This is a genomic window from Streptomyces erythrochromogenes, from assembly GCF_040684695.1.
GTDB classification, from domain to species: Bacteria; Actinomycetota; Actinomycetes; order Streptomycetales; family Streptomycetaceae; genus Streptomyces; species Streptomyces erythrochromogenes_C.
On sequence record NZ_JBFBGM010000016.1, the window covers coordinates 114017 to 170129 of the forward strand.

Genomic DNA, 56113 nt, shown 5'->3' on the forward strand with positions numbered 1-56113 from the left:
TATCCGGTCATGCCGGTGGAGAACACGGCCTCGCCGAAGGTCTCCCCCACTGCGCCGTAGGCGCGGCCGCGGAAGATGCGGCCGTCCTCCAGGACGAGTACGGCGGGAGCTTTGGCTGCTCCCCTGGTGGAGGTCGTCATCGTTCGGCGCCTTCCGTCGTGATGGATGAGTTCATGAGGTTGATCGCTTCGACCCATGCGGCGTGTTCGGCCGCGCGGTCGGAGCGGAATCCGGAGTCGATCAGCTTGTCGCCGTGCGCCCATGTGACGACGAGGAGACCGCCCTCGGTGAGTACCTTGCCCGCGATTCCCTTGTCGAGGCGGGCGCCGCGCAGCTGCGCGGCCGGTACGAAGAAGTCGCCTGCACCCGGTCGGACCACGTCCAGGCCCGCGTCGGTGAGCGTGAGCTCGACGCGGCTGCGGACGCCGAGGCCGTGGGCGACGATCCGGTCGAGCCACTGCCCGGCGGTGGTCGACCCGTGGTATCGGCCGGTGAGTGCCAGCCGGTGCTCGGGGAGTCCGTCGGGGGCGGCGGGGAGCTCGGGCAGATCGTTCTGCAGGGCCCCTCGCCATTTCCAGCCCTGCCGCATCAGCCAGTACACGAACGCGATGAAGACGACCAGGCCGATCACCCATGCGATGCGGGCGCCTACGTTGGTCACCTCCGCCGACTGTCGTTCGGCGGCCTCGGCGGCCAGTTGGATTACTGCAGGTGTCACGCCAGTGTCCCGTCCACGACCGTTGCCCGGCCCCGCAGGAAGGTGTAAGTGACGCGTCCCGGCAGCTCACGGCCCTCGTAAGGCGTGTTGCGGCTGCGGGAGGCGAAGTGTGCGGGGTCCACGACACCACGGTACGAGGTATCGACCAGGGTCAGGTTCGCGGGTTCACCTGCCGAGACGGGACGGCCGTGGTTCTCGAGACCGCCGATGCGGGCCGGGGCGAAGCTCATGCGCTCGGCGACGCCCGCCCAGTCGAGCAGTCCGGTCTCCACCATCGTCTGCTGGACGACGGAGAGCGCGGTCTCCAGGCCGACCATGCCCATGGCGGCGGCGGCCCACTCGCAGTCCTTGTCCTCGTGCGGGTGCGGGGCGTGGTCGGTGGCGACGATGTCGATCGTGCCGTCGGCGAGGGCCTCGCGCAGGGCCGTGACGTCGCGCTCGGTGCGCAGCGGCGGGTTGACCTTGTAGACCGCGTTGTAGCTGCGGACGAGCTCGTCGGTGAGGAGCAGGTGGTGCGGGGTGACCTCGGCGGTGACGTCGATGCCGCGGGACTTGGCCCAGCGGACGATCTCGACGGAGCCGGCGGTGGAGAGGTGGCAGATGTGGACGCGGGAGCCGACGTGCTCGGCGAGGAGGACGTCGCGGGCGATGATCGACTCCTCGGCGACGGCGGGCCAGCCGCCGAGGCCGAGCTCGGCGGAGACGATGCCCTCGTTCATCTGGGCGCCCTCGGTGAGGCGGGGCTCCTGGGCGTGCTGGGCGACGACGCCGCCGAAGGCCTTCACGTACTCCAGGGCGCGGCGCATGATCACGGCGTCGTCGACGCACTTGCCGTCGTCGGAGAAGACGGTGACACGGGCGGCGGACTCGTGCATGGCGCCGAGCTCGGAGAGCTGCTTGCCCTCCAGGCCGACGGTGACGGCGCCGATGGGCTGGACGTCGCAGTAGCCGGACTCCTTGCCCAGGCGCCATACCTGCTCGACGACGCCGGCGGTGTCGGCGACGGGGAAGGTGTTCGCCATGGCGAAGACGGCGGTGTAGCCGCCGGACGCGGCGGCGCGGGTGCCGGTCAGGACGGTCTCGGAGTCCTCGCGGCCGGGCTCGCGCAGGTGGGTGTGCAGGTCGACGAGGCCGGGGAGGAGGACCTGGCCCTCGGCCTCGATGACGGTCGCGCCCTCGGCGGACAGGCCGGTGCCGACCTCGGCGATGGTCTCGCCGTCGATCAGGACGTCCTGCGCCTCGCCGCCGAGTACCTTCGCGCCACGGATAAGGATCTTGCTCATGGTTACTTGGTCTCCTCGGTGCGGGCGGGGGCGGCGGGGGTGGTCGTGACGGCGGGCTCGGAGCCTCCGAGCAGCAGGTAGAGGACGGCCATCCGGGTGGAGACGCCGTTGGCGACCTGCTCGACGGCCGTGCAGCGGTCGGAGTCGGCCACCTGGGCGGTGATCTCCATGCCGCGGTTCATCGGGCCGGGGTGCATCACGATGGCGTGCTCGGGCATCTTGGCCATGCGGTCGCCGTCGAGGCCGTAGCGGCGGGAGTACTCGCGCTCGGTCGGGAAGAAGGCGGCGTTCATGCGTTCGCGCTGCACACGCAGCATCATCACCGCATCGGACTTCGGCAGCACGTCGTCGAGGTTGTACGAGACCTCGCACGGCCAGGTCTCGACGCCGATCGGGACCAGGGTGGGCGGGGCCACCAGGGTGACCTCGGCGCCGAGGGTGTGCAGCAGGTGGACGTTGGAGCGGGCCACGCGGCTGTGCAGGACGTCGCCGACGATGGTGATGCGGCGGCCGGTGAGGTCCTTGCCGAGGCCTGCGTCGCGGCCGACGAGGCGGCGGCGCATGGTGAAGGCGTCCAGCAGGGCCTGGGTGGGGTGCTCGTGGGTGCCGTCGCCGGCGTTGACGACGGCGGAGTCGATCCAGCCGGAGGTCGCGAGCCGGTAGGGGGCGCCGGAGGCGTGGTGGCGGATGACGACGGCGTCGGCGCCCATGGCCTCCAGGGTCAGCGCCGTGTCCTTCAGGGATTCGCCCTTGGAAACGGAGGAGCCCTTGGCGGAGAAGTTGATGACGTCGGCGGAGAGCCGCTTGGCGGCCGCCTCGAAGGAGATCCGGGTGCGGGTCGAGTCCTCGAAGAAGAGGTTGACGACGGTGAGGCCGCGCAGGGTGGGCAGCTTCTTGATCGGCCGGTCCGCGACGCGGGCCATCTCCTCGGCGGTGTCGAGGATCAGGACGGCGTCGTCGCGCGTGAGGTCGGCGGCCGAGATGAGGTGGCGCTTCATCTGGATGGCTCCGTAGGTCGGGAGGGCATGAGGCAGGCGGACTGACGTGCAGCGGACTGACGTGCAGGGGTGCGAGCGGGCAGGGCAGGGCTAGGCGCGGACCCCGCCGGGGTCCGTCGTCGTGGTGGGCTACTGCCCTGCTGCCTGGGCGGTCCGCTGGCCGAGCAGCACGGCGTCACGGCCGTCCTCCTCCTGGAGCTGGACCTTGACGGTCTCCCGCAGCGACGTGGGGAGGTTCTTGCCGACGTAGTCGGCGCGGATCGGCAGTTCGCGGTGGCCGCGGTCGACGAGGACGGCGAGCTGCACGGCGCGGGGGCGGCCGAGGTCGCCGAGGGCGTCGAGCGCGGCGCGGATGGTGCGGCCGGAGAAGAGGACGTCGTCGACGAGGACGACGAGGCGGCCGTCGAGGTCGTCGCCGGGGATCTCGGTGCGACCGATCGCGCGGGCGGGCTTCATCCGCAGGTCGTCGCGGTACATGGTGATGTCGAGGGAGCCGACCGGGATCTTCGTGCCGGTGATCTCTTCGAGCTTGGCGGCCAGCCGGCGGGCGAGGTACACACCGCGGGTGGGGATGCCGAGGAGCACCACGTCGTCGGCGCCCTTGGCGCGTTCGACGATCTCGTGGGCGATACGGGTCAGGACCCGGGCGATGTCCTGCGCCTCCAGTACGGGGCGCGCGGAATCGGAGTTCTGCTGGGCGTCCATGAAAAGGACCTCCTTCTCCGCCTCACGGGACGGACCTTAAAGGACGTCTGATGTACGTCTCACACGGTACCAGGGCGGCGGTGGTGGGTCGGCACCCGGGGGTGGCGCGGGGGCGCTCACGGGGCTGCTGGCGCCGCCCTCGCGGGGGGACGGAGACCATTCGGCTTGACGCACCCAAGTAACGCTGCGTAACCTCACAGTGAGTTACCAGCCGCGCGGCGGAGCCGCACGTAGTTATGTAGTCGCAGTGTCCATGCAGTCACAGCGTCACAGCGTCCGGGAGCGTTATGTCCAGCGAATACGCCAAACAGCTCGGGGCCAAGCTCCGCGCCATCCGCACCCAGCAGGGCCTTTCCCTCCACGGTGTCGAGGAGAAGTCGCAGGGCCGTTGGAAGGCCGTGGTGGTCGGGTCGTACGAGCGCGGTGACCGCGCCGTGACCGTCCAGCGCCTTGCCGAACTGGCGGACTTCTACGGGGTGCCGGTGCAGGAACTGCTGCCGGGCACGACTCCCGGCGGGGCGGCCGAGCCGCCGCCGAAGCTGCGCCTCGACCTGGAGCGCCTGGCGGGCGTCCCCGCCGAGAAGGCCGGCCCGCTGCAGCGTTACGCGGCGACGATCCAGAGCCAGCGCGGGGACTACAACGGCAAGGTGCTGTCGATCCGCCAGGACGACCTGCGCACCCTGGCCGTCATCTACGACCAGTCGCCCTCGGTCCTGACCGAGCAGCTCATCAGCTGGGGCGTGCTGGACGCGGACGCCCGTCGCGCGGTGGCGCACGAGGACGTCTGATCCTCGGGCCCCACACCAGCAGAAACGTTACCGGTGGCGGCCGGACCCTTGCGGGGGTCCGGCCGCCACCGGTTTTTCGTCTCCTGCCCCTTGTCCGTCCCCCGCGCCCCCGGCGGCGGGAGGGGACGGCGGCGGCACGACGGAAGGGCCCGCAGCGTGTGCGCTGCGGGCCCTTCCGTACGGCGGTGCCGGTGCTGCTGTGGTGCGGCGGCGTGCGGTCAGCTCTCGCTGCGCCGCAGGCTCGGCTTCAGGTCCTTGAAACGGGCCAGCAGCCCGTTCACGAACGAGGGGGACTCGTCCGTCGAGAACTCCTTGGCCAGCTGGACGGCCTCGTCGATGGCCACGGCGTCCGGGGTGTCGTCCACCCAGATCAGCTCGTAGGCACCGAGCCGCACGATGTTCCGGTCCGCGACCGGCATGCGGTCGAGGTCCCAGTCCACGGCGTAGGTGACGATCAGGTCGTCGATGCGGTTCACCTTGTCGGCGTAACCCTCGACGAGATCCATCGTGAAGGCGCTGACCGGCGGCTGCCGGTCGTCCGACCGCGCGTGGCGGATCCAGTCCGCGAGGACCTCGCGGACGGACACCCCGCGCTGGTCGGCCTCGAAGAGGATCTGGAAGGCGCGCTTGCGCGCGTTGCTCCGGGCAGCCACGGTTAGCTGTTCACCCGGCCGAGGTAGTCGCTGCTGCGGGTGTCGACCTTGACCTTCTCGCCCGTGTTGACGAAGAGCGGGACCTGGATCTCGTGGCCGGTCTCCAGGCGCGCCGGCTTGGTGCCGCCGGTGGAGCGGTCGCCCTGGACGCCCGGGTCGGTGTGCTCGATGACGAGCTCGACGGCGGCCGGGAGCTCGACGTAGAGCACCTCGCCCTCGTGCTGCGCCACGGAGGCGGTGAAGCCCTCGATGAGGAAGTTGGCGGCGTCGCCGACGGCCTTCTTGTCGACCATCAGCTGGTCGTAGGTCTGCATGTCCATGAAGACGAAGTACTCGCCGTCCATGTAAGAGAACTGCATGTCACGGCGGTCGATGGTGGCCGTCTCGACCTTCGTGCCGGCGTTGAAGGTCTTGTCGACGACCTTGCCGGAGAGCACGTGCTTGAGCTTGGTGCGCACGAAGGCCGGGCCCTTGCCGGGCTTGACGTGCTGGAACTCGACGACGGACCAGAGCTGGTCACCGTCGAGCTTGAGCACCATGCCGTTCTTGAGGTCGTTCGTGGAAGCCACGGTTGCGGAATCTCCTGCACTGGAAGACCACGGGTGCGCGCACAACCCGGCAGTGCGGGCTAGAGCGCGAGCAGCTCCTTGGTCGTAATGGTGAGTAGCTCGGGACCGCCGTCCGCCTCGGGGCGTACGACGAGCGTGTCATCGATCCGGACACCTCCCCGGCCGGGGAGGTGAACCCCCGGTTCGACGGTGACCGGCACGCAAGCGTCCAGTTTACCCATTGCCGTAGGTGCAAGCTGCGGGTCCTCGTCGATTTCGAGGCCGACCCCGTGTCCCGTCCACGGAGCGAGGGCCTCCGCGTGCCCGGCGGAGTCCAGTACGGACCGGGCCGCGTGGTCGACCTCGCGGTAGGCGGCCCCCGGCAGCAGCGCCTCGCGGCCCGCCCGCTGGGCGGTGAACACGCAGTCGTAGAGCTCGATCTGCCAGTCGGCGGGGGTGGTGCCGATGACGAAGGTCCGGCCGATCTCGCACCGGTAGCCGCGGTAGTTGGCGCCCAGGCAGACCGAGAGGAAGTCGCCCTCCTCCACCCGGCGGTCGGAGGGCCGGTGCCGGGAGCGCCCGGAGTGCGGACCGGTGCCCACGGAGGTCGGGAAGGCCGGGCCGTCCGCCCCGTGGTCGACCAGGCGCCGCTCCAGCTCGAGGGCCAGGTGGCGTTCGGTGCGCCCGACGAGGATGGACTCCAGCAGCTCGCCCAGCGCCTGGTCGGCGATCTCGGCGGCGATCCGCAGGCAGGCGATCTCCCCCTCGTCCTTGACGAGGCGCTGCTGCTCGACGGCCGTCCCGAGGTCCGCGAGGCGCAGTTTGGGCGCGACGGAGCGCAGGGCCCGGTGCCGGGCGACGGTGAGGTGGTGCTCCTCCACGGCGAGCGAGTCGGCGCGCACGGCGGAAGCGGCGTCGGCCGCGGCGACCGCGGGGTCGCCGCCCCGGGCGGCCAGGACGGTGACGCGGAGGTGTTCGTCGAGGCGGCCCTCGTCGGCCTCGCCGGTGGGTGCGCCGACGCAGAACATCGCGTCGTCGGTCGGTCCGACGAGGAGTACGGCGCCGAGCGGTGACGCCCCGGAGAGGTAGCGGACGTTCGCCGGACGCGTGATCAGCGCGGCGGCGTTCCCCGCGGCGGCGCATCGGTCGCGAAGCAGGCCCCGACGGGCGGCGTACACGTCTGACATGTCTTCGAGCGTACGAGCGCCCCGCGGATCCGGCCCGGCGAGCGCGTCCGGACGGGGCGCGGTACGGGGTCCCGTACGGGCGCGGTACGGGCGCCCGTACGGGAGGGCCGCGCGCTGCGGGACCCGCTCCCCCGCGGGGCGGTCACCAGCCGCTGGGCGCCGGCATGGCCCTGGCCAGGGCCTCGTCGAGGGCACGGGCGGTGCCTTCGACGTCGAGGTGGGAGTTGTCGATGATCGGCAGCCCGGAGCCGTACCAGCCGGCCATCCGGCCGTGGATGCGGGCGACCTCCTCGTCGGAGAGGCGGCGGTTCCCGGAGCGCTCGGCGTTGCGCTCCAGGACGATCTCCAGGCCGGGCAGGAGCACGACCGGCAGCAGGGCGGGGCCCACGTGCCGCTTCCAGCCGCCGAGGCCCACCACGGGCCGGTCGGGGAAGACGGCGTCGTCGAGGATGCACGAGATGCCGTTGGCCAGGTAGTTGCGGGCCGCGAAGCCGCAGGTGCGGCGGGCGAGCCGGTACTGCGCCTCGGAGTGCTCGTTCCATCCGGCCTGCGGGTCGGCGAAGCCGGAGCAGACCCATTCGCGCACGTCGTCGAGGCTGATGTGGGCGGTCGGCACGGGCCGGGTGCTGGCCCAGTGCCGGGCCACGGTGGTCTTCCCGGCGCCGGCCGGCCCGATCAGCAGGACCGCGAGCACGGCGCCGCCGGTTCCCGCCACCGCGGGCGGCAGCGGGATGTGCCCCGTGGCCTCCGGTACGGGCGCCACCTGCGGTGGGACCGGCTGCTGGGACGGCGGCGGGGGCGGGGGCGAACCCGGCCAGCCCTGCGCCGGGGGTATGGGCGGTTGCGGGGGCGCCGAAGGACTCTGCCCCGGCTGCCCCCAGGCCCCGCCACCCACTCCTTGGTGCATCCGCTGCCACTCCGTCTCGTTCCTGCGACTGATGCGAGAACGTTATATGACCGCGGAGGCCCGGCCGTCCACCAGGCCGCCGGGCGGGTGTCTCAGGCGTCGGTCTCGTCGGCCAGCGCACGCAGCGCCAGCCGGTAGGAGCCGATCCCGAAGCCTGCCACGGTCCCGGTCGCCACGGCGGCGATGACCGAGGTGTGCCGGAACTCCTCGCGGGCGTACGGGTTCGAGATGTGCACCTCGATCAGCGGCGCCGTGCGCTGCGCGGCCGCGTCCCGCATGCCGTACGAGTAGTGGGTGAAGGCCCCCGGGTTGATGACCACGGGGAGCTTCCCGTCCGCCGCCTCGTGCAGCCAGCGGATCATCTCGCCCTCGTCGTTGGTCTCGCGGACCTCGACGTCGAAGCCGAGTTCCTCGCCGAGCGCGCGGCAGCTGTCCACGAGTCCCGCGTACGAGGTGGCCCCGTACACGTCGGGCTCGCGCGAGCCGAGCCGGCCCAGGTTCGGGCCGTTCAGAACGAGGACGCGGCGGCTCACGCCGACACCTCGCCGTAGGCGGCGATCAGGTGCGCGGGGTCGGGGCCCTCCAGGACGGTCGGCTTGCCCAGTCCGTCCAGGACGATGAAGCGCAGCAGGTTGCCGCGGGACTTCTTGTCGACCTGCATGGTCTGGAGCAGCTTGGGCCACTGGTCGCCGCGGTAGGTCAGCGGCAGCCCGACCGAGGCGAGGACCGCCTTGTGCCGGTCGGCGGTGGCGTCGTCGAGGCGGCCGGCGAGCCGGCCGAGTTCGGCGGCGAAGACCATGCCGACCGACACGGCCGCGCCGTGCCGCCACTTGTAGCGCTCGTTCTTCTCGATGGCGTGCGCGAGGGTGTGGCCGTAGTTGAGGATCTCCCGCAGCCCCGATTCCTTGAGGTCGCTGGAGACGACGTCCGCCTTGACCTGGATGGAGCGCACGATCAGCTCCGCGGTGTGCGGGCCCGCGGGCGTACGGGCCGCCTGCGGGTCCTCCTCGATGAGGTCGAGGATCTTCGGGTCGGAGATGAATCCGGCCTTGATGATCTCGGCGAGGCCGCTGACGTAGTCGTTGACCGGCAGCGATTCCAGCGCCGCCAGGTCGCAGAGCACTCCGGCGGGCGGGTGGAAGGCGCCGACGAGGTTCTTGCCCTCGGCGGTGTTGATGCCGGTCTTGCCGCCGACGGCCGCGTCGACCATCGCCAGGACCGTGGTCGGTACGGCGACCCAGCGCACGCCCCGCAGCCAGCCGGCCGCGACGAAGCCCGCGAGGTCGGTGGTGGCTCCGCCGCCGACGCCGACGATGACGTCGGTACGGGTGAAGCCGGACTGGCCGAGCGCCTTCCAGCAGTACGCGGCGACCTCGATCGTCTTGGCCTCTTCGGCGTTCGGCACCTGGATGGCGATCGCCTCGTAGCCCTGGTCGGCGAGGTCGTCGCGCAGGGCCTCACCGGTCGAGGCGAGGGCCTCGGGGTGGATCACGGCGACCCGCTGGGCCTTCGTACCGATCAGGGAGCCGAGCTCGCCGAGCAGCTGCTGCCCGACCAGCACGTCGTACGGCTCATGGCCGGCGCTTCCGCCGACGTGGATCCGCGTCACCTGGTCTGTCATACGTCCTTCAACTCCAGAGCGTCGAGGACCGCCTGGGCGACCTCTTCGGGGGTGCGGTCGTCGGTGGCCACGACGACGCGCGCGACTTCGGTGTACAGGGGGCGCCGGGCGTCCATCAGTTCGCGCCACTGGCGGCGCGGGTTGACGGCGAGCAGCGGGCGCGCTGTGCCGAGGCCCACGCGCCGTACGGCTTCCTCCACGTCCATCGAGAGGTAGGCGACGGGCCGGCCCGTGAGCAGTTCGCGGGTGCCCTCGTCGAGGACGGCGCCGCCGCCGAGGGCGAGGACTCCGGTGTGCTCGGCGACGGCGGCCGCGACGGCCTGCCGCTCCAGCTCACGGAAGTACGGCTCGCCCTCGTCGACGAAGATGTCGGAGATCGGCCGGCCCTGGGCCGTGACGATGTCCGCGTCGGTGTCCCGGTAGGGGACGCCGAGCCGCTCGGCGAGCAGCGCCCCCACCGTGGACTTGCCGGACCCCATGGGCCCGACGAGGACGACGAGCGGTCCGCCCGTCACCGGATCTGCAGGTTGTCGAGGTAGGCCTGGACGTTGCGGCGGGTCTCGGGGACCGAGTCGCCGCCGAACTTCTCGACGACGGCGTCGGCCAGCACGAGGGCGACCATCGCCTCGGCGACGATGCCCGCGGCCGGCACGGCGCAGACGTCGGAGCGCTGGTGGTGGGCCACGGCCGCCTCGCCGGTGGCGACGTCGACGGTCGCCAGGGCACGCGGGACGGTCGCGATGGGCTTCATCGCGGCGCGGACGCGCAGCAGCTCGCCGGTGGTCAGGCCGCCCTCGGTGCCGCCGGAGCGGCCGGAGGTGCGCTTGATGCCCTCGGGGGTGGAGACGATCTCGTCGTGCGCCTTCGAGCCGGGCACGCGGGCGAGCTCGAAGCCGTCGCCGACCTCGACGCCCTTGATGGCCTGGATGCCCATGAGGGCGGCGGCGAGGCGGGCGTCGAGCCGGCGGTCCCAGTGGACGTGCGAGCCGAGGCCGACCGGGACGCCGTAGGCGAGGACCTCGACGACGCCGCCGAGGGTGTCGCCGTCCTTGTGGGCCTGGTCGATCTCGGCGACCATCGCCTTGCTGGCGTCGGCGTCGAGGCAGCGCACCGGGTCGGCGTCGAGCTTCTCCACGTCGGCCGGGGTCGGGTAGACGCCGTACGGGGCCTTGGCCGCGGCCAGCTCGACCACGTGGGAGACGATCTCGATGCCCGCGACCTCCTTGATGAAGGAGCGGGCGACGGCGCCGAGGGCGACGCGGGCGGCGGTCTCACGGGCGCTGGCGCGCTCCAGGATCGGCCGGGCCTCGTCGAAGCCGTACTTCTGCATGCCCGCGAGGTCGGCGTGGCCGGGGCGCGGGCGGGTCAGCGGCGCGTTGCGGCCGGTCTCCTTCAGGAGCGAGGGGTCGACCGGGTCGGCCGACATCACGGTCTCCCACTTGGGCCACTCGGTGTTGCCGATCATGACCGCGACCGGGCCGCCCTGGGACAGGCCGTGGCGGACGCCGCCGAGGAAGGTGATCTCGTCCTGCTCGAACTTCATGCGGGCACCGCGGCCATAGCCGAGCCGGCGCCGGGCCAGGTGATCGGCCACCAGCTCGGTGGTGACCGGGACGCCGGCGGGAAGACCCTCCAGCGTCGCGACCAGTGCCGGTCCGTGCGACTCTCCCGCGGTCAGCCAACGCAACCTGCTCAACGATGCTCCTCATGCTCGCGCCTGGTACTGCGACGGCGCGATCGGGTGCGCGGCCCGGACCCGCCTCACCCGAATCCTCCCACGTCCGGAGGGGTTCCACGGGCCCCGGTCCAACTGTCGGACGCCCCGCTGGTCAGCGGACCCGGCCGCGGCGCACGCGGAGCCAGGTGATCGCCGTCCACACGGCGACGGAACCCACGAGTCCGAGAACCAGGACCTTGGCCCAGACCGGCAGGTCCCCGAAGGCCACTCTGATCGCGCCGAACAGGATGAAGGGGATGTCCCACTTCGATGCGAGTGCCTGATCCGTGTCCGCCCCGTCCATCCCAACCCCCTGTAAAAGTGCAGGTGAACAGGGTAACGGGCGATATTACCGACGAGTAGGCGCAATCCCGCCAAGATCGTCGGCCGGGCGGGACCGCCCTCGGCGCCGCGGCCTCAGTGGGATCCGGAAAGGGCCGCGAGGCCCGCCCGCCGCATCACTTCGAGGGGCGCCGGGGAGCGGCCGGTCATCTGCTCGACCTGGAGGACCGCCTGGTGCACCAGCAGGTCCAGGCCGCCCAGGAGATTGCCCCCGCGCTGCGACCAGGCGGCGGCCAGGGCCGTGGGCCAGGGGTCGTAGAGGACGTCGAAGAGGGTGCCCGGGGCGTCCGGAACCGCCGCGGCCAGTTCGTCGGTGGCTCCGGCCGGGGTGGTCGCGATGACCAGGGGGGCCCGGAGCGCACCGGCCGCCTCGGACCAGTCGGCCGTGCGGACGGCCACGCCGAGCCGCTCGCCCCACTGCCGCATCTCGTCGGCGCGCGCCGACGAGCGGACGTACGCCGTGACCTCGCCGGTGCAGATCCGCGAGAGCGCGGCGAGGGCCGAGGAGGCGGTGGCCCCGGCGCCGAGGATGGCCGCCGAGGACACCTTCTCGACGCCGCGCTCGTGCAGCGCGGCGACGATGCCGGGGATGTCGGTGTTGTCGCCGAGGCGCCGGCCGTCCTCGGTGAGGACGACCGTGTTGACCGCCTCGACGGAGGCCGCCGTGTCGCTGACGCCGTCCAGCAGCGGGATGACCGCCCGCTTGAGCGGCATGGTCAGCGACAGCCCGGCCCACTCGGGACCGAGCCCGGAGACGAACCCCGGGAGCGCGGCCTCGTCGATCTCGAAGCGGTCGTACGACCAGTCGACGAGGCCCAGCTCCCGGTACGCGGCACGGTGCAGTACCGGTGAGAGCGAATGCTCGATGGGCGAACCCAGCACCGCGGCCCGTATCCGTGTCATGTCCTGCTACCCGCCGTTCTTCTGCTTCTGCCGTTCCTGGAACTCGGCCACGAGCTTGAGGTGCTCGTCGTAGGTCTTGGTGAAGGTCGTCGTGTTGCCGTCGACCGACACGAAGAACATCCAGCCGCCGTGGTCCGGGTTGAGCGTAGCGGTCAGCGCGTCCATGCCCGGGTTGCCGATCGGGCCGACCGGCAGGCCCTTGATGAAGTGGGTGTTGTACGGGTTGTTGAAAGCCTGGGCTTCCTTGAGGTTGAAGTTGATCTCGCTCTGGTTCTTGACGTAGTTGTACGTCGAGTCGAACTCGATCTTCTGGTTCGTGACGTCGTTGGTCTTCTTCATGCGGTTGTAGACGACCTCGGACATCTTGCGGAAGTCGTCGTGGTTCTTGCCCTCGGCGTTCACGAGGCTGGCGACCGTGACGACCTGCAGCGGGTTCTCCAGCCCCAGCTCCTTGGCCTTGGCCTCGATGCCCAGCTCGGCGTACTTGTCGGAGGCGTTCTTGACCATCAGCTTGAGCAGCGACTCGGGCGTGCTGTCCTTGCTGAGGTCGTAGCGCGTCGGGAACAGGAAGCCCTCGAGCGGGTCGATGAGCTTGGGGTTGTTGCCGGCCCAGGCCGGCAGTCCCAGGTTCTTGGCCTCGCGCTGGGCGATCTCCTTGGTGGTGCCCTCCGGCTTGCCCAGCTTCTTGTCGATCGCCTCGTACACCTTGGAGTTGCGCATGCCCTCGGTGACGGTGATGACGTTGAGCTTGGTGGGGTCGATCATCAGCGCGACGGCGGCCGCACCCGACATCTTCTTGTTCATCGGGTAGACGCCGGGCTGGATGGACTTGCCCTTGGGGTTGGCGTTCGCCGCGTCGACGAAGGCCTGGGCGCTGGCCACGACGCCGGCTTCCTTGAGGATGCGGCCCATCTGGCCCAGGCCCGCGCCCTTGGGGATCTCGACGTCGACGACCTCGCCGGCGCCCTCGCCCGCGAAGTCCTCGGCGGGGGCGAACCGCGCCTTGATGTAGTTGTAGCCGTAGTAGCCGCCACCGCCCACCACGCCGAGGATGACCACGGCCGCGATCAGGCAGGCCATGCCGCTGCGCTGCTTGGGCTTGCCGCCCTTCGAACGGCCGCCGCGCCGGCCCGGGGGCTCGTCGCCGTCGCCGTCGTCCTCACCGTCGCGACCGCCTGCGCCGCCGACGGGGAGCTCGCTCTCGGGCTCCTCCTCCTGCTCGACCGGTTCCGGCTCCAGGTGGCGCCGGCCCGGGGGCTGCGGAGGCGGGTAGGCCCCGTCCGTGCCGTAGAGGTCCGGGGTCTCCCCCGGATATCCGGCGGACGGGTGCTGGGCGTAGTCCGCCCCCGCGTACGGGTCGGTCTGCACCGCGGCCGTGTACTGGCCCTGGCCGGTGTCCCAGCCCTGGCTGTCGTACACCGGCTGCTGGGGCTGGCCCGGCTGCTGCGCGTACTGCTGCTGGGGGTACTGCTGCTGGGCCGGGGCCTGCTGGGGGGCGTACCCCTGCTGCGGCTGCTGCTGCTGGGCGTACTGCTGCTGCCCGTACTGCTGCTGCTGGTAATCGGGGTACTGCTGGTACTCCTGGTACTGCGGCTGCTGGGGGTGCTGCTGCTGGTACTGGGGCTCCTGCTGGTACTCCTGCTGCGGAGCACCGGCGTACGGCACCTGGCCCTGCTGGGTCTGGTGCCCGGTCCACCCCTGGTCCCCGTACAAGGGGTCCTCGGGGTGCCAGGGTTCGGGGCCACGGCCCCGGCCATACTCAGTCATCGGTCCCCTAGTGCCGCGAGACGCAAGGCCACGGACTCCTTCGTCCGTGGCGCCCGGTTCCGCCTCTTTGACGGTGGGCGACGGCTGTTCGAATGCCGTCTCATCGCGCGGAACGTTACCGTATCGCGATCAGACAACCACTTCGACGCACTCGCCAGGCGGATTACCTGATACCCGTTCGGTCTCAAGAGCGTTCTGAAGGATGATCACAGCGGCGGCCTGATCGATCACCGATCTGCCCTTCTTCGCGTTCCTGCCGGAGGCCCGCAGCCCCTGGGCGGCGGTGACCGTGGTCATCCGCTCGTCCACCAGACGGACCGTCACCGGCTTGATGCCCTTGGCCAGTTCGTTCGCGAAGGCGCGCACCTTGGCCGCGGCCGGCCCCTCCCGCCCGCTGAGCGAGCGGGGGAGGCCGACCACGACTTCGAGGGGCTCGTACTCCTCGACGAGCTGCCGCAGCCGCCGGTGGGCGAAGGGGATGTCCCGGCCCGGAACGGTTTCCACCGGTGTGGCCAGGACCCCGTCGGGGTCGCAGGACGCGACCCCGATCCGGGCGTCCCCGACGTCGATGGCCAGTCGGCGGCCGCGGCGCAGGCTCATCGTCAGACCGTCTCGACGACGAGGCGCTCGACGGCGCTGATGGCCTCCGGGACCGCGGCCGGGTTCTGGCCGCCGCCCTGGGCGACGTCCTGCTTGCCGCCACCGCCGCCACCGAGGGTCTTGGCCGCCGTACGGACCAGGTCGCCGGCCTTGAGGCCGCGCTCACGGGCGGCCTCGTTGGTGGCGATCACGGTCAGCGGGCGGTCGTTGGCCACGGTGAAGAGGGCCACGACGGCCGGGCGGTCACCCGGGATGCGGCCGCGGACGTCGAGGACCAGCTTGCGCAGGTCGTCGGCGCCGATGCCGTCCGCCACCTGGCCGACGACGAGGGCGACGCCCTTGATGTCCTGGGCGTTCTGGGCGAGCCCGGCGGCGGCCTGGAGGACCTTCTCCGCGCGGAACTTCTCGATCTCCTTCTCGGCGTCCTTCAGCTTGCCGAGCATGGAGGCGATCTTCTCCGGCAGCTCCTCCGGACGGCCCTTGACCAGCTCCTGGAGCTGGGCGACGACCGTGTGCTCCTTGGCGAGGAAGTTGTACGCGTCCACGCCGACGAGGGCCTCCACGCGGCGCACGCCGGAACCGATGGAGGACTCGCCGAGCAGCTTGACCAGACCCAGCTGGGCCGTGTTGCCGACGTGCGTGCCGCCGCACAGCTCCTTGGAGAAGTCGCCGATGGTCACGACGCGGACCCGCTCGCCGTACTTCTCGCCGAACTCGGCGATGGCGCCCTGCTTCTTCGCCTCGTCGATGCTCATGATCTCGGCGGTGACTTCGAGCTCGCGCGAGAGCACGTCGTTGATCTTCTGCTCGACGTCGGTGAGGACCGAGCCGGGGACGGCGTTCGGGGAACCGAAGTCGAAGCGGAAGCGGCCCGGGCTGTTCTCCGAACCGGCCTGGGCGGCGGTCGGGCCGAGGGCGTCGCGCAGCGCCTGGTGGGTCAGGTGCGTGGCCGAGTGGGCGCGGGCGATGGCGCGGCGGCGCCTGACGTCGATGGCGGCGTACGCGGAGGCGCCCACCGTCACCTCGCCGACCTGGACCGATCCCTTGTGCACGGAGACACCCGGGACGGGCTGCTGGACGTCGCGGATCTCGATGACGGCGCCGGTGTCGAGCTTGATGCGGCCCTGGTCGGCGAGCTGGCCGCCGCCCTCGGCGTAGAAGGGGGTGCGGTCGAGGACGACCTCGACCTCGTCGCCCTCGGAGGCGGCGGGCGCGGAGACGCCGTTGACCAGGAGGCCGACGATGGTGGACTCGCCCTGGGTGGTGGCGTAGCCGGTGAACTCGGTGGCGCCGGAGCCGTCGGCGATCTCCCGGTAGGCGGACATGTCCGCGTGGCCGGTCTTCTTGGCCTTGGCGTCGGCCTTGGCGCGGTCGCGCTGCTCCTGCATCAGGCGGCGGAAGCCGGGCTCGTCCACGGAGAGGCCCTGCTCGGCGGCCATCTCCAGGGTGAGGTCGATCGGGAAGCCCCAGGTGTCGTGGAGCAGGAACGCCTTGTCGCCGGAGAGGACCGTGCCGCCGGCGGCCTTGGTCTCGGTGACGGCGGTGTCGAGGATGTTGGTGCCGCCCTTGATGGCCTTCAGGAAGGCGGCCTCTTCGGCGAGGGCGACGGTCTCGATGCGCTTGCGGTCGGTGATGAGCTCCGGGTACTGCTGGCCCATCGTCTCGATCACGACGTTGATCAGGTCCTGGACGACCGGACCGGTGGCGCCCATGAGGCGCATGTTGCGGATGGCGCGGCGCATGATGCGGCGCAGCACGTAGCCGCGGCCCTCGTTGCCGGGGGTGACGCCGTCGCCGATGAGCATGGTCGAGGTGCGGATGTGGTCGGCGACCACGCGCAGCGAGACGTCAGTGTGCTGGGCGGCGCCGTACTGCACGCCGGTCAGCTCGGTGGCCTTGTCCATGACCACGCGCAGGGTGTCGGTCTCGTACATGTTCTGCACGCCCTGCAGGATCATCGCGAGGCGTTCGAGGCCGAGACCGGTGTCGATGTTCTTCGACGGCAGGTCGCCGAGGATCGGGAAGTCTTCCTTCCCGTCGCCGGCGCCGCGCTCGTACTGCATGAAGACCAGGTTCCAGATCTCCACGTAGCGCTCGTCGTTGACGGCCGGGCCGCCCTCGACGCCGAACTCGGGGCCGCGGTCGTAGTTGATCTCGGAGCACGGGCCGCAGGGACCCGGGACGCCCATGGACCAGAAGTTGTCCTTCTTGCCCAGGCGCTGGATGCGCTCGGCCGGGACGCCGATCTTGTCGCGCCAGATCTGCTCGGCCTCGTCGTCGTCGAGGTAGACGGTGATCCAGAGCTTCTCCGGCTCCAGGCCGTAGCCGCCGTCCGCCACGGAGCTGGTGAGCAGCTCCCAGGCGTACTTGATGGCGCCTTCCTTGAAGTAGTCGCCGAAGGAGAAGTTGCCGCACATCTGGAAGAACGTGCCGTGGCGGGTGGTCTTGCCCACCTCTTCGATGTCCGGCGTGCGGACGCACTTCTGGACGCTGGTGAGCGTCGGGGCCGGCGGCTTGGTCTCACCCAGGAAGTAGGGCTTGAAGGGCACCATGCCGGCGGGCACCAGCAGCAGAGTCGGGTCGTCCGCGATGAGCGACGCCGAAGGGACAACGGCGTGACCGCGCTCCTCGAAGAAGCTCAGCCAGCGGCGGCGGATTTCAGCCGACTCCATCAGTGGTCCTCATTCCGGTTGTACGAAAGCTTTGGTCGGTTGTCGATCTGGTGGTTCTCGATGGCCCGCAGCCGCCGCGGCCCGGGGAGGGCGGTGACGTTGTCGGGCCGGTCGGGGTCCTGGTGGAGCCCCAGTGCATCGTTCAGCTCGTCCTCGCGCTGCGTCATTCCCGCTTTGACGTCGAGGGCGAAGTCCTTGAGGCGGTGCCCCGCCTCCACGGCCTTGTCGGCGGCCTGGGCGGCGAGGCTCTCCGGCGTCAGCTTCTTGAGCTGCCGGTTGACCTTGGTGGTGGCCCACACGCCGGCGGCTGCGCCGGCGGTGAACCAGAAGGCTCGGCGGAACATCGGCGGTCTCAGTCCTTCTGCTTCCGGCGCCGGGCGGCCGGCACCGTTCGGCCAACGATCACAGTACGGCCACCGCCGCCGCTTCGTGCACGGCGGGAGGCCTTGGTCGGCACGCCGCCCGCGCTCCCGGGGTCCCCCTTGCCCAGCGCCTTGCGGACGCCGTAGCCGAAGGCCGCGACCTTCACGAGCGGCCCGCCGAAGGCGGTGGCCACGGTCGAGGACAGGGCGGAGGCGTTGGAGGTGACCTCCTGGACGTCGCTCGCGATGGCGTCGACCCGGTCGAGCTGGGTGCGCGCGGAGCGGACGGTGCTGGAGGCGTCGGCCAGCAGCGGTACGGCCTGGTCGGTCACTTCGGACACCAGCTTGGTGGTCGCCCTGAGGACCTGCGCCAGCCGCACCAGGGCGACGGCGAGGAAGGAGATCAGGATGGCCCAGAAGACGGCCACGATGATCCCGGCCACCTCTACACCGGACACGTCACACCGCTCTCTGTCTCGACCCGGACCGCCGGTGACGGCGATTCCTACAAATGGTCCTCCGACCCTATCGCGCCGGGGATCCCCGGCCCTACCCGAATCCGGGGCCGGGGGCACTCGTCTTGGACGCAGCGCATCCGGACCAGTACGCTCCGTGTCCCATGCGACAGAGACCCCTTCGACGTACCGCCCGGGGCAATCTTCCCTCGGAGCTGAGCGGGTTCATCGGGCGGGGTGCCGAACTCGCCGAGCTGGGGCGCCTGCTGGAGGTCTCGCGGCTGGTGACCGTGACCGGTGTGGGCGGGGTCGGCAAGTCCCGGCTGGTCCTCGCGGCGGCCCGGTCGGCCTCCGAGGGGGCGCGGGAGGCACCGGAAGCGCAAGGGGCGCAAGGTCCGCACGCTCCGGAGGAGGAACGCTACTGCGACGGCATCTGGCTGGCCGAACTGGCGGGCGTGCGGGATCCGGCGCTACTGGAACTCACCCTCTCCGAGGCGCTGGGGCTGACCGACCACACCACCCGGCCGCCCCGGACCGTGCTGGCCGAGCACCTCGCCGGCAAGCGGCTGCTGCTGGTCCTGGACGGTTTCGAGCAGCTGGTGGAGGAGACCGCCGCGCTGGTGCGGGAGCTGCTGCTGCGCTCCCCCGGCCTGCGGGTGCTGGCCGCCGGAAGGCGCCCGCTGGAGGTGGCCGGGGAGCGGACGTTCCCGCTGGCCCCTCCGGTGCCGGAGGAGGCGCTGGCGCTGCTGGAGGCGCGCGCGTGCGAGGCCGACCCGGCCTTCGCGGCGACCGGGGCCGACCGGGCGGCGCTCGCGGAGGTGTGCGCGCGCCTCGACGGGATCCCGCTCGCCCTGGAGCTGGCGGCGGGCCGGCTGCGGACGCTGTCCCCGGCCCAGGTGCTCTCCCGGCTGGAGGACCGCTTCGGGCTGCTGACGGGCGGTGGGCGCGGGGGGCTCCCCCGGCACCGGACGCTGCGTACGGCCATCGGCTGGAGCCACGAGCTGTGCACTCCGGCGGAGCGGCTGCTGTGGGCGCGGCTGTCGGTGTTCGCGGGGCAGTTCGACCTGGACGCGGCCGAGTACGTGTGCGCCGGCCCCGACCTGCCGGTGGAGGGCGTGCTGGACCTGGTGGGCGAGCTCCTCGCGCAGTCCCTGCTGGTCCGGGAGGAGACGCCCGCCGGGGTGCGCTTCCGGATGCTGGAGACCGTACGGCTGTACGGGGCGGGCTGGCTGGAGTCGCTGGGTGACGCGGTGCGGCTGCGGCGGCGGCACCGGGACTGGTACATGGGGCTGGCGACCTGGTGCGAGCTGGACTGGTTCAGCCCACGCCAGCACGAGGTGGCGGCGCTGGTGGAGGCGGAGCTGCCGAACCTGCGGCTCGCCCTGGAGTGCTGCCTGGACGAGCCGGACGAGCTGCACCTGGGCCAGTACCTGGCGGGCACCCTGTGGTTCTACTGGGCGGGCTGCGGGCGGCTGACCGAGGGCCGGCACTGGCTGGACCGGACGCTGGACCCGCCGGGCGGGCAGGCGACGGAGTACGAGAGCTCGCGGCTGAAGGCCCTGTGGGTGCTGGGTTACGTCGCGGCCCTCCAGGGCGACGCGACGGCCTCGATGTGCGCCCTGTACGAGTGCCGGGACGGGGCGGCGCGCAGCGGGAACCGGGTGGCGGCCGCGTACGCGGTGCACCGCCTGGGTTGTCTGGCCCTCGTCTCGGACGACATGGCCCGGGCCCGGGAGCTGCTGGGCGAGGCGCTGGAGCAGTACCGGGCGGCCGGGGAGCTGAACAGCAACGTGCTGATGTGCCAGGTGGAGCTGGGGATGGCGCTGGCCTTCCTCGGGGACCTGCCGGGCGCGCTCGCGCTGTGCGGGGAGGTCCGGGAGATCTGCGAGGAGCGCGGGGAGCGCTGGACGAAGGCGTACGCCCTCTACGTGCTGGCGTACGCGGCCCTGGAGGCGGGCGGCACGCAAGAGGCCCGGCGGCTGCTGTCCGAGTGCGTGGAGATCAACCACACCTTCAACGACCTGGTCGGGCTGGTCCTCGCGCTGGAGCTGCTGGCGCTGGTCACGGTCGCGGAGGGCGACCCGGCCGAGGCGGCGGTGCTCCAGGGTGCGGCGGAGCCGATGTGGGGCGGGGTGGGGCTGCAGCTGTTCGGCTCGGGGTACTTCAACGCCCCGCGGCTGATGTGCCGGGAGCGGGCGGGCGAGGTACTGGGCGCCGAGCGCTACGCGGCGTACGCGGCCGAGGGGCGGGAGCTGCGCCGGGAGTCGCTGGTGGTGCGGGCGCTGCGGGGGGCGGCGCGGGTGCCGCGTCCGGCGGGGCTGGGCGGGGTGCCGGGCCCGCGGGTCCCGCGCAGCACGGCGCCGGCGGACCAGCCGTAGCCGGCGCCGGCCTCGTTCGCCCGCGCTCGCCCGCGTTCACCCGGAATGCGGAAAACCCGCCGCCCCCGTGGAGGGGGCGGCGGGTTTCCACCAGCCTGTGAGGGCTACGCCTGCCGGAAGATCAGCGGGCGTAGTACTCGACGACGAGCTGCTCGTCGCAGATGACCGGGATTTCCTTGCGGTTCGGGTCACGGTCCAGGCGGAAGGCCAGGGCCTTCAGGTTGACCTGCAGGTAGCGCGGGGTCTCGCCCTCGCCTGCGTAGCCACCCTCACGGGCGACCTGGAACGGAACCTTCTCGCGGCTGCGCTCGCGCACGGTGATGACGTCGTCCGGGCGGACACGGAACGACGGCTTGTCGACCTTGGCGCCGTTGACCTCGATGTGGCCGTGAACGACCATCTGGCGGGCCTGGTAGATCGTGCGGGCGATGCCCGAACGCAGGACCAGGGCGTCGAGACGACGCTCGAGCTCGACGACCAGCGCCTCGCCCGTCTTGCCCTCGGCCTTCTTGGCGCGGTCGTACGCGCGGGCCATCTGGCGCTCGGAGATGTCGTACTGAGCGCGCAGACGCTGCTTCTCCAGCAGACGGACCTTGTAGTCCGAGTTCTGCTTGCGGCCACGGCCGTGCTCGCCCGGCGGGTAGGGGCGGGCCTCGAAGTACTTGACGGCCTTCGGCGTCAGGGCGATGCCGAGGGCGCGAGACTTCTTGACCTTGGGTCGCTTCTGGTTCACGGGGAACCTACCTCCATGTAAGTTAGGTGAGGCTTACCTTAGCGAGGAGGACGTAATGTCTCGACCACATGGGATCCCCCTGCCCAGTGCGCAACGCAGTTCGGATTCCAACGAAACAGAATCCGCTTGCGCCGACGATAAGCAAGGTCAGCCGCGTCCCAGGGAAGGCGTTCGGCAGCTCACCGGAGCCGAACGCGTACGAACCCTCGTAGAGTCCAACGCCTCAGTATCCCTCACGCTGATCGGTGCTCGTGACAGTCACGGGCCCGAGGAGTTCGGGACGGGGATGCCGGTCGCGCGGACCGTCACCCCGGACGGGGACGTGATTCTCCTTGTCTCCGGGGAATCCGCGGCTGCCAGGGCAGCCGCTCACGCCCAGGACGACGACCTCACCGCCGTGATCGAGATCACGGATGTGGCGCCGGTGTCCGTCCCACATCGTATCCGAGGCCGTGCCTGGCTGGCCGGGTGGCTGACACCGGTGCGCGGGGACGAACGCGCCGTGTGCGCCGCGCTGCTCGCCGAGCGGCACCCGGTCGGCGAGCTGCTGGGCCTGGGCGAGTCCCTCGACGCGCCCCACACCGGACGCCCCGCCTGGATGATGCTGCGCCTGGAGGTCGGTGAGATCACGGTGGACGACCTGTGGGGCGCCGAGCACGTGGACCCCGACGACCTCGCCGCGGCGGAGCCGGACCCGGTGTCCCCGCACGAGGCGGAGCTGCTCCAGCACCTGCACTCCTCCCACGGCGACCGGATCGGCGAGCTGTGCGGCCTGCTCGGCGACCGCGGGGCGCGGGGCATGACCGCCGTGCCGCTCGCCCTGGACCGCGTGGGCCTGCGCGTCCGCTTCACCGGTGGCGCCGCCGGCTCCTCCTTCGACGCCCGATTCGACTTCCCGGAGCCGGTGGCGGACATCTGCGGCCTGCGCCGGGCGATGCGCACCCTGTTCTCGGCCGCCTCTCACTGAGGGCAGTCGGCCAGCATCTCCTGGAGCGCCCGCTTCTCCGGCTCGGTCACGGACAGCGCGTACGTGGCCTTGATGCCGGTGTAGCGGCGCGCGTACTCGCACCAGTACGCACGCCGCGGCGGCCGCCACTTGTCGGCGGTCCTGCTGCCCTTGTCCTGGTTGGTCTGCTTGTCCACGGCGAGCAGGACGTCCAGGTCGTTGGCGTACTCCAGCCTGCGCTGCGGTGTCCAGGCGTACGCGCCGGCCCGCCAGGCGGCGCCGAGGGCCACGACGTGGTCGGTCTGGATCTGCGAGGCGCGCCGGTAGGTGTAGGGGAGCCGTTTGCCGGTGTAGGGGTCGAGCAGCACCCCGGACAGGACGACGCACCGGTTCCGGTCCCCCTCGCGCAGCTCCGTCAGGTCCCGGCGCAGCACGTCGTCCCGGGTGTCGCAGCCGTTGCGCCCGCCGACGGCGTCGGTCTCGTCCGACCAGTACCTGCCGAACTCCTCCCGCCGGTACGTCTGCCAGTTCCTCCCCCACTCCACCTTCAGCGCGGCCAGCCGGGCCTTCGCCGTGGCCGCGTCCGGCGGGAAGCCGGGCCCGGTGAGCGGGACCTGCGCCACGAGCGCGGCGGCGCTGGCCCGCGCCGTGGCGGTGTCCTCGTGATGGCATCCGGCCGCCGCGGGCCCGGCGAGGACGAGCGCGAGGGCGACGGCGAGCGGCCGGGAGGGAGCCATGCCGGGAGCCTAGGTTCCGGTGCCGCCAGCCCGGCCGGGGCGCGCCGGGTAAGGGCTAGAGGGTGTTCAGGGCGTGGTCGAGGGAGCGCCAGATCAGCTGGGCCCAGGCCAGGTCGGCCGGGTCCTCGTAGGAGCAGAAGAGCCCGGCCGCCATGCCGGGGGCGACGGCCATCCCGTAGAACTCGTGCCGCGGCCGGCCGTTGTCCTGCGGGGTCAGCCAGAACGCGTACCGCACGCCCGCGCCCAGCGGTTCCCGTACGCGCTGGGCGGGCCGGGTGTCGGGGGCGCCGGACAGCAGCTCCGTGAGGAAGTCCGCGGGGGCGCGGCCGGGAACGTCGTCCCGCATCAGGCTGACGGAGGCGCTGCGGTCCTCGGCGGTGAAGTGGTCGGCGCCGTCGGCGAAGGAGGCGCTGAGGCCGGCGGTGCGCAGGACGGACCAGCGGCCGCCGAGGTCGGTGCGGACGTCCACCGGCAGCGGGTACGGGAAGCGGCTGAGGACGTGGTCGCGGTCCCAGGTCCGGGTCAGGATGCGGGAGGCCACCGGGTGGCGCACCTCGACGACGCAGGGCAGCTCCTCCGGGTCGGCGACCTTCGCGGTGACCGGAGCGCCGAGCAGGTCGTCGCCCCAGGGCTGGATCCGGTTGGCGAAGGTGCCCTCGACGGACAGGTCCGCGTACCCGGGCCGCTCCCACAGCTCGTGGGCGCGCCGCAGGGTGGCGTCGTCCACCTCCACCCAGGCCCCGAGCACCAGCTCGGTGTCGTGGGTCAGCCGGACGGGCAGCAGGCAGCGGATGAAGGAGCCGACCCCGTCCACCCGGAGCAGGGCGCGCACCCCGAGCCGGTGGACGGCCTCCTCGGGCGCCCCGAGGGCGGCGTCGGGCAGGTTGAAGCCGAAGTCGATGCGGCGCTCGTCGGCGAGCGCGTCGCCGCAGCAGGCGCAGGTGGGGAGGTCCTTGGTCACCCGGGCAGCCTAGGGGGTGTCCTCCCGGTCGGGCCGGGGCACCCCGTCGGGGACGCCTCAGCCCCGGTCGGTTCCGCCGCTTCCGCCGCTTCCGCCGGCTGCGCGCAGGCGCTCGCGGACCTTCTCCACCACGTCCGCGTAGCGCGCCTCGGCGCCGTAGCGGGTCGGCTCGTAGTACCGCTTGCCGTGGATCTCGTCCGGGGCGTACTGCTGGGCCGCGATGGCGCCCGGCACGTCGTGCGGGTACACGTACCCCACCGCGTGCCCGAGCTTCGCCGCGCCCTTGTAGTGGCCGTCCCGCAGGTGCGTCGGGACGGAGCCCGCCAGGCCGGCCCGTACGTCGGCCAGCGCGGCGCCGATCGCGGTCGTGGCGGTGTTCGACTTCGGGGCGAGGGCCAGCGCGATCGTTGCGTGCGAGAGGGTCAGCGCGGCCTCCGGGAAGCCGATCATGGCCACCGCCTGGGCCGCGGCCACCGCGATCGGCAGCGCCGTGGGGTCCGCCAGCCCGATGTCCTCGCTCGCGGAGATCATCAGGCGGCGCGCGATGAACCGCGGGTCTTCGCCGGCCTCGATCATGCGGGCGAGGTAGTGGAGCGCGGCGTCCACGTCGGAGCCGCGGATCGACTTGATGAGCGCGCTCGCCACGTCGTAGTGCTGGTCGCCGTCCCGGTCGTAGCGGACCGCCGCCCGGTCGACCGCCTCCTCCAGCGTCTGCAGCGTGATCTCGTCCTCGCCCTTGGCGATGGCCGATCCGGCGCCGGCCTCCAGTGCGGTCAGCGCCCGCCGGGCGTCGCCGCCGGCGATCCTCAGCAGGTGCGCCTCGGCGTCCTCGGGCAGGGTCACGGCCCCGGCCAGGCCCCGCTCCTCCGTGAGCGCGCGCCGCATGAGCGCGCTCAGGTCGTCGTCGGTCAGCGGTTCCAGCGTCAGCAGCAGCGACCGCGACAGCAGCGGGGAGATGATCGAGAAGTACGGGTTCTCGGTGGTGGCCGCGATCAGCGTCACCCAGCGGTTCTCCACGGCGGGCAGCAGGGAGTCCTGCTGGGCCTTGCTGAAGCGGTGGATCTCGTCGAGGAAGAGGACGGTCTCCTTGCCGTAGCCTCCGGCCGCGCGGCGCGCGCCCTCGATGACGGCCCGTACCTCCTTGACGCCCGCCGTGATGGCGGAGAGCTCCACGAAGCGCTTCTGCGTGGCCTGGCTGACCACGTAGGCGAGGGTCGTCTTGCCGATGCCGGGCGGGCCCCAGAGGATCACCGAGGAGGCACCGGCCGGGCCTCCGGCCCCTTCCCCGACCAGCCGCCGCAGCGGTGATCCGGGCTTCAGGAGGTGCTGCTGGCCGACGACCTCGTCCAGGGTGCGCGGACGCATGCGGACGGCGAGCGGCGAACTCGCGGGGTCCTTCTCCTGGCGCTCTTCGGCGGCGGCGGTGAACAGGTCTGGTTCCACACGGGAAGCCTAAGCGAGTCCACCGGCAGGGCCGCCCGCCGCAGGTCCGGCGTCAGTCCGGTCAGGAGGTCCAGAAGTCCCACCAGCGGGTCAGGATCAGCATTCCGATGATCCCGATGTGCAGCGCCGGCAGCACCCAGGTGAACTCCTCGAAGAAGCTCTTGAGCCAGCCCGGCGCCGGCAGCAGCCCGGCGCGGACGTTGTGCGAGGTGACGTACCAGAACATCAGGATCGTGGCGACCCAGGCCAGGCAGCACCACAGGCACAGCGAGTTGATGTTGTAGAGCGACTGGTAGGTGAGCCAGGCGCAGAAGACGACGCCGAAGAGGGTGCCGGCGTTGAGGGTGAGCCAGTACCAGGGGCGGAAGCGGGCCCCGGCCAGGATGCTCATGCCGACGCAGATCACGATGCCGTAGGCGACGAGGCCGAGCATCGGGTTCGGGAAGCCGAAGACGGCCGCCTGGTCGCTCTTCATGATGTTGCCGCAGGAGACGACCGGGTTGAGGCTGCAGCCCGGCGTGAAGTTCGGGTCCTCCAGCAGCTTGAACTTGTCGATGGTGATGACCCAGGCGGCGAGCAGGCCCGCGGCCCCCGTGATCACCAGCAGCAGGGCCAGCGCCCGGCTCGCCCCGAAGGTCGTCCCCCCGGCGGTGTCCGCGTCCGTGCTTCGTGTCGTCATGCCGCCCGCTCCACATCTGCAAGGTGATCAAGCACGGGCCATTGTGCCGTACGAGCCTGTGAACGGACGGGGCCGGGGAAAGATCCCCGGCCCCGTCCGTTCAGGCGTTCGTGCGCGGGCCGTCAGGCGAGACGGGCCCTGACCGTGTCGATCAGATCGGCCACGGCGACCGCGGACTGCTCACCGGACTCCATGTCCTTGAGCTGGACGACGCCCTCGGCGAGGTCGCGCTCGCCGGCGACGACGGCGAAGCGGGCACCGCTGCGGTTCGCGTCCTTCATCGCGCCCTTGAGGCCCTTGCCGCCGAACGAGAAGTCGGCCGCGACTCCGGCCCTGCGGAGCTCGGTGACCTTGCCGAAGAGGACCCGGCGGGCCTCCTCGCCGAGTGCCACGGCGAACACCGACGTGGACGCCGGGATGTCGAGCTCGACGCCCTCGGCCTCCAGGGCCAGGACCGTGCGGTCCACGCCCAGCGCCCAGCCCACCGACGGCAGTGCCGGTCCGCCGATCATCTCGGACAGGCCGTCGTAGCGGCCGCCGCCGCCCACCGCGGACTGCGAGCCCAGACCGTCGTGTACGAACTCGAAGGTGGTGCGGGTGTAGTAGTCGAGCCCGCGCACCAGCTTCTCGTCGTCCTCGAAGGCGACCCCGGCCGCCGTGATCAGCGCCCGTACCTCCTCGTGGTACGCCTTGCACGCGTCGCACAGGTAGTCGCGCAGCACCGGCGCGCCGACCAGCTGCTTCTGCACGTCGGGCCGCTTGTCGTCGAGGACGCGCAGCGGGTTGATCTCGGCCCGGCGGACGGTCTCCTCGTCCAGGTCCAGGCCGCCCAGGAAGCCCTGCAGCGCCTCCCGGTACACCGGGCGGCACTCCTTGTCGCCGAGCGAGTTCAGCAGGATCCGGAAGTTGCGCAGGCCGAGCGAGCGGTAGGCCTGGTCGGCCAGGATGATCAGCTCGGCGTCCAGCGCCGGGTCCTCGGCACCGATGGCCTCGGCGCCCACCTGCGAGAAGTGGCGGTAGCGGCCCTTCTGCGGGCGTTCGTAGCGGTAGTAGGAGCCGGAGTACCAGAGCTTGACCGGCAGGTTGCCCTGCTTGTGCAGGCTCGCCTCCAGGGCCGCGCGCAGCACGGAGGCCGTGCCCTCGGGGCGCAGGGCCAGCTGGTCGCCGCCCTTGGTCTCGAAGGCGTACATCTCCTTGGAGACGATGTCGGTGGACTCGCCCACGCCGCGGGCGAAGAGGCCGACGTCTTCAAAGCCGGGGGTCTCGATGTAGCCGTAGCCGGAGTTGCGCAGGGGCGCGGAGATCGCCTCGCGCACCGCCAGGTACTTGACCGAGACCGGCGGGATCAGGTCGTACGTGCCCTTGGGGGCCTTGAAAGTAGCCACGAAGCTTTCGTCACATTCCTCGTCGTGGAGCGGCCGTCGGGTCCGCTGCCAGGCCGGCGGCGACCTCCCGCAGGTACGGGTTGGTCACGCGCTCGCGGCCGATGGTGGTCTGGGGACCGTGGCCGGACAGCACCACGGTCGAGTCGTCGAGCGGCAGGCACACGCGGGCCAGCGAATCGAGCATCTCGGCGTGGGAGCCGCCCGGCAGGTCGGTTCGTCCGATGGAGCCGGCGAAGAGCAGGTCGCCCGAGAAGAAGACCGGCGGGATGTCGGCCAGCTCGGGCATCCGGAAGGTCACCGACCCCTTGGTATGGCCCGGCGCGTGCGCCACGGAGAAGTCCATTCCGGCCAACTTCAGGGCGGCGCCGTCGGCCAGCTCGCGGACGTCGTCCGGCTCGCCCACGGTCAGCTCGCCCATGAGCGGCATCCCGATGGAGCGGCCGAGGGCCTTCTCCGGGTCGCTCATCATGTAGCGGTCCTCGGGGTGGATCCAGGCCGGTACGTCGTGTGCTCCGCACACCGGGACCACGGAGGCCACATGATCGATGTGGCCGTGGGTCAGGACGACCGCGACGGGCTTGAGCCGATGCTTCTTCAGCGTCTCCTCGACACCCTGGGCGGCCTGGTGGCCCGGGTCGATGATGACGCACTCCTCGCCGGCGGCGGGGGCGACCACGTAGCAGTTGGTGCCCCATGCGCCTGCGGGGAACCCGGCAATCAGCACGTTCGTCCTCAATCGTCGTCCGGCGGGAGAGTGCAGGTCAAAATCCTGCTGCTCAGAGCCTACCGGCGCCGCTCATCACACAGCGAACCCATATACGGTACGGCCTATCCCAGCCCGGACAGCAGTATCAGACACGTACAAGGAGACGACCCGGTGGTCACGAGCGATCAGCGGCGGCGACAGCTCGCCAGGGAGAAGTACGAGCGCCAGCAGAAGCGCCGCGCCGAGGCCCAGAAGAAGAGCCGCCAGCGGCTGGCGGTGATCGGCGCGGTGGTCGCCGTGGTGATCGCGACGCTGGTCGGCCTGATCGTGGGCGGTGTCTTCGACTCGGACAAGGACACGAAGGACGCGGCGGCGGACCCGTCGGCCTCGGCGACCCCGCCGGAGCCTAAGCAGTCGCCCTCGCCGGAGATGGCGATCGACCAGAAGGGGAAGTACACCTTCGCGCTGAAGACCAGCGCCGGTGACATCAACTTCGCGATGGACGCGGCGAAGACCCCGCAGACCGTCAACTCGTTCAAGTCGCTCGCCGACAAGGGCTACTTCGACAACACCAAGTGCCACCGGCTGACGGCCGGCGGGATCTTCGTGCTCCAGTGCGGCGACCCCGAGGGCACCGGCCGCGGCGGCCCGGGCTACAACATCCCGGACGAGAACCTGGACTCCCTGGGCAAGGCCAACGAGCAGGGCCAGGTCGTCTACCCGGCCGGCACGGTGGCGATGGCCAACACCGGCCAGCCCGGCTCGGGCGGCAGCCAGTTCTTCCTGGTCTACAAGGACAGCCCGCTGGCGCCGACCTACACGCCGTTCGGCAAGATCGACGCGGCCGGCCTGAAGGTCCTGGAGGAGATCGCCAAGGCCGGCACGGTCGACGGCGGCCAGGACGGTGCGCCGAAGAACGAGGTCAAGATCGAGAAGGGCACGGTCACCCAGAACTGACGGGTGACGCGACCCCGGGCCGGCCGGCCCGCGCCCGTACGCCGATATTCCGTCGTGCGGGATGCGGACAGCCGGCCCGGCGGTCGCCTATGTTGGCGTTGTGCAGGGCGGGCGCTGCCCGCCCCAGGAAACTGTGGACGATGCCCAGGGGGTGAACCCCTCGCAGGCATCAGGTGGAGGAGGCGCTGTGAGCAGCGACCCGTGGGGCCGAGTCGACGAGACGGGCACCGTGTACGTGCGTACTTCCGATGGCGAGCAGGTCGTCGGATCGTGGCAGGCGGGCACCCCCGAGGAGGCCCTGGCCTACTTCGAGCGCAAGTACGAGGGCCTGGTGGTCGAGATCGGCCTCCTCGAAAAGCGGGTGCGGACCACTGATCTGTCCGCCAAGGACGCCCAGACGGCGATCGACCACCTGCGGACGCAGGTCGACGAGCACCACGCCGTGGGCGACCTGGACGCCCTGCGCGTGCGGCTGGACAAGCTGGTCGAGACCGTGGAGTCCCGGCGCGAGGAGCGCAAGGTCGCCAAGGCCAAGCAGGCGGACGAGGCCCGTGCGGCCAAGGACGCCCTGGTCGCCGAGGCCGAGCAGCTGGCGCAGAGCGACCAGTGGCGCAGCGCCGGCGAGCGGCTGCGCGCCCTGGTGGACATCTGGAAGGGCCTGCCGCGCCTGGACCGCAAGTCGGACGACGAGCTGTGGCACCGCTTCTCGCACGCCCGTTCCGCCTTCTCCAAGCGCCGCAAGGCGCACTTCGCCTCGCTGGACGCGCAGCGCGAGGACGCCCGCAAGGTCAAGGAGAAGCTGGTCTCGGAGGCCGAGTCGCTGTCGAAGTCGACCGACTGGGGTCCGACGGCCGCCCGCTACCGCGAGCTGATGGCGGACTGGAAGGCGGCGGGCCGGGCGCAGCGCGAGGCCGAGGACGACCTGTGGAACCGTTTCCGCGGTGCGCAGGACGTGTTCTTCGCGGCCCGCAGCGAGGTGTTCGCGGAGCGTGACGCCGAGCAGATCGAGAACCTGAAGCTCAAGGAGGAGCTGGCCGACGAGGCCGAGAAGCTCGTCCCCATCACGGACCTGAAGGCGGCCCGTGCCGCGTTCCGCTCCCTCAACGAGCGCTGGGAGGGCATCGGCCACGTGCCGCGCGACGCCCGGCCGAAGGTCGAGGGCCGGATGCACGCGGTGGAGCGGGCGATCCAGGAGGCCGAGGAGGGCGAGTGGCGCCGTACGAACCCGGAGGCGCGGGCCCGTGCGGCCGGCCTGACGGGTCAGCTCCAGGCGGCGGTCGACAAGCTCCGCCAGCAGATCGACGCGGCGCGCGCCGCGGGCAACAACGCGAAGGCCGACAAGCTGGCGCGTGAGCTGGAGGGCCGCCAGGCCCTGCTGGACCAGGCGCTGAAGGGCCTGGAGGAGTTCGGCGGCTAGCCGGAGCCCCGGTACGACGAGGGCCCCGGTACGGATCTTCCGTACCGGGGCCCTCGCTCTGTCTGTGCGTCCCTGCTACGGCCTGCGGGCCGAGGTGACGCGGTAGACGTCGTAGACGCCCTCCACGCCCCGGACGGCCTTCAGGACGTGCCCCAGGTGCTTGGGGTCGCCCATCTCGAAGGTGAACCGCGAGGTGGCCACCCGGTCGCGGGAGGTCTGGACGGCCGCCGACAGGATGTTGACGTGCTGGTCGGACAGCACCCGCGTGACGTCCGACAGCAGCCGGGAGCGGTCGAGCGCCTCGACCTGGATGGCGACGAGGAAGACCGAGGACTGGGTGGGCGCCCACTCGACCTCCAGCATCCGCTCGGGCTGCTGGGAGAGGGAGTCGACGTTGACGCAGTCCGCGCGGTGAACCGATACGCCACTGCCGCGCGTGACGAAGCCGATGATCGGGTCGCCCGGCACCGGGGTGCAGCAGCGGGCCAGCTTGACCCACACGTCGTCGACGCCCTTGACGACGACGCCCGGGTCGGCGTTGCTGCGCCGCTTGCTGCGGGCCCGCGCGGGCGGGATCGATTCCTCGATGTCCTCGTTGGCCGCCTCCTCGCCGCCGAGGGCCGCCACCAGCTTCTGCACGACGCCCTGCGCGGCCACGTGGCCCTCGCCGATGGCCGCGTACAGGGAGGAGATGTCCGGGTAGCGCATCTCGTGCGCGAGGGTCACGAGCGAGTCGCCGGTCAGGATGCGCTGGATGGGCAGGTTCTGCTTGCGCATGGCCCGCGCGATGGCGTCCTTGCCGTGCTCGATGGCCTCGTCGCGGCGTTCCTTGGAGAACCAGGCGCGGATCTTGTTCCGGGCGCGGGGGGACTTGACGAAGCCCAGCCAGTCGCGGGACGGCCCGGCGCCCTCGGCCTTCGAGGTGAAGACCTCGACCAGGTCGCCGTTGTCGAGGTTCGACTCCAGCGGGACCAGGCGCCCGTTGACCCGGGCCCCTATCGTCCGGTGGCCGACCTCGGTGTGGACGGCGTACGCGAAGTCCACCGGGGTGGCCCCGGCGGGCAGCGCTATGACGTCGCCCTTGGGGGTGAAGACGAAGACCTCGTTGCGCGAGAGGTCGAAGCGCAGCGAGTCGAGGAACTCGCCCGGGTCCTCGGTCTCCTTCTGCCAGTCCAGCAGCTGGCGCAGCCAGGCCATGTCGTTGACGGTGTCCTGGCCGGCGCTGCCCTTGGCGGCCTGCGGGACGTCGGTGCGGACCTTGGAGGTGCCGGCGACGGTCTGCTGCTTGTACTTCCAGTGCGCGGCGATGCCGTACTCGGCGCGGCGGTGCATGTCGAAGGTGCGGATCTGCAGTTCGACGGGCTTGCCGCTGGGCCCGATGACCGTCGTGTGCAGCGACTGGTACATGTTGAACTTGGGCATCGCGATGTAGTCCTTGAACCGGCCCGGGACCGGGTTCCAGCGCGCGTGCACGGTGCCGAGGGCCGCGTAGCAGTCCCGGACGGTGTCGACGAGGACGCGGATGCCCACCAGGTCGTAGATCTCCGCGAAGTCGCGGCCGCGGACGATCATCTTCTGGTAGACGCTGTAGTAGTGCTTGGGGCGGCCCGTGACGGTGGCCTTGATCCGGGCGGCTCTGAGGTCCACCTGGACCTCGTCCGTGACGACGGCGAGGTACTCGTCGCGCTTGGGCGCGCGCTCGGCGACCAGGCGCACGATCTCGTCGTACATCTTGGGGTAGAGGATCGCGAAGGAGAGGTCCTCCAGCTCCCACTTGATCGTGTTCATGCCCAGCCGGTGCGCCAGCGGGGCGTAGATCTCGAGGGTCTCGCGGGCCTTCTTCTCCTGCTTCTCCCGCTTGAGGTAGCGCATGGTGCGCATGTTGTGCAGCCGGTCGGCGAGCTTGATGACGAGGACGCGCGGGTCCTTCGCCATGGCCACGACCATCTTGCGGACGGTCTCGGCCTGGGCCGCCTCGCCGAACTTCACCCGGTCGAGCTTGGTGACGCCGTCGACGAGCAGCGCCACGGCGTCGCCGAAGTCGCGGCGCAGGTCCTCCAGGCCGTACTCGGTGTCCTCGACGGTGTCGTGCAGCAGGCCGGCCATGAGGGTGGCCGGGTCCATGCCGAGCTCGGCGAGGATGGTGGTCACCGCGAGCGGGTGGGTGATGTACGGGTCGCCGCTCTTGCGCTTCTGGCCGCGGTGCCAGCGCTCGGCCACCTGGTAGGCCTGCTCGAGCTGGCGCAGAGTCGACGTCTCGATCTTCGGGTCGTTGCTGCGGACTATGCGGAGCAGCGGCTCCAGTACCGGGTTGTACGGGTTCGAGCGCTGCACGCCGAGGCGGGCCAGACGGGCGCGCACCCGGTTGGAGGACGCGGCCGACTTCGCGGGCGCGGGCTTGACCGGCGCCGGCTTCGGGGCGGGCTTGACCGGCGGGGCCGGCGGGGGCGTGGCGGCGGCCGCCGTGGCCTGCTCGGCCTGCGGGTCGGGCTGCGCGGCGGAGATGGGCTGGACCTCGTCTGGCAAGAGCGCTCCTCACGGGGACCCCCCAGACGGAGTCCGGGGGAGGATCCGGTGCCCGTGTCCGGTCCGGATAACCCATCGTAGCGAGGGTTCGGTCACACCGTTCGCCGAGCCTGCCGCAGCGGCCCGGGCACGCGGACGGCGGGCACCCGGGAGGTTCCGGATGCCCGCCGTCTCGAACGGGGTGGGTGCGGTCGGACCGCTCAGACCACGATCAGCGCGTCCAGCGGGGCCCCCGAGAGGGACCCGGCCAGCTTGGCGCGGCCCGGGAGGAACGAGAGCTCCATGAGGACCGCCACGCCGGCGACCTCGGCCCCGGCCCGCCGGATCAGCGAGAGGGAGGCCTCGGCCGTGCCGCCGGTGGCCAGCACGTCGTCGATGACCATGACGCGGTCACCGGCCGACAGGTCCTCGGCGTGGACCTCGATCTCCGCCGTGCCGTACTCCAGCTCGTACGACTGCGCGAGCGTCGCGCCCGGCAGCTTGCCGGCCTTGCGGACGGGCACGAAGCCGATCCCGGCCTGCACCGCCACCGGGGCCGCGAGGATGAACCCGCGCGCCTCCAGACCGACGATCTTCGTGGCGCCGTACTGTCCGGCCAGCTCCACGAGCGCGCCGGTCAGCGCGGCGAACGCCGCGGGGTCCGCCAGCAGCGGGGTGATGTCCTTGAACATCACGCCCGGCTTCGGGTAGTCCGCCACGTCCTTGATGCGGCTGAGCAGGAGGGTCCGTACGTCGTCGGACAGCGGAGCGGTCAACGTCGCCGCCCCGGCTGCTGCCGGCCCTGCGACACGACCTGCGGCTCCTCGCCGGCGCCCTGGACGTCGTCCGGGGACTCGCCCTTGGCCGCCGCGGCCGCGCGCTTGGCGAGCACCCGCTTCTTCAGCGCCTTCATCGCCGGCTCGCGCTCCTTGAGGTCCACGACCAGCGGGGTCGCGATGAAGATCGAGGAGTACGCACCGGCCGCGAGGCCGACGAACAGCGACAGCGAGATGTCGTTCAGCATGCCGGCGCCCAGGAAGCCGCCGCCGATGAACAGCAGCGCCGCGACCGGGAGGAGCGCCACGACCGTGGTGTTGATCGAACGGACCAGGGTGCCGTTGATGCTGCGGTTGGCGATCTCGCTGAAGGTGTAGCGGGTCTGCTTGGTGATGTCCTTCGAGCCCTCCTTGAGACCGTCGAAGACGACGACGGTGTCGTAGAGGGAGTAACCGAGGATGGTCAGCAGACCGATCACGGTGCCCGGGGTGACCTCGAAGCCGACGAGCGCGTACACGCCGACGGTGATGGTGAGGTCGTGGATCAGGGCGATCAGCGCGGCGACGGCCATGCGCCATTCGAAGGCGATCGCGAGGTAGATCACCACGAGGACCATGAAGACGCCGAGGCCGGTCCAGGCCTTGTTCGCGATCTGCTCGCCCCAGCTGGGACCGACCAGGTCGGCGTTGATGTCGGCCTCGGTCACCTTGAGGTCGGCGGCCAACTGCTTCTTCACGTCGGCCGCGGCGTCGGTGTCCAGACCGGAGATCTGGATGCGCATGCCGCCGGTGCCGAGCTCCTGGACGATCGCGTCGTGGCCGGAGGCCTTCTCCGCGTCCTCCGTGACCTTGGCGACGGAGGCAGTCGTCTTCGGGGTGGTGAAGACGGCTCCGCCCTTGAACTCGATGCCCATGTTGAGGCCCTGGACGGCCAGGGCGACGATCGCCGTGATGGTGATCAGGATGGAAACGCCGTACCAGAGAAAGCGCTTGCCGACGAAGTCGTAGCCGACCTCACCGCGGTACAGCTTGGCGCCGAGATCTCCCAGCTTCGACATCTCTCACGCCTCCTTTGCTTCGACGGGGGCGGGTGCGGCGGTGCGCCGGGAGCTGCGCAGCGGGGGCTTGGCGCCCAGGCGCTTCGGGTCCAGCCCGGACCACGGGTGACCGCTGGCGAAGAACTTCGTACGCGCCAGCAGCGTCATGACGGGCTTGGTGAAGAGGAACACCACGACCACGTCGAGCAGGGTGGTCAGACCCAGCGTGAAGGCGAAGCCCTGCACCTTGCCGACGGTGACGATGAACAGCACCGCGGCGGCGAGGAACGACACGAAGTCGGAGACCAGGATCGTGCGGCGGGCGCGCGGCCAGGCGCGCTCGACGGCCGGACGCAGGGTGCGGCCCTCGCGGATCTCGTCGCGGATGCGCTCGAAGTACACGATGAAGGAGTCCGCGGTGATACCGATGGCCACGATCGCACCGCAGACGGCCGGCAGGTTCAGCGCGAAGCCGATGCCCTTACCGAGCAGCGCCATGATCGTGTAGGTCAGGATCGCGGAGACCAGGAGGCTGATGATCGCGATGAAGGCCAGGCCGCGGTAGTAGACCAGCAGGTAGACGACCACGAGCAGGAGGCCGATCGCACCGGCGATCAGGCCGGCGCGCAGCTGCTCGCCGCCGAGCGCGGCGGTGACGGTGGTGACGCTGTCCTCCTGGAAGGACAGCGGCAGGGCGCCGTAGGAGAGCATGTTGCCCAGGTCCTGCGCGGACTGCTGGTTGAAGCCACCGGAGATCTGTGCGTTGCCGCCGGTGATCGCGGTGCTGACGGACGGGTCGGAGATGACGTCGCCGTCGAGGACGATCGCGAACTGGTTCTGCGGGGCCTGCTTGGCCGCCAGCTCGCCGGTGACCTTCGCGAAGGCGTCGGCGCCGTGGTCGTTGAAGTTCATCGTGACGATCCACTGACCCGACTGCGGGTCGATCTCGCCCTTGGCGCTCTTGACGTCCTTGCCCTCGACCGCGGCCGGGCCCAGGATCCACTTGCCCCACTGCTCACCGCGCTGGCCGCAGGCGAGCGTCGGGTCGGTGGGCTTGACGCCCTTGCCGACGTTGGAGCGCTGCTCCTCGTTGGTGCAGTCGAGCGCGGCGAACTTGGCCTGCAGGTCCGCGGCGGCCGGGTCGGGCGCGGGGGCGCTCGCGGAGGGCGACGGGGCCGCCTTGTCGTCTGCCTTCTTCGACTCGCTCGCCGACGGCGTGGGAGTGGGCGCGTTCGGGGCCTTGAGGCCCTCGCTGAGCGCGCGGCCCTGGGAAGTGGCGCTGGACGACGGGGTGGCGGACGGGCTGCTCTTGTTCCCGTCCTGGGCCTTGGGGGCGCCGGAGCCGCTCGCGGAGGGGCTCGGGCTCTGGGCGCCCTCGGGAGCGGCGGGGGCGCCGTCCGCGAACGCGATGACCGGGCGGAAGTAGAGCTGGGCGGTGGTGCCGACCTGCTCGCGCGCCTGCTTCTCGTTCATCCCCTTGGGGATGTTGACGATGATGTGGTCGCGGCCCTGCGTCTGGACCTCGGCCTCGGAGACACCGAGTCCGTTGACACGGCGCTCGATGATGCCGACCGCCGTGTTCATGTTGGTCTCGTTGACGGCGTTCTCTTTGCCGGGCTCGCTCTTGGCCTTGAGCGTGATGCTCGTGCCGCCGGCGAGGTCGATGCCCAGCCGGGGAGTCGTCTGCTTGGAGATGAACATCCCCGCGGTGAGCGCCACCATCGCGATCAGGATGATCGCCAGGGCACGCCCCGGCCTCCCCTGAGCCCCCGTGGGCCGCCGGCCCTTCTTCGGTGCTGCCACCTTGTCGTTTCTCCCTGTCCAACCGCCCCGCGCCGGGTCAGCGCGCGGACGGCCACGAAATGTGTGGTGGGGACCCCTGCCCCCCGCAGAAGTGTCACTGACGGGGACCGCGCCGACCGCCGGTCGGGCGCCCGCACGGTCCCCGGCCGCGCGCTACTTCGCGCCGGCCTCGCCGTCGGTCTTGCCGTCCTCGGGCTTGTCCTCGCCCTTGGGCTCGTCCTTCTTGCCCAGGTCGAGCTTCGGCGCCTCGTCCTCGTCCTTGGTGAGGGAGGAGGCGTCGTCCGGCACGACGGGCGTGTCGGTCGTCACGTCGTCGATGCCGTGGACGATGCGGTTGTACTCCGCGTCCTCCAGAACGGCGCCGATGGCGTTCTTCGCGTAGATCGCGTGGACGCCGGGAGCCACCTCGAGGGTGACCGTGTCGTCACCGATCTCCTTCACCGTGGCGTACATGCCGCCGATGGTGCGGACCCCGGTGCCGGGCGTCATCTGGTCGCGCATCTGCGCGGCCGCCTGCTGCTTCTTCTTCGCGGAGCGGGTCATCAGGAACATCGCCCCGATGAGCACGATGAACGGGAGGAGTGTCACGAGATTCACGGGACGGAGATCCTTCGCACGACCGCACGCGGACGGCGGCCTTTTCTACGGGGGTGGGCACGCCGACCCGAAGGGTCGGCATCGGCGGAGTCTAGGCGAGTCCGCACCGATGGAACAACGCCCAGCATGGCACCGCAGTTCCTGAGGGGGCGAACCTCCGCGCCGTCAGGCCCCGAACAAGCCCTGTTGCCCCGTTGATCCACTTCCGCCGTGCTGCGGTGCGACAAGGCCCAGGTGAGCCCATGCGGCCGGGGTCGCTACCCGCCCCCTGGGCGTGCGCGCGAGCAGGCCCTCGCGGACCAGGAAGGGTTCCGCCACCTCCTCCACGGTCTCCCGCTCCTCCCCCACCGCCACGGCGAGGGTGGACAGGCCCACGGGCCCGCCGCCGAAGAGCTTCAGGAGTGCCTCCAGAACGGCTCGATCCAGTCGGTCGAGGCCGCGGGCGTCGACCTCGTACACCTGGAGGGCGGTGGCGGCGACCTCCCGGTTGATCACCCCGTCCGCCCGGACCTGGGCGTAGTCGCGCACGCGGCGCAGCAGCCGGTTCGCGATGCGCGGGGTGCCCCGGGAGCGCCCGGCGATCTCGGCCGCGCCGTCGGCGTCGATCTCCACGTCGAGGAGGCGGGCGGAGCGGTGGACGACGCGCTCCAGTTCCTCGGGGGCGTAGAACTCCATGTGGCCGGTGAAGCCGAAACGGTCCCGCAGCGGCGGGGGCAGCAGTCCGGCCCGGGTGGTGGCGCCGACCAGGGTGAAGGGCGGCAGCTCCAGCGGGATCGCGGTGGCCCCGGGCCCCTTGCCGACGATGACGTCGACGCGGAAGTCCTCCATGGCCATGTAGAGCATCTCCTCGGCGGGCCGGGACATGCGGTGGATCTCGTCGAGGAAGAGGACCTCGCCCTCCTGGAGGGAGGAGAGGATCGCGGCGAGGTCGCCGGCGTGCTGGATGGCGGGGCCGGAGGTGATCCGGATGGGCGCCCCCATCTCGGCGGCGATGATCATGGAAAGAGTGGTCTTGCCGAGTCCGGGCGCGCCGGACAGCAGGACGTGGTCCGCGGTGGCCCCGCGCTGCCTGGCCGCCTTCAGGACCAGGTCCAGCTGCTGGCGGACCTTCTCCTGGCCGACGAACTCCCCGAGGTCCTTGGGGCGCAGCGCCGCCTCGACGGCGGTGTCCTCACCGTCGGCTGCCGCCGCTACCAGCCGGTCCGGCTCGGTGGTGTCGGTTTCGTCGTCCCAGTTCACGGTGTCAGTCTGCCTTCTGCGTCTGTGCGGTGGTCGGTGCGGGGGCCGTGGCCGCGCGCGGACCGCACCGGGCGGGGAGCGTCCGGAAACGCTCCGGAGAGCAGCCCGGGGAACGGCGCAGGGGCGGCGGCGGGGCGCGGCCCGCGCGGCGGCGGAACGGTCAGCGGGCGCGGTTCAGGGACTGCAGGGCCGCCCGCAGCAGCTGGGGCACGGGGGCCGCGCCGCCGGCGGCGATGGCCTCCTCCGCCTGCGGGGTCACCGTCACCACGGCCTCCTCCGCGTCGCGGGAGGCGTAGCCGAGGCCGATCAGGGCGGCCGTGAGCTGCTCGGTCCAGGGCGCGGGCGCCGAGGCGACCGCGCGCTGGGCACCCACGACCGGGGCGGGGGCGCCCAGCTTGCCCTTGAGCTCCAGCAGCAGCTTCTGCGCGCCCTTCGGGCCGATGCCCGGCACCGCGGTCAGCGCCTTCGCGTCACCGGAGGCGAAGGCCGTCCGCAGGGCGTCGGGGCTGTGCACGCCGAGCATCGCCTGCGCCACCCGGGGTCCGACGCCGCTCGCGGTCTGCAGGAGCTCGAAGACCTGGCGCTCGTCGTCGTCGGCGAAGCCGTACAAGGTGAGCGAGTCCTCCCGGACGACCAGGGAGGTCGCCAGCCGGGCCTGCTCCCCCGTCCGCAGGCCGGCGATGGTGTTCGGCGTGCAGTGCACGGCCATGCCCACTCCCCCGACCTCGATCACGGCGAGGGTGGGGGTGAGCGCGGCGACCGCGCCGTTGACGAAGGCGATCATCGGGTACGGCCTTTCGGGGCGTGCGGGGCGGACCGGGCATGCTGGGCGACCGCCTGCTGGAGGCGGTTCTGGGCGGGGGCCCGCCAGATGTGGCAGATGGCGAGGGCGAGGGCGTCGGCGGCGTCGGCGGGCTTGGGCGGCTCGGCCAGCCGCAGCAGCCGGGTGACCATCGCGCCGACCTGGGCCTTGTCGGCCCGGCCGCTGCCGGTGACGGCAGCCTTGACCTCGCTGGGGGTGTGCAGGGCGACCGGTATGCCGCGCCGGGCGGCACAGAGCATCGCGACGGCGCTCGCCTGGGCGGTGCCCATCACGGTGCTGACGTTGTGCTGGCTGAAGACCCGCTCCACGGCCACGACTTCGGGCCGGTGCGTGTCGAGCCATTCCTCGATGCCCTGCTCGACGGCGACGAGCCGGTGGCCCAGCTCGGCGTCGGCGGGCGTCCGTACGACCCCCACCCCGAGCATGGTGAGGGGGCGGCCGGCCACGCCTTCGACGACGCCGACTCCGCATCGGGTCAGCCCCGGGTCCACGCCCAGTACGCGCACCGCGCCCCCTCTTACGGCTGAACCACCGCCGCTCCCGCGGAGGTGGCTGAGCACCGTCCTGGCTGCTCAAGTGATGGCTGCGGTCCGAAAACGGCGCACACCCGGTTGACGCCGTCAGGCTATCCGCCCGCACTGACAATGCGACGGCGGGCCGACAGGGTGTGTCCTGTCGGCCCGCCGGACCCGCTCAGCTCGCCGCAGCGCTACGCGTCGACCTTCTCCATGACCTCGTCCGAGACGTCGAAGTTGGCGAAGACGTTCTGCACGTCGTCGCTGTCCTCCAGCGCGTCGATCAGCTTGAAGATCTTGCGCGCGCCCTCTTCGTCCAGCTCGACCTGCATGGTCGGCAGGAAGTTGGAGTCGGCCGAGTCGTAGTCGATACCGGCCGCCTGGAGCGCGGTGCGGACCGCGACCATGTCGGTGGCCTCGCTGATGATCTCGAAGCTCTCGCCGAGGTCGTTGACCTCTTCGGCGCCCGCGTCGAGGACCGTCTCCAGGACGTCGTCCTCGGAGAGCTCGCCCTTGGGCAGCAGGACGACTCCCTTGCGGTTGAACAGGTACGACACCGAGCCCGGGTCGGCCATCGAACCGCCGTTGCGGGTCATGGCGACACGCACGTCGGAGGCGGCGCGGTTGCGGTTGTCGGTGAGGCACTCGATGAGCACCGCGACGCCGTTCGGACCGTAGCCTTCGTACATGATCGTCTCGTAGTCGGCGCCGCCGGCTTCGAGACCGCCGCCGCGCTTGACCGCGGAGTCGATGTTCTTGTTCGGGACCGAGCTCTTCTTGGCCTTCTGGATGGCGTCGAAGAGCGTCGGGTTGCCATCGATGTCGGCGCCGCCCATACGGGCCGCGACCTCGATGTTCTTGATCAGCTTCGCGAAGAGCTTGCCGCGCTTGGCATCGATCACGGCCTTCTTGTGCTTCGTCGTAGCCCATTTAGAGTGGCCGGACATCCGCCTGTCTCCTTCGCGTCACCAACAGTGTTCGTCTTCGATCCTACCGGGAGCTCGTCACAGACCCGCGCGCACCATCTCGACGAAGTACGCGTGGACGCGGTCGTCGCCGGTCAGTTCGGGGTGGAACGAGGTCGCGAGGACCTGTCCCTGGCGCACGGCGACCGTGTGGCCGTCGTAGGTGGCGAGCACCTCGGCGGCGCCGCCGACGGACTCGACCCACGGGGCGCGGATGAAGACGCCCTCGACCGGGCCGCCCTCGATGCCCGCGAAGTCGATCTTCGCCTCGAAGGACTCGTTCTGGCGGCCGAAGGCGTTGCGGCGCACGATCATGTCGATGCCGCCCAGGGTCTCCTGGTCCTCGCGGCCGTCGAGGAGCTTGTCCGCGAGCATGATCATGCCGGCGCAGGTGCCGTACACGGGCATGCCGGCGGCCACGCGCTCGCGCAGCGGCTCCAGCATGCCGAAGAGCACGGCGAGCTTCGACATCGTCGTGGACTCGCCGCCGGGGATCACCAGGGCGTCGACCTCGGCGAGTTCCTCGGGGCGCCGGACCGGCCTGGCCACGGCGTCCGCCGCGGCCAGGGCGATCAGGTGCTCCCGTACGTCGCCCTGGAGGGCCAGGACACCGATCACGGGGGTGTTCGTCATGTCGGGACTACCAGCCGCGGTTGGCGTAGCGCTCGGCCTCGGGGAGGGTGTCGCAGTTGATGCCGACCATGGCCTCGCCCAGGTTGCGGGAGGCGTCCGCGATGATCTTCGGGTCGTCGAAGAAGGTGGTGGCCTTCACGATGGCGGCGGCGCGCTTGGCCGGGTCACCCGACTTGAAGATGCCGGAGCCGACGAAGACGCCCTCGGCGCCGAGCTGGCGCATCAGGGCGGCGTCGGCCGGGGTGGCGACGCCACCGGCGGAGAACAGCACGACGGGGAGCTTGCCGAGCTCGGCGACCTCCTTGACGAGCTCGTACGGGGCGCGCAGCTCCTTGGCGGCGGCGTACAGCTCGTTGTTGTCGAAGCCGCGCAGCTTGGCGATCTCGTTCTTGATCTGGCGCAGGTGGCGGACGGCCTCGACGACGTTGCCGGTGCCGGCCTCGCCCTTCGAGCGGATCATGGCCGCGCCCTCGGCGATGCGGCGCAGGGCCTCGCCCAGGTTGGTGGCGCCACAGACGAAGGGGGTGGTGAACGCCCACTTGTCGGAGTGGTTGACCTCGTCGGCCGGGGTCAGGACCTCGGACTCGTCGATGTAGTCGACGCCGAGGGACTGCAGGACCTGGGCCTCGACGAAGTGGCCGATGCGGGACTTGGCCATCACGGGGATGGACACGGCCTCGATGATCTCTTCGATCATGTTGGGGTCGGACATGCGCGCGACGCCGCCGTCCTTGCGGATGTCGGCCGGAACCCGCTCCAGGGCCATGACGGCCACGGCGCCGGCGTCCTCGGCGATCTTCGCCTGCTCGGCGTTGACCACGTCCATGATCACGCCGCCCTTCAGCTGCTCGGCCATGCCGCGCTTGACGCGCGAGGTGCCGATCGCCGACTCGGCGGACTGGGGGGAGGTGGGAAGCGTGCTCACGGATTGACCTCACTCGAAAGGAAGACGGGTACTACTCGGCCGAGGAAACCTCAAGGGATCAGTCCACTACAAGGGCCAATATGGAGCCAGTGGCTCTTTCATTTGTCCCTCGTGGCCCTAGGAGGCCCGATCGGTCCCGGGGGTGTCGGCTAAGTGGGCCGGTCCGCAAGATCCGCCGGGGGCTCGTCGTCCATTTCGAAGGCCAGCGGGAACGGCGCGTGTCCGGCCAGTCTGAACCAGCGGACCTTGCGGTGGCGGCGCAACGCGCGGGCGGCCCGTACGGCGTCGTTGTGGAACCGGCGGGCCATCGGCACCCGGCGGACGGCCGCCGCCAGCTCCTCGGTGGCCTGAGCCCCGCCGGGAGCGGCCTTGAGTTCCTCGACCTGGTCGGCGTCGGCGAAGACCGCCCGCAGCGCCTGGCTCAGCTCGCTCTCGGCGACCTCGCGGTGGTCCTCCTCGGCCTGCCGGGCGGCGTGCGCGGCCTCGTACAGCACCAGCGAGGAGGCGGGGTCGAGCGCCCCGGAGGTGGCCACCTCCAGCACCACGGAGGCGCGCCGGACGAGCTGGGCGTCGAGCGCGGCCCGCGCGGCGTCCATCCGCGAGTGCAGCCGGTCCAGCCGGCCGGCGGTCCAGCTGAGGTAGACGCCGATCGCAGCCAGGGCCAGGGCGATCCAGACAAGGGTTTCGATCACGCTGCGCGACCTTACCGCTCCGGGGGCGCCGGTCTCCCATCGGCCCTGGCCGGGGCGGCTCCGCGAACGTAGGGTGCATGATCATCCACAACACCGGGGGACGAGACACATGGCGCCGTACCGCAGACCACTGGCCTTCGCACTGATCGCACTGGCGGTCGTCCTCGTGGCGACGGTCCTGGCCGCGTACCGCTGGGGTGGTCCGGACGGCGGCCTCGTCGTGCTGAACCGGGTGGGCACGCATTCCGTCGCCTTCGGCTGGGTGGCGCTGGCCGCCCTGTGCGGGGCGGTGCTGCTGGGTGTCCGCAGGCCGATGACGCGGGTGACGGTCGGGGTGCCGGTGCTCGCCCTCGGCGCCCCGGTCATGTGCATCGTCACCCTGCTGTCCATGCTGGGCGGCGGACAGGAGCAGGAGTCGAGCGTGGCGGCGCCGGGCCGGGAGGACCGGCGGCTGGTCGTCGAGACGGGCTCGGCCATGATCGACCCGCTGTGGTTCGTCTACGTCCACCAGGGCACCTGGCCCCGCGAGCGCCGCTGGGCCGTGGGGTACTTCAACGGCGACGCGACCGACAACGAGCTCCGCGAGGCCGTCTGGACCGGTCCGGACCGGATCCGGCTGACCACCTCGGGCGGCGAGGTGCACGAGGTGACCGTGGCACCCGGCGGACGGCCGGACCGGACGGTCAGCGTCGGCTGACGGGCCGCCCGCGCCCGGCCGGGCACCGGTTCCGGCCGGTCACCGCCGGCCGGTCAGCCGGTCCGGGTGTCCTTCGAGAAGCCCAGGCGGGTGCGGAGCGGGACGCGCTCGTCCGCGCCCACGGCCGCCGCGCCGTCCGTGACCGTCTCGTAGACGGCCAGGATGTCGGCCCCGACCGTGGACCAGTCGAAGCGGCGCACGTGCGCCGAGCCGCTGGCGCTGAGCCGCGCCCGGCGCTCGGGGTCCCGCAGGAGGGCGATCGCCCCGGCCGCCAGGGCGTCCGCGTTCTCGTTGGCGAAGAGGTCGCCGGCCCCGCCCTGGTCCAGGACCTGCGCGAAGGCGTCCAGGTCGGACGCCAGTACCGCCGCGCCCGCCGACAGGGCCTCGACGAGGATGATCCCGAAGCTCTCGCCGCCCGTGTTCGGGGCCACGTACACGTCGACGCTGCGCAGCAGCCTCGCCTTGTCCTCGTCCGAGACCATCCCGAGGAACTCGACGCGAGAGCGGAGAGCGGCCGGCAGCGAGGCCACCGCCTCCTCCTCGTCGCCGCGGCCCGCGACCAGCAGCCGTACGTCCGGACAGGCCTCCACGATCTTCGGGAAGGCGGCCATCAGCACGGGCAGGCCCTTGCGCGGCTCGTCGATGCGGCCGATGAAGCCCAGCGTCTGCCCGCCCCATTCCGCCTTGGGCTCGGCCTTCGCGAAGAAGTCCACGTCGACGCCGTTGGGGATGACCACCGCGTCGCCGCCGAGGTGCTCCACCAGCGTGCGCCGCGCGTACTCGCTCACCGCGATGCGCGCGCTGATCTTCTCCAGCGCGGGCTGCAGGATCGGGTACGCGGCGATCATCGCCCGGGAGCGCGGGTTCGAGGTGTGGAAGGTGGCCACGATCGGTCCCTGGGCCGCCCAGCAGGACAGCAGTCCCAGCGACGGCGAGGCGGGCTCGTGGATGTGGATGACGTCGAAGGTGCCGTCGTGCAGCCAGCGCCGGACCCGGGCCGCCGACAGGAAGCCGAAGTTCAGCCGGGCCACGGACCCGTTGTACGGGACCGGCACGGCCCGCCCCGCGGAGACCACGTACGGCGGGAGCGGGGTCTCGTCGTCGGCCGGGGCCAGCACCGACACCTCGTGGCCGAGGCCGATCAGGTGCTCGGCCAGGTCCCGGATGTGGAACTGGACGCCGCCCGGCACGTCCCAGGAGTACGGGCACACGATGCCGATCTTCACTGGCCGCGCTCCCCCAGGTCCTCGAGGTCGTCCAGCCAGAGCCGCTGCAGCATGTGCCAGTCCTCCGGGTGTTCGGCGATCCCCCACGCGAAGGCGTCCGCCACCGCCTGGGTCATGACGGTGGTCTTCTCCGCCCGGGTCCCCTTCTTCGGGACCTCGACCTCGGGGTGGATCCGGCCGTACATCTTCGGCGTGTCGCCGTAGTACAGGGTGGCCGGGAGCAGCACCGCACCCGTCTGCTGGGCCAGCAGCGCCGGTCCGGCGGGCATGCGGGCGGTGGCACCGAAGAAGTCGACCTCGACCCCGGAGGCCGACAGGTCCCGGTCCGCGACCAGGCAGACCAGGCCGCCGGAGCGCAGCCGCCGGGCGAGGGTGCCGAAGGCGGCGCCGCCGCTGTGCGGCAGGACCTCCATGCCCAGGCTCTCGCGGTAGGCCACGAAGCGGTCGTAGAGGGACTCGGGCTTGAGGCGCTCGGCGACGGTGGTGAACGGCACCCCGATGTGGCCGATGGCCCAGGCCCCGGCGAGGTCCCAGTTGGCGAGGTGCGGCAGGGCGACGACGACCCCGCGCCCGGAGGCGAGGGCCTCGCGCAGGATGTGCTCGTCCTTGAACTCCACGTCCGTGCCAAACCGCTTCGGGTCCATGGTCGGCAGCCGGAAGGACTCCATCCAGTACCGCATGTACGAGCGCATGCCGGCCTGGGAGAGCTCGCGCAGCCGCTCCGGGCCGGCGTCGGGCACCACCCTGGCCAGGTTCGACTCCAGGCGCAGCACGCTCTTGCCGCGGCGCTTCCACGCGAAGTCCGCGATCCGTCGGCCGAGGGCCACGGCGGCCGGCTCGGGCAGCTTCTTGACCCCGGCCCAGCCGAGCCCGTACAGGCCGTCGACCAGCTTGTCCTGTGCGGTGCCCATCAGGCGGCGCCCCCTTCGGAGGCGGCCGCCGCGGCGTCGGCCTCGGCGGACTCCCGGCGTACGGTGACCACGCGCTGGATCAGCGTGACGAGCGAGCCGACGGCGACCACCCACAGCGCGATCGGCAGGAGGACGCCGATCCAGGACGGCACCCCGAAGGTCTGCAGTCCGGACAGGCCGGCCGCGACCAGCGAGATCACCAGGCGCTCGGCGCGTTCGATGAGTCCGTTGACGGCCACCGGCAGCCCGATCGACTCGCCGCGCGCCTTGGTGTAGGACACCACCTGGCCGCTGGCCAGGCAGAAGATCGCCACCGCGCACAGCGCGTTGTCGTTGCCGGAGCCGGCGTACCAGAGGGCGAGGCCGCCGAAGATCGCCGCGTCGGCCACCCGGTCGAGGGTGGAGTCGAGGAAGGCGCCCCAGCGGCTGGAGATGCCGGCCTGGCGCGCCATGTTCCCGTCGACGAGGTCGGAGAAGACGAAGAGGGTGATGGTGATGGTGCCCCAGAAGAACTCCCCGCGGGGGAAGAAGACCAGCGCGCCCGCCACCACTCCGGCCGTGCCGATCAGGGTGACCGCGTCCGGGCTCACCCCCCGCCGGAGCAGAAATGCGGCGAATGGCGTGAGAACACGCGTGAAGAATGCACGCGCGTACTTGTTCAGCATGGCCTTCCCGGAGGGTCGCTGGGCCGCACGGCCACCACGGCCACCGGCTGGCCCATCGTAGCCAGCACGCCACCGCCGGAGCGCCGCGCACCCACCGGTTCTCGCCCGTAAGGCGTTCTTCATGCCGTGGACCGCCGCCCGTGCGCCACGGGTACGGCCCCGGTACGCCGCCCGTACGTCCCCGGTACGACGTATGGACGCGGTGTGACAGCAGTGCAAAGCTCGTAGAACCGCGCATTCCTCATGCGCGGGGACAAGGAACCCACCCTCCTCACCGTCACCACCGGGAGGCACGAGCACCATGGGAGCCACATCACACCAAGCCGGAGCCGCCGGCAGGGCACTGACGGCCGACCGCCCCTCGTCCCTGCGGAACGTCGTGCTGGTCGGCCACAGCGGATCCGGCAAGACCACACTGGTCGAAGCCCTCGCCCTGACCGCCGGAGCGGTCAACCGGGCCGGTCGGGTCGAGGACGGCGCCACCGTCTCCGACTACGACGAGATCGAACACCGACGACAGCGCTCCATCCAGCTCTCCCTCGTCCCCGTCGAATGGGACGGGATCAAGATCAACATATTGGACACCCCCGGATACGCCGATTTCGTCGGGGAACTCAGGGCCGGTCTGCGCGCGGCGGACGCGGCCCTTTTCGTCGTCTCGGCCTCGGACGGGATCGACGGCGCCACCCGCATGGTCTGGGACGAGTGCGAGGCCGTCGGCATGCCCCGCGCCATCGTCGTGACGCACCTGGAGGCCGCCCGCTCCGACTACGCGCAGATGACCACCGTCTGCGGCGAGATCTTCGGCGCGGACGACCCCGATGCGGTCATCCCCCTCTACCTCCCCCTGCACGGCCCCGCCGGGCCGGACGGGCACGCCCCCGTCACCGGCCTGCTCGGCCTGCTCTCCCAGCGCGTGTACGAGTACGCCTCCGGCGCGCGCGTGGAGCGCGACCCGGACCCGGCCGAGCTGGACCTCATCACCGGGGCCCGCGCGCGCCTCATCGAGGGGATCATCGCCGAGAGCGAGGACGAGACCCTCATGGACCGCTACCTCGGCGGCGAGGACATCGACCTCAAAACCCTCGTCGACGACCTGGAACGGGCCGTGGCCCGCGGCACCTTCCACCCCGTCCTGATGGCCGCCCCGGCCGCCGACGGCGCCCGCCAGGGCCTCGGCACCGTGGAACTCCTCGAACTGATCACGGGCGGCTTCCCGACGCCGCTGGAGCGCCCCGCCGTCACCGTCACCCGCCCCGACGGCTCCGCCCGCCCCGACGTCACCTGCGATCCCGCCGGACCCCTGGTCGCCGAGGTCGTCAAGACCTCCTCCGACCCCTACGTCGGCCGCGTCTCCCTCGTACGCGTCTTCTCCGGCACCCTGAACCCGGAGGAGACCGTCCACGTCAGCGGGCACGGCCTGGCCGACCGGGGACACGAGGACCACGACGTCGACGAGCGGATCGGGTCCCTGACCGCCCCCTTCGGCAAACAGCAGCGCGTCCTCGGCCGGTGCATCGCCGGGGACCTGGCCTGCGTGGCCAAGCTCAGCCGGGCGGAGACCGGCGACACCCTCTCCGCCAAGGACGACCCGCTCCTCATGGCGCCCTGGACCATGCCCGACCCCCTGCTCCCCCTCGCCATCGAGGCCCACAGCAAGGCCGACGAGGACAAGCTCTCCCAGGGCCTGGCCCGGCTCGTCGCCGAGGACCCCACGATGCGGCTGGAGCAGAACCCGCACACCCACCAGGTCGTCCTGTGGAGCCTGGGCGAGGCCCACCAGGACGTGGCCCTGGAGCGGCTGCGCACCCGCTACGGCGTCCAGGTCGACCCGGTCCCGCACAGGGTGAGCCTGCGGGAGACCTTCGGCGGCAAGGCGGCCGGCCGCGGCCGGCACGTGAAACAGTCCGGCGGCCACGGCCAGTTCGCCATCTGCGAGATCGAGGTGGAGCCGCTCCCGCCCGGCAGCGGCATCGAGTTCGTCGACAAGGTCGTCGGCGGCTCCGTGCCCCGCCAGTTCATCCCGTCGGTGGAGAAGGGCGTGCGCAGCCAGGCCGCCCGCGGGGTCGCCGCCGGCTACCCGCTGGTCGACGTGCGCATCACCCTGCTCGACGGCAAGGCGCACTCGGTGGACTCCTCCGACGCCGCCTTCCAGACCGCGGGCGCCCTCGCCCTGCGGGAGGCCGCGGCGGAGGCCCGGATCGACCTGCTAGAACCGGTCGCCGAGCTCGACGTCCTGATCCCCGACGAGTACGTCGGGCCCGTCATGAGCGATCTCGCGGGCCGCCGCGGCCGCGTCGTCGGCACCGACCAGGCGGGGGCCGGGCGCACCCGGGTCCGCGCCGAGATCCCCGAGATCGAGATCGGCCGCTACGCCGTCGAGCTGCGCTCCGTCTCGCACGGCACCGGCCGCTTCGCCCGGGCGTACGCCCGGCACGAGCCGATGCCGCCCCAGATCGCGGAAAAGGTGCGCGAACAGGCGGAGAAGGGAACGTAGTCGGAGGAGCACCGGAGTGGCGCCCGCCCAACCGGCTTGCGGCGGGCGGCATTTCCCTGTCCCATGACCATGGGGCGGGTTCCGCGGATAGGCTTTTCGGCGCATCGAAAGAGCACGAACGCACGGCGATGGGGGTGGGGGCAGCGGTGGCGGACGACGGATTCGACTTCAGGCCCGGCGCGCAGATTCCTCTGCAGAACGGCGGGGGGCAGACGGCGGCGACCAACGCCCTCGCCTCGGCCGCGTACCGCGACGGCGGCAAGGACACCAAGCTCGACGCCATACTCGGGGCCAACAGCGAGAACCACCCGGCCACGGTGAAGCCGCCGAAGCTCTCCCTCTTCGAGCCCAGCCTCGGCGAGGCCTTCTGCCGGGCCGTCGAGGCCCGCACCCTGGGGTCCGGCCGCAAGCCGCTCATCCAGTCCTTCGGCGCCGACCCGCAGACGGTCGTGGAACACTGCCTGGCCGCGTCCCGCATCCGCAAGGAGCGCGACCGCAGGCTCCGGCTGATCATGCTGGTCTGCGGTGTGCTGTTCCTGCCCGGGCTGCTGCTGTGGCTGGGCCTCTTCCAGCTCCGCAAGTCCCTGGCCTCCAAGCAGGGCAAGCACTCCTGGCTGGGCACCGCGCTCCTGGTGGGCATCGGTGTCGTCGCCGCCGTCCTGATGTTCCGGCTGCCGCTCACCGGCTTCCTGGGCCTCTACGCCCGCGGCATGATCATCGCTCCCGCGCTGGGCTGGCTGCTGGCCCGTCGCACCTGCGAGTCCACCGCGCGTGACCTGCGCGAACGATGGGACGGGCTGCTGTCCGGGGGCGGGGTCGCCGCCAAGATCCCGGAGGCCGTTCCGGGCAACCCCGACGAGAAGGCCCGCGAGGACCTGCGCCACCAGCTCGCCAAGCTGACCGCGGAGGACCGCAGCAACCAGGTCTTCTACGCCGGCCCCAAGGGCATCCTGGGCATGGGCACCCGCTGGGGCAACTGGCAGATGGCCGAGGAGCTCGCCCCGAAGGACGAGGCCAAGGAGATCCACCCCTTCCGCTCCTGGGACGTCATACGCGCGATCGACGCCCAGCTGCGCAAGCTGGAGCGCGGCCCGCTGCACACCGGAGGCTTCCCGCCCGCCGCGATCCAGCACTGGATCGTCACCCCGATCGGCGAGGGCGCCGGCGAGGTGGCCCGCCCCACCGGCGAGAACGTCGACGCCTTCCTCGTCAAGCCGCACGAGGTCACCCGTATCTGCAACGAGCAGCAGTTCAACGCCGGGAACCGGCACTACCTGGGCATCCAGTACCCGCTCTGGGACGGCCAGCTGATCATCAACATGCTCGTGACCGTGACCGTGCTCTACAAGACCCTGCGCGTGGACGTCACCGCGCACGCCCTCGGCCCCGTGCACGGCCTGTTCACCACGAAGTCCAAGGCCCCGGTGGTGGAGGTGCCCAAGAGCATCCGCTTCTGGGAGACCGTGGAGAAGCCGCTGCCGCTGGTGGACGCCCAGGAGGTGGTGCGGCTCGCCGTGCGGGCCCCGCTGACCTGGTACCCGCCGGTCCTGGAATTCTTCGGCGGCAAGCTGGTCCTGCCCGAGCCTTTCGGCCTGCGCCACGTCTGGGCGGGCTCGATGTGGCGCCACCGGTTCATGGCCGACGACGCCCTGCGCACGGTGGCTCCGGTCCTGCGGTCGATCCACGCGGCGACCTTCAAGGTGCTGGAGGAGAACGGCGTGGACACCGATCGCTTCACCAACCGCTCCTCGATCATGAGCGGCCTCGTCCAGGAGCCCTCCCCGCGCAAGGCCGACGTCTACGACGCCTAGTTAGGGTGGAGGAGGACGGAGACGGGGAGACGGCCCGAGGAGGCAACCGTGACCGAGCGCAAACCGCCTGGCGTGGACTTCGAGTCCTTCGTGGACCGGCAGATCCGGCAGGCCGCCGCACGCGGCGACTTCAAGGAGCTGCCGGGCTTCGGCAAGCCGATGGCCTCGCTCGACGCCCCCTACGACGAGCTGTGGTGGATCCGGGGCAAGATGCACCGCGAGGGCTTCGCCGCCCTCCCGCCGGCGCTCGCGCTGCGCAAGGAGGCCGAGGACGCCCGCGAGGCGGCTGCGGCAGCGCGCACGGAGCGCGAGGCGCGGGCCCTCCTCACCCAGGTCAACGAGAAGATCCGGGCGGCCCTGCGGATGCCCCCGCCGGGCCCTCCTCTCAACCTGAAGGAGTTCGACGTCGAGGCCGAACTGCGGGCCCGGCGCGAGGGGCACGCCGCGTAGGGGTCAGCCCACGGGCCAGGCGTCGGCGAGCATCTGGCGGGTGTCCGCCAGGAGCTGGGGCAGCACCTTGGTGTGGCCGACCACCGGCATGAAGTTCGTGTCCCCGCCCCAGCGGGGCACGATGTGCTGGTGCAGGTGCGCGGCGATGCCGGCGCCGGCCGCCGCCCCCTGGTTCATGCCGATGTTGAAGCCGTGCGCGCCCGAGGCCTTGCGGAGCGCGACCATGGCCCGCTTGGTGAGGTCGGCCAGCTCGGCCGTCTCCGGGGCGTCGAGTTCGGTGTAGTCGGCGACGTGGCGGTACGGCACGACCATCAGGTGGCCACCGTTGTAGGGGTAGAGGTTCAGCACGGCGTAGACGTGCTTGCCCCGCGCCACGACCAGCCCGTCCTGGTCGGACATCTCCGGAATCCCGCAGAAGGGACAGCCGTCCCCGGCCTCCGGGCCGGTCGGCTTGTTCTCCCCTTGGATGTAGGCCATCCGGTGGGGCGTCCACAGACGCTGGAACGCGTCCTGCGTGCCGACCCCGATCTGCTGCTCCGGCTCAGTCGTCATGGCATGCAGCATATGACCTTGCCCGGACGGACGAGGAAGGCCCCCGGAAAGTGATCACTTTCCGGGGGCCCGAGGGTGCGGATCAGACCTGGACGCGGTCCGCGACGACCTTCGCCAGCTTGGCCAGCGCCTCGTCCTTGGCGATGCCGTTCTCCTGCGAACCGTCGCGGTAGCGGAAGGAGACGGTGCCCGCGGCCATGTCCTCGTCACCGACGATGATCATGAACGGGACCTTGAGCTTCTGGTGGTTGCGGATCTTCTTCTGCATACGGTCGGAGGAGGCGTCCACCTCGACCCGCAGACCCTGCTTCTTCGCCTCGGCGGCGAACTCCTGCAGGTACTCGACGTGCCCGTCGCCGATCGGGATGCCGACGGCCTGGACCGGCGCCAGCCACGGCGGCATGGCGCCCGCGTAGTGCTCCAGCAGCACGGCGAAGAACCGCTCGATCGAGCCGAACAGCGCACGGTGGATCATGACCGGCCGCTGGCGGGAGCCGTCCGGAGCGGTGTACTCCAGGTTGAAGCGCTCCGGCAGGTTGAAGTCGAGCTGCACGGTCGACATCTGCCAGGTGCGGCCGATGGCGTCCTTGCACTGCACCGAGATCTTCGGACCGTAGAAGGCGGCGCCGCCCGGGTCCGGGACCAGCGGGAGGCCCTGCTTCTCGGCGACCTGCGCGAGGACCGCGGTCGCCTCCTCCCACGCCTCGTCCGAGCCGACGAACTTCTCCGGGTCCTTGGTGGACAGCTCCAGGTAGAAGTCGGTCAGGCCGTAGTCGCGCAGCAGGTTCAGCACGAAGGTGAGCGTGGTGTCGAGCTCCTGCGCCATCTGCTCACGGGTGCAGTAGATGTGCGCGTCGTCCTGGGTGAAGCCGCGGGCGCGGGTCAGACCGTGGACGACACCCGACTTCTCGTACCGGTACACGGTGCCGAACTCGAACAGGCGCAGCGGCAGTTCGCGGTAGGAGCGGCCACGCGCGTCGAAGATCAGGTTGTGCATCGGGCAGTTCATGGGCTTGAGGTAGTAGTCGGTACCACCGTCGAGCTGCATGGGGGGGTACATGCCCTCCGCGTACCAGTCCAGGTGGCCGCTCTTCTCGAAGAGGGCGCCCTTGGTGGCGTGCGGGGAGTAGACGAACTCGTAGCCCTCCTCCTCGTGCCGCTTGCGGGAGTAGTCCTCCATGACCCGACGGATGATGCCGCCGCGCGGGTGGAAGACGGCGAGGCCGGAGCCGATCTCGTCCGGGATGGAGAAGAGGTCCAGCTCGTTGCCGAGCTTGCGGTGGTCGCGCTTCTCGGCCTCGGCGAGGAAGTCGAGGTGGGCCTTCAGCTCCTCCTTCGACGGCCACGCGGTGCCGTAGATGCGCTGGAGCATCGGGTTCTTCTCGCTGCCGCGCCAGTAGGCGGCCGCGTTGCGCATGAGCTTGAACGCCGGGATGGTGCGGGTGGTGGGCAGGTGGGGACCGCGGCAGAGGTCCTTCCAGCACAGCTCGCCGGTCTTGGCGTCCAGGTTGTCGTAGATGGTCAGCTCGCCGCCGCCCACCTCGACGTTCGCGCCGTCGTCGGTGGACGCGGAGCCCTTGATGCCGATGAGCTCCAGCTTGTACGGCTCGTCGGCGAGCTCCTCGCGGGCCGCCTCGTCGGTGACGACGCGGCGGGAGAAGCGCTGGCCGCGCTTCTGGATCTCCTGCATCTTCTTCTCGATGGCCTTCAGGTCCTCCGGGGTGAAGGGCCGGGCCACGTCGAAGTCGTAGTAGAAGCCGTTCTGGACCGGCGGGCCGATGCCGAGCTTGGCCTCGGGGAACAGCTCCTGCACGGCCTGCGCCATGACGTGGGCGGTCGAGTGGCGCAGGATGTCGAGGCCGTCCTCGGAGGAGATCTCCACCGGCTCGACGGTCTCGCCGTCCCGCACCTCGTAGGCGAGGTCCTTGAGCTCGCCCGCGACGCGGGCGGCGACGATGGTGCGCTCGCCGGCGAAGAGCTCCGCCGCCGTAGTGCCCGTGGCCACCACGCGCTCGTCCCGCTCGGAATCGCGTTGGATGATCACACGGACGTCTGACACCGGTCTCTCCTGACTCAGGGGATGCGCGAGCGAACGCTGCGCGCCTGAATCGTACCGAGCCGAGTGGCTGCGCCGCTAAACGGTTCCTCCGGGGCTCCGCCCCACCCCGCCCCCACGGCAGGGGCACCCCCGCCGAGCCACCCCGGGCTCCCGCCCCGGCAGAGGCAGCGTTCGGGCTTCGCCCGAACGGGAAGGCCGCCCGGGGCGGGGGGTGGGGCGGGGTCCCCCCGGGTTCTCTCCTCGGCTCGCGAACCCTGGCCGAGCCGGTCTGCTGGTCAGGGGTGGTTCGCTCGACCTGCGGGGAGAACCCGGTGTGCCCCCGCCCCACCCGAAGGGACGGACCCGGACCCGCCCGTGGGGTGGGGACGCTCCGGGGTGTCCCCGCAGGCCGAGCGAACCCACCGCCGGCCGGCGGGCCGATCCGGCCAGGGGTTCGCGAGCCGAGGAGACACCCCGGAGCGGCACCGGCCCACCCCGGAGCCCCGGCTCGCGACCCGAACCGCCATGCACCGCGCAGCGGCGGGCGGCGGAGGGGCGGCGGAAAATCCGGGCCCGCCGCCCGGAGCCGGCGGTAGCGTGGGGAGCCGCCCCAGCCCCCGGAGGGACCCCCATGCCGAGTCCGCACGTACGCCCGCTCGACCTGGGCGACGACACCACGGCGGCAGCCGTGCACCGGATCGGCCGGGACGCCTACGCCGTCGAGGCCGAGCTCATCGGCTTCGACGGGATCCCGGCCCTGCGCGAGAGCCTCGCCGAGATGCGCGCGCAGGAGCTGCGCTGGGTCGGGGCCGTCTCCGAGGGCGGCGAGCTGGCCGGCTTCCTCGCCTGGGAGGAGGCGCCCGACGGCGCCGTCGGCATCGACCGGCTCTGCGTGGCCCCGGCCTTCTTCCGCCGCGGCGTCGCCTCCCTGCTGCTGCGCCACGCCCTGGCCGAACTCTTCCCCGGCCGCCCCGTGCAGGTCACCACGGGGGCCGCCAACACCCCCGCCGTCCGCCTCTACGAGGCCCTCGGCTTCACCCGCGGCGCCGACTTCTCCCCCGCCCCGGGCCTGACCATGGCCTCCTTCAGTCGTCCGACGGAAGGACGTCCGACGGGTCGAAGGACTCGTCCAGGGACTTCATGAGGCGGTCCCGCTCGACCTCGTCCAGCGGAACGGGGCTCACGTCCGTGGCGTCGGTGAGCCGGCGGAAGCCGCCCCGCCGCTGGAGCCGTCCGCTGATCCGGATCGGCAGGCCCACCAGGTGCGCGTGTCCCGCCACCCGGTACGCCTCCTCGTCGAGCGCGGCGCGTACGTACGGGACCTCCGCTCCCGTGAGGACCCGCAGCCGGACCGTGCCGCCGCCGCCCGGGGCCGAGCGGCGCATCCGGACCACCGCCCCCGCGACCCGCACCTGCACGGCCGGCTCGTCGCGGGTGTAGCGCGCCGCGGCCTCCCGCAGGACGGGCAGGTCGCCCGGGGAGAACTCCACCGGCTCCGGCCGGGCCGCGCAGCCCGCCGGCACCCCGGCCGCGGGCGCCCAGGCCAGTGCGACGCGCGCCCCCTCCGACCCGCGCACCAGGGCGATCAGCGCCTCGGCGAGTTCCCGGCTGACCCCGGCCGCCACGGCGGCGTCGAAGGCCTCCATCCCGCCGGTGGCCCGCCGGTAGTCGACGGCCTCGCGGGCCGCGTGCAGCGCGTGGTGCAGTCGCGTCACGGTGCCCCGCCCGCCGTCCACGGGCACGTACGCGCTCAGCCGCCGCCCGCCCGGCTGCGGCCCCACCAGCACCGCGTCCAGGACCCGTTCGGCCTGGGCGCGGTGGCGGGCGCCGTAGTAGCCGGCCCGGGCCCGCGCCGCGAGCGCCCCCGCCAGCAGCAGTTGCCGGGCGGCCGAGCGCAGTTGCTCCTGCACGGTCCAGGCGGCCTCGCCCTCCAGTCCGTACGCCCCCGGCGGGACCTCCCGCTCCCAGCGGATCTCGTCGCTGGGCACGCTCAGCCCGTAGAGCACCTCCCGCGCCGACGGCAGCGTGCTGTGCGCCAGCGCGGTCAGCGCCTCCTCCAGTAGATCGGCGCAGTCGGGAAAACCGCGGTTCTCGGGGACGAGCAGGCTGGTACCCCCGTACCCGGGCGGTGTCCAGCGCCCGTACCGGCCGGCGGCCCCGCCCCGGCGGAGCCAGCCGTGCCGGTGCA

55 protein-coding genes (2 of these 55 cut by a window edge) are annotated in these 56113 nt (G+C 71.6%); 10 read left to right on the forward strand and 45 right to left on the reverse strand.

All coding sequences use genetic code 11. The annotated features are described in order from the left end of the window. The 5 genes from carA to pyrR form a co-directional block, all read right to left on the reverse strand. Window positions 1-140, reverse strand: partial view of a glutamine-hydrolyzing carbamoyl-phosphate synthase small subunit gene (gene carA, locus AB0O53_RS23345; RefSeq protein ID WP_350996720.1) — the 5' portion only. It extends 1009 nt beyond the left edge of the window; 140 of the gene's 1149 nt are visible here — the first part of the coding sequence; its start codon is at window positions 138-140; its stop codon lies beyond the left edge, outside the window. Beyond that, the gene (locus AB0O53_RS23350) at window positions 137-718 is read right to left on the reverse strand and encodes a PH-like domain-containing protein (RefSeq protein ID WP_350996719.1); all 582 of its coding nucleotides are present in this window, start codon (window positions 716-718) and stop codon (window positions 137-139) included. Before AB0O53_RS23350 ends, carA begins: the two co-directional genes overlap by 4 nt. Beyond that, window positions 715-2001, reverse strand: coding sequence for a dihydroorotase (locus AB0O53_RS23355; RefSeq protein ID WP_350996716.1), 1287 nt, complete (start codon window positions 1999-2001; stop codon window positions 715-717). The genes AB0O53_RS23350 and AB0O53_RS23355 overlap by 4 nt, the downstream gene beginning before the upstream one ends. 2 nt (window positions 2002-2003) lie before the next feature. Further along, window positions 2004-2999 (reverse strand): aspartate carbamoyltransferase catalytic subunit, encoded by a 996-nt coding sequence (locus AB0O53_RS23360; RefSeq protein WP_350996714.1) that lies wholly within the window; start codon window positions 2997-2999, stop codon window positions 2004-2006. A 129-nt stretch (window positions 3000-3128) separates the two neighbouring features. Next, window positions 3129-3704, reverse strand: a complete 576-nt coding sequence (gene pyrR, locus AB0O53_RS23365) for a bifunctional pyr operon transcriptional regulator/uracil phosphoribosyltransferase PyrR (RefSeq protein WP_030656222.1) — start codon at window positions 3702-3704, stop codon at window positions 3129-3131. 287 nt (window positions 3705-3991) lie between these two features. On the opposite strand from pyrR, the gene bldD reads away from it, so the two are divergent. After that, complete coding sequence (gene bldD, locus AB0O53_RS23370; protein ID WP_030026184.1) at window positions 3992-4492, forward strand: transcriptional regulator BldD; 501 nt, start codon at window positions 3992-3994, stop codon at window positions 4490-4492. Window positions 4493-4710: 218 nt separating this feature from the next. Here the strand turns inward: bldD and nusB are convergent, their stop codons facing one another. The 15 genes from nusB to AB0O53_RS23445 all read right to left on the reverse strand — a co-directional run bounded on the left by nusB (window position 4711) and on the right by AB0O53_RS23445 (window position 18229). Continuing rightward, entirely contained in the window at window positions 4711-5145 is a 435-nt protein-coding gene (gene nusB / locus AB0O53_RS23375) for a transcription antitermination factor NusB (protein WP_030656221.1), read from the reverse strand. A 2-nt stretch (window positions 5146-5147) separates the two neighbouring features. Continuing rightward, the gene (gene efp / locus AB0O53_RS23380; protein ID WP_030830204.1) at window positions 5148-5714 is read right to left on the reverse strand and encodes an elongation factor P; all 567 of its coding nucleotides are present in this window, start codon (window positions 5712-5714) and stop codon (window positions 5148-5150) included. Between the two features lie 59 nt (window positions 5715-5773). Continuing rightward, complete coding sequence (locus AB0O53_RS23385; protein WP_350996708.1) at window positions 5774-6880, reverse strand: aminopeptidase P family protein; 1107 nt, start codon at window positions 6878-6880, stop codon at window positions 5774-5776. A 142-nt stretch (window positions 6881-7022) separates the two neighbouring features. Further along, on the reverse strand, window positions 7023-7787 hold the full coding sequence (locus tag AB0O53_RS23390) for an AAA family ATPase (RefSeq protein WP_350996705.1): 765 nt from the start codon (window positions 7785-7787) through the stop codon (window positions 7023-7025). A gap of 92 nt (window positions 7788-7879) precedes the next feature. After that, window positions 7880-8320 (reverse strand): type II 3-dehydroquinate dehydratase, encoded by a 441-nt coding sequence (gene aroQ / locus AB0O53_RS23395; RefSeq protein ID WP_350996702.1) that lies wholly within the window; start codon window positions 8318-8320, stop codon window positions 7880-7882. Beyond that, window positions 8317-9408 (reverse strand): 3-dehydroquinate synthase, encoded by a 1092-nt coding sequence (gene aroB / locus AB0O53_RS23400; RefSeq protein WP_350996699.1) that lies wholly within the window; start codon window positions 9406-9408, stop codon window positions 8317-8319. Before aroB ends, aroQ begins: the two co-directional genes overlap by 4 nt. Next, the gene (locus AB0O53_RS23405) at window positions 9405-9923 is read right to left on the reverse strand and encodes a shikimate kinase (protein ID WP_350996697.1); all 519 of its coding nucleotides are present in this window, start codon (window positions 9921-9923) and stop codon (window positions 9405-9407) included. The genes aroB and AB0O53_RS23405 overlap by 4 nt, the downstream gene beginning before the upstream one ends. After that, window positions 9920-11104, reverse strand: coding sequence for a chorismate synthase (aroC, locus tag AB0O53_RS23410; protein WP_350996694.1), 1185 nt, complete (start codon window positions 11102-11104; stop codon window positions 9920-9922). The genes AB0O53_RS23405 and aroC overlap by 4 nt, the downstream gene beginning before the upstream one ends. A 133-nt stretch (window positions 11105-11237) precedes the next feature. Beyond that, window positions 11238-11429, reverse strand: coding sequence for a hypothetical protein (locus tag AB0O53_RS23415; protein WP_350996692.1), 192 nt, complete (start codon window positions 11427-11429; stop codon window positions 11238-11240). A gap of 113 nt (window positions 11430-11542) precedes the next feature. Next, window positions 11543-12370 carry a shikimate dehydrogenase gene (locus AB0O53_RS23420; protein WP_350996690.1) on the reverse strand — a complete coding sequence of 276 codons (828 nt, stop codon included), beginning with the start codon at window positions 12368-12370 and terminating at the stop codon, window positions 11543-11545. A 6-nt stretch (window positions 12371-12376) separates the two neighbouring features. After that, complete coding sequence (mltG, locus tag AB0O53_RS23425) at window positions 12377-14137, reverse strand: endolytic transglycosylase MltG (protein WP_365197986.1); 1761 nt, start codon at window positions 14135-14137, stop codon at window positions 12377-12379. A gap of 129 nt (window positions 14138-14266) precedes the next feature. Continuing rightward, on the reverse strand, window positions 14267-14737 hold the full coding sequence (gene ruvX / locus AB0O53_RS23430) for a Holliday junction resolvase RuvX (RefSeq protein WP_350996685.1): 471 nt from the start codon (window positions 14735-14737) through the stop codon (window positions 14267-14269). A 2-nt stretch (window positions 14738-14739) separates the two neighbouring features. Continuing rightward, complete coding sequence (alaS, locus tag AB0O53_RS23435) at window positions 14740-17409, reverse strand: alanine--tRNA ligase (protein WP_350996682.1); 2670 nt, start codon at window positions 17407-17409, stop codon at window positions 14740-14742. Then, window positions 17409-17753, reverse strand: a complete 345-nt coding sequence (locus AB0O53_RS23440; RefSeq protein WP_060178506.1) for a DUF6167 family protein — start codon at window positions 17751-17753, stop codon at window positions 17409-17411. Before AB0O53_RS23440 ends, alaS begins: the two co-directional genes overlap by 1 nt. An 8-nt stretch (window positions 17754-17761) precedes the next feature. Then, window positions 17762-18229, reverse strand: coding sequence for a DUF948 domain-containing protein (locus tag AB0O53_RS23445; protein ID WP_350996679.1), 468 nt, complete (start codon window positions 18227-18229; stop codon window positions 17762-17764). Window positions 18230-18390: 161 nt separating this feature from the next. Between AB0O53_RS23445 and AB0O53_RS23450 the strand changes: the two genes are divergently transcribed. Next, window positions 18391-20604: an ATP-binding protein gene (locus AB0O53_RS23450; protein WP_350996677.1), complete on the forward strand. Its 2214-nt coding sequence runs from the start codon at window positions 18391-18393 to the stop codon at window positions 20602-20604. 121 nt (window positions 20605-20725) lie between these two features. On the opposite strand, the gene rpsD is transcribed toward AB0O53_RS23450, so the two are convergent. Next, window positions 20726-21337 carry a 30S ribosomal protein S4 gene (rpsD, locus tag AB0O53_RS23455; protein ID WP_030026606.1) on the reverse strand — a complete coding sequence of 204 codons (612 nt, stop codon included), beginning with the start codon at window positions 21335-21337 and terminating at the stop codon, window positions 20726-20728. 55 nt (window positions 21338-21392) lie between these two features. Between rpsD and AB0O53_RS23460 the strand changes: the two genes are divergently transcribed. Next, window positions 21393-22304 carry a DUF2470 domain-containing protein gene (locus tag AB0O53_RS23460; RefSeq protein ID WP_403137881.1) on the forward strand — a complete coding sequence of 304 codons (912 nt, stop codon included), beginning with the start codon at window positions 21393-21395 and terminating at the stop codon, window positions 22302-22304. Here AB0O53_RS23460 and AB0O53_RS23465 read toward each other — a convergent pair. From AB0O53_RS23465 to AB0O53_RS23490, 6 genes are all read right to left on the reverse strand, one after another. Then, the gene (locus tag AB0O53_RS23465) at window positions 22298-23020 is read right to left on the reverse strand and encodes an HNH endonuclease family protein (protein ID WP_350996670.1); all 723 of its coding nucleotides are present in this window, start codon (window positions 23018-23020) and stop codon (window positions 22298-22300) included. The two genes, AB0O53_RS23460 and AB0O53_RS23465, sit on opposite strands and share 7 nt — an antisense overlap. A gap of 55 nt (window positions 23021-23075) precedes the next feature. Beyond that, window positions 23076-23981 carry a DUF2199 domain-containing protein gene (locus tag AB0O53_RS23470; protein ID WP_365197991.1) on the reverse strand — a complete coding sequence of 302 codons (906 nt, stop codon included), beginning with the start codon at window positions 23979-23981 and terminating at the stop codon, window positions 23076-23078. A gap of 57 nt (window positions 23982-24038) precedes the next feature. After that, window positions 24039-25424 carry a replication-associated recombination protein A gene (locus AB0O53_RS23475; protein WP_350996664.1) on the reverse strand — a complete coding sequence of 462 codons (1386 nt, stop codon included), beginning with the start codon at window positions 25422-25424 and terminating at the stop codon, window positions 24039-24041. Window positions 25425-25485: 61 nt separating this feature from the next. Beyond that, on the reverse strand, window positions 25486-26103 hold the full coding sequence (locus tag AB0O53_RS23480; RefSeq protein WP_350996661.1) for a vitamin K epoxide reductase family protein: 618 nt from the start codon (window positions 26101-26103) through the stop codon (window positions 25486-25488). Between the two features lie 122 nt (window positions 26104-26225). Further along, window positions 26226-27488 carry a histidine--tRNA ligase gene (hisS, locus tag AB0O53_RS23485; RefSeq protein ID WP_350996659.1) on the reverse strand — a complete coding sequence of 421 codons (1263 nt, stop codon included), beginning with the start codon at window positions 27486-27488 and terminating at the stop codon, window positions 26226-26228. 10 nt (window positions 27489-27498) lie between these two features. Further along, window positions 27499-28212, reverse strand: coding sequence for an MBL fold metallo-hydrolase (locus tag AB0O53_RS23490; RefSeq protein ID WP_031150225.1), 714 nt, complete (start codon window positions 28210-28212; stop codon window positions 27499-27501). A gap of 153 nt (window positions 28213-28365) precedes the next feature. On the opposite strand from AB0O53_RS23490, the gene AB0O53_RS23495 reads away from it, so the two are divergent. Both AB0O53_RS23495 and AB0O53_RS23500 read left to right on the forward strand, forming a co-directional pair. After that, window positions 28366-29151, forward strand: a complete 786-nt coding sequence (locus AB0O53_RS23495) for a peptidylprolyl isomerase (RefSeq protein WP_350996655.1) — start codon at window positions 28366-28368, stop codon at window positions 29149-29151. A 187-nt stretch (window positions 29152-29338) separates the two neighbouring features. After that, window positions 29339-30568, forward strand: coding sequence for a DUF349 domain-containing protein (locus tag AB0O53_RS23500; protein ID WP_350996652.1), 1230 nt, complete (start codon window positions 29339-29341; stop codon window positions 30566-30568). A gap of 75 nt (window positions 30569-30643) precedes the next feature. On the opposite strand, the gene AB0O53_RS23505 is transcribed toward AB0O53_RS23500, so the two are convergent. The 12 genes from AB0O53_RS23505 to AB0O53_RS23560 form a co-directional block, all read right to left on the reverse strand. Further along, entirely contained in the window at window positions 30644-33094 is a 2451-nt protein-coding gene (locus tag AB0O53_RS23505; RefSeq protein ID WP_365197996.1) for a RelA/SpoT family protein, read from the reverse strand. A gap of 200 nt (window positions 33095-33294) precedes the next feature. Then, window positions 33295-33849 carry an adenine phosphoribosyltransferase gene (locus AB0O53_RS23510; protein ID WP_350996646.1) on the reverse strand — a complete coding sequence of 185 codons (555 nt, stop codon included), beginning with the start codon at window positions 33847-33849 and terminating at the stop codon, window positions 33295-33297. Next, window positions 33846-34907 (reverse strand): protein translocase subunit SecF, encoded by a 1062-nt coding sequence (gene secF, locus AB0O53_RS23515; protein ID WP_350996643.1) that lies wholly within the window; start codon window positions 34905-34907, stop codon window positions 33846-33848. The genes AB0O53_RS23510 and secF overlap by 4 nt, the downstream gene beginning before the upstream one ends. 3 nt (window positions 34908-34910) lie before the next feature. After that, entirely contained in the window at window positions 34911-36689 is a 1779-nt protein-coding gene (secD, locus tag AB0O53_RS23520; protein ID WP_350996640.1) for a protein translocase subunit SecD, read from the reverse strand. A 153-nt stretch (window positions 36690-36842) separates the two neighbouring features. Continuing rightward, window positions 36843-37286: a preprotein translocase subunit YajC gene (yajC, locus tag AB0O53_RS23525; RefSeq protein ID WP_350996638.1), complete on the reverse strand. Its 444-nt coding sequence runs from the start codon at window positions 37284-37286 to the stop codon at window positions 36843-36845. Window positions 37287-37451: 165 nt separating this feature from the next. Continuing rightward, entirely contained in the window at window positions 37452-38525 is a 1074-nt protein-coding gene (ruvB, locus tag AB0O53_RS23530; protein WP_350996635.1) for a Holliday junction branch migration DNA helicase RuvB, read from the reverse strand. Window positions 38526-38685: 160 nt separating this feature from the next. Next, entirely contained in the window at window positions 38686-39309 is a 624-nt protein-coding gene (gene ruvA, locus AB0O53_RS23535) for a Holliday junction branch migration protein RuvA (RefSeq protein WP_350996633.1), read from the reverse strand. Continuing rightward, window positions 39306-39854, reverse strand: coding sequence for a crossover junction endodeoxyribonuclease RuvC (gene ruvC, locus AB0O53_RS23540; RefSeq protein ID WP_350996630.1), 549 nt, complete (start codon window positions 39852-39854; stop codon window positions 39306-39308). The genes ruvA and ruvC overlap by 4 nt, the downstream gene beginning before the upstream one ends. 203 nt (window positions 39855-40057) lie before the next feature. Continuing rightward, the gene (locus AB0O53_RS23545; RefSeq protein WP_136231582.1) at window positions 40058-40810 is read right to left on the reverse strand and encodes a YebC/PmpR family DNA-binding transcriptional regulator; all 753 of its coding nucleotides are present in this window, start codon (window positions 40808-40810) and stop codon (window positions 40058-40060) included. Between the two features lie 57 nt (window positions 40811-40867). Continuing rightward, window positions 40868-41461, reverse strand: a complete 594-nt coding sequence (gene pdxT / locus AB0O53_RS23550) for a pyridoxal 5'-phosphate synthase glutaminase subunit PdxT (protein WP_350996627.1) — start codon at window positions 41459-41461, stop codon at window positions 40868-40870. Between the two features lie 7 nt (window positions 41462-41468). Further along, window positions 41469-42386 carry a pyridoxal 5'-phosphate synthase lyase subunit PdxS gene (gene pdxS, locus AB0O53_RS23555; RefSeq protein WP_030656154.1) on the reverse strand — a complete coding sequence of 306 codons (918 nt, stop codon included), beginning with the start codon at window positions 42384-42386 and terminating at the stop codon, window positions 41469-41471. Between the two features lie 149 nt (window positions 42387-42535). Then, entirely contained in the window at window positions 42536-43078 is a 543-nt protein-coding gene (locus tag AB0O53_RS23560; protein WP_350996624.1) for a LemA family protein, read from the reverse strand. A gap of 109 nt (window positions 43079-43187) precedes the next feature. On the opposite strand from AB0O53_RS23560, the gene AB0O53_RS23565 reads away from it, so the two are divergent. Further along, window positions 43188-43775: a hypothetical protein gene (locus tag AB0O53_RS23565; protein WP_350996621.1), complete on the forward strand. Its 588-nt coding sequence runs from the start codon at window positions 43188-43190 to the stop codon at window positions 43773-43775. 53 nt (window positions 43776-43828) lie between these two features. Here the strand turns inward: AB0O53_RS23565 and AB0O53_RS23570 are convergent, their stop codons facing one another. From AB0O53_RS23570 to pgsA, 3 genes are read right to left on the reverse strand one after another with little or no spacing between them, the layout of a single operon-like run. Next, a complete protein-coding gene (locus AB0O53_RS23570; protein ID WP_350996618.1) occupies window positions 43829-45001 on the reverse strand; it encodes a glycosyltransferase family 4 protein in 1173 nt (390 codons plus the stop codon). Then, window positions 44998-45912 carry a phosphatidylinositol mannoside acyltransferase gene (locus AB0O53_RS23575; protein WP_350996616.1) on the reverse strand — a complete coding sequence of 305 codons (915 nt, stop codon included), beginning with the start codon at window positions 45910-45912 and terminating at the stop codon, window positions 44998-45000. Before AB0O53_RS23575 ends, AB0O53_RS23570 begins: the two co-directional genes overlap by 4 nt. Continuing rightward, window positions 45912-46577 carry a phosphatidylinositol phosphate synthase gene (pgsA, locus tag AB0O53_RS23580; protein WP_031150249.1) on the reverse strand — a complete coding sequence of 222 codons (666 nt, stop codon included), beginning with the start codon at window positions 46575-46577 and terminating at the stop codon, window positions 45912-45914. The genes AB0O53_RS23575 and pgsA overlap by 1 nt, the downstream gene beginning before the upstream one ends. A gap of 301 nt (window positions 46578-46878) precedes the next feature. Here pgsA and AB0O53_RS23585 point away from each other — a divergent pair, with 301 nt between their 5' ends. The 3 genes from AB0O53_RS23585 to AB0O53_RS23595 all read left to right on the forward strand — a co-directional run bounded on the left by AB0O53_RS23585 (window position 46879) and on the right by AB0O53_RS23595 (window position 51335). Next, complete coding sequence (locus tag AB0O53_RS23585) at window positions 46879-49074, forward strand: elongation factor G-like protein EF-G2 (protein ID WP_350996612.1); 2196 nt, start codon at window positions 46879-46881, stop codon at window positions 49072-49074. 146 nt (window positions 49075-49220) lie between these two features. After that, entirely contained in the window at window positions 49221-50885 is a 1665-nt protein-coding gene (locus AB0O53_RS23590) for an AbeC-like domain-containing protein (protein WP_350996610.1), read from the forward strand. 48 nt (window positions 50886-50933) lie between these two features. Then, the gene (locus tag AB0O53_RS23595; RefSeq protein WP_350996607.1) at window positions 50934-51335 is read left to right on the forward strand and encodes a DnaJ family domain-containing protein; all 402 of its coding nucleotides are present in this window, start codon (window positions 50934-50936) and stop codon (window positions 51333-51335) included. A gap of 3 nt (window positions 51336-51338) precedes the next feature. Here the strand turns inward: AB0O53_RS23595 and AB0O53_RS23600 are convergent, their stop codons facing one another. Both AB0O53_RS23600 and thrS read right to left on the reverse strand, forming a co-directional pair. Beyond that, the gene (locus AB0O53_RS23600; protein WP_030830117.1) at window positions 51339-51899 is read right to left on the reverse strand and encodes an HIT family protein; all 561 of its coding nucleotides are present in this window, start codon (window positions 51897-51899) and stop codon (window positions 51339-51341) included. A gap of 70 nt (window positions 51900-51969) precedes the next feature. Further along, window positions 51970-53946 carry a threonine--tRNA ligase gene (gene thrS, locus AB0O53_RS23605; protein ID WP_350996604.1) on the reverse strand — a complete coding sequence of 659 codons (1977 nt, stop codon included), beginning with the start codon at window positions 53944-53946 and terminating at the stop codon, window positions 51970-51972. A gap of 610 nt (window positions 53947-54556) precedes the next feature. Between thrS and AB0O53_RS23610 the strand changes: the two genes are divergently transcribed. Further along, window positions 54557-55069 carry a GNAT family N-acetyltransferase gene (locus tag AB0O53_RS23610; protein WP_350996601.1) on the forward strand — a complete coding sequence of 171 codons (513 nt, stop codon included), beginning with the start codon at window positions 54557-54559 and terminating at the stop codon, window positions 55067-55069. Here the strand turns inward: AB0O53_RS23610 and AB0O53_RS23615 are convergent. Beyond that, window positions 55011-56113 carry the 3' portion of a hypothetical protein gene (locus AB0O53_RS23615; protein WP_350996598.1) on the reverse strand. Its footprint extends 136 nt past the window's final position, so the window shows 1103 of its 1239 coding nt (coding positions 137-1239); its start codon lies beyond the right edge, outside the window — the gene reads right to left on this strand; the stop codon is at window positions 55011-55013. The genes AB0O53_RS23610 and AB0O53_RS23615 overlap by 59 nt on opposite strands.

Bases quoted from the DNA above. Each gene is read 5' to 3' on its own strand.
- bldD (WP_030026184.1), top strand. From the start codon at position 3,992: ATGTCCAGCGAATACGCCAAACAGCTCGGGGCCAAGCTCCGCGCCATC.
- AB0O53_RS23355 (WP_350996716.1), bottom strand. From the start codon at position 2,001: ATGAGCAAGATCCTTATCCGTGGCGCGAAGGTACTCGGCGGCGAGGCG.
- pyrR (WP_030656222.1), bottom strand. From the start codon at position 3,704: ATGGACGCCCAGCAGAACTCCGATTCCGCGCGCCCCGTACTGGAGGCG.
- AB0O53_RS23465 (WP_350996670.1), bottom strand. From the start codon at position 23,020: ATGGCTCCCTCCCGGCCGCTCGCCGTCGCCCTCGCGCTCGTCCTCGCC.
- AB0O53_RS23385 (WP_350996708.1), bottom strand. From the start codon at position 6,880: ATGTCAGACGTGTACGCCGCCCGTCGGGGCCTGCTTCGCGACCGATGC.
- AB0O53_RS23480 (WP_350996661.1), bottom strand. From the start codon at position 26,103: ATGACGACACGAAGCACGGACGCGGACACCGCCGGGGGGACGACCTTC.
- AB0O53_RS23415 (WP_350996692.1), bottom strand. From the start codon at position 11,429: ATGGACGGGGCGGACACGGATCAGGCACTCGCATCGAAGTGGGACATC.
- pdxT (WP_350996627.1), bottom strand. From the start codon at position 41,461: ATGACGAACACCCCCGTGATCGGTGTCCTGGCCCTCCAGGGCGACGTA.
- AB0O53_RS23600 (WP_030830117.1), bottom strand. From the start codon at position 51,899: ATGCTGCATGCCATGACGACTGAGCCGGAGCAGCAGATCGGGGTCGGC.
- AB0O53_RS23585 (WP_350996612.1), top strand. From the start codon at position 46,879: ATGGGAGCCACATCACACCAAGCCGGAGCCGCCGGCAGGGCACTGACG.
- mltG (WP_365197986.1), bottom strand. From the start codon at position 14,137: ATGACTGAGTATGGCCGGGGCCGTGGCCCCGAACCCTGGCACCCCGAG.
- AB0O53_RS23565 (WP_350996621.1), top strand. From the start codon at position 43,188: ATGGCGCCGTACCGCAGACCACTGGCCTTCGCACTGATCGCACTGGCG.
- AB0O53_RS23575 (WP_350996616.1), bottom strand. From the start codon at position 45,912: ATGGGCACCGCACAGGACAAGCTGGTCGACGGCCTGTACGGGCTCGGC.
- ruvA (WP_350996633.1), bottom strand. From the start codon at position 39,309: ATGATCGCCTTCGTCAACGGCGCGGTCGCCGCGCTCACCCCCACCCTC.
- AB0O53_RS23440 (WP_060178506.1), bottom strand. From the start codon at position 17,753: ATGTTCCGCCGAGCCTTCTGGTTCACCGCCGGCGCAGCCGCCGGCGTG.
- AB0O53_RS23420 (WP_350996690.1), bottom strand. From the start codon at position 12,370: ATGACACGGATACGGGCCGCGGTGCTGGGTTCGCCCATCGAGCATTCG.
- AB0O53_RS23360 (WP_350996714.1), bottom strand. From the start codon at position 2,999: ATGAAGCGCCACCTCATCTCGGCCGCCGACCTCACGCGCGACGACGCC.
- AB0O53_RS23610 (WP_350996601.1), top strand. From the start codon at position 54,557: ATGCCGAGTCCGCACGTACGCCCGCTCGACCTGGGCGACGACACCACG.
- AB0O53_RS23460 (WP_403137881.1), top strand. From the start codon at position 21,393: ATGTCTCGACCACATGGGATCCCCCTGCCCAGTGCGCAACGCAGTTCG.
- AB0O53_RS23390 (WP_350996705.1), bottom strand. From the start codon at position 7,787: ATGCACCAAGGAGTGGGTGGCGGGGCCTGGGGGCAGCCGGGGCAGAGT.
- AB0O53_RS23545 (WP_136231582.1), bottom strand. From the start codon at position 40,810: ATGTCCGGCCACTCTAAATGGGCTACGACGAAGCACAAGAAGGCCGTG.
- AB0O53_RS23450 (WP_350996677.1), top strand. From the start codon at position 18,391: ATGCGACAGAGACCCCTTCGACGTACCGCCCGGGGCAATCTTCCCTCG.
- secF (WP_350996643.1), bottom strand. From the start codon at position 34,907: ATGTCGAAGCTGGGAGATCTCGGCGCCAAGCTGTACCGCGGTGAGGTC.
- pgsA (WP_031150249.1), bottom strand. From the start codon at position 46,577: ATGCTGAACAAGTACGCGCGTGCATTCTTCACGCGTGTTCTCACGCCA.
- alaS (WP_350996682.1), bottom strand. From the start codon at position 17,409: ATGGAGTCGGCTGAAATCCGCCGCCGCTGGCTGAGCTTCTTCGAGGAG.
- aroB (WP_350996699.1), bottom strand. From the start codon at position 9,408: ATGACAGACCAGGTGACGCGGATCCACGTCGGCGGAAGCGCCGGCCAT.
- ruvX (WP_350996685.1), bottom strand. From the start codon at position 14,737: ATGAGCCTGCGCCGCGGCCGCCGACTGGCCATCGACGTCGGGGACGCC.